This window comes from Pseudomonas sp. Z18(2022), assembly GCF_036346535.1.
Taxonomy (GTDB): domain Bacteria; phylum Pseudomonadota; class Gammaproteobacteria; order Pseudomonadales; family Pseudomonadaceae; genus Aquipseudomonas; species Aquipseudomonas yamanorum_A.
On the sequence record NZ_JAOTOA010000014.1, the window covers coordinates 113676 to 170452 of the forward strand.

Annotated in this window: 50 protein-coding genes and 1 pseudogene (1 of these 51 only partly in view); 41 read left to right on the plus strand and 10 right to left on the minus strand. The window is 62.0% G+C overall.

Annotated elements, in window-relative coordinates; genetic code table 11:
- From V3W39_RS23915 to V3W39_RS23955, 9 genes are all read left to right on the plus strand, one after another.
- Positions 1–142, plus strand: the end of a protein-coding gene (locus V3W39_RS23915) for an ABC transporter substrate-binding protein (protein WP_177044622.1). 1418 nt of this gene lie to the left of the window's left edge; 142 of the gene's 1560 nt are visible here — the last part of the coding sequence; its start codon lies beyond the left edge, outside the window; it ends in the stop codon at positions 140–142.
- 2 nt (positions 143–144) lie between these two features.
- Positions 145–1086, plus strand: coding sequence for an ABC transporter permease (locus V3W39_RS23920; protein ID WP_003208135.1), 942 nt, complete (start codon positions 145–147; stop codon positions 1084–1086).
- Complete coding sequence (locus tag V3W39_RS23925) at positions 1083–1961, plus strand: ABC transporter permease (RefSeq protein WP_003208137.1); 879 nt, start codon at positions 1083–1085, stop codon at positions 1959–1961. The genes V3W39_RS23920 and V3W39_RS23925 overlap by 4 nt, the downstream gene beginning before the upstream one ends.
- A complete protein-coding gene (locus V3W39_RS23930; protein WP_177115867.1) occupies positions 1958–3601 on the plus strand; it encodes an ABC transporter ATP-binding protein in 1644 nt (547 codons plus the stop codon). The genes V3W39_RS23925 and V3W39_RS23930 overlap by 4 nt, the downstream gene beginning before the upstream one ends.
- A 112-nt stretch (positions 3602–3713) precedes the next feature.
- Positions 3714–4967, plus strand: coding sequence for an OprD family porin (locus V3W39_RS23935; protein ID WP_177044626.1), 1254 nt, complete (start codon positions 3714–3716; stop codon positions 4965–4967).
- A gap of 207 nt (positions 4968–5174) precedes the next feature.
- Positions 5175–6293 carry a succinylglutamate desuccinylase/aspartoacylase family protein gene (locus V3W39_RS23940; RefSeq protein WP_294739454.1) on the plus strand — a complete coding sequence of 373 codons (1119 nt, stop codon included), beginning with the start codon at positions 5175–5177 and terminating at the stop codon, positions 6291–6293.
- Positions 6294–6441: 148 nt separating this feature from the next.
- Positions 6442–7638, plus strand: coding sequence for an ornithine--oxo-acid transaminase (gene rocD / locus V3W39_RS23945; RefSeq protein ID WP_330213443.1), 1197 nt, complete (start codon positions 6442–6444; stop codon positions 7636–7638).
- A 147-nt stretch (positions 7639–7785) separates the two neighbouring features.
- A complete protein-coding gene (acnA, locus tag V3W39_RS23950; protein WP_330213444.1) occupies positions 7786–10437 on the plus strand; it encodes an aconitate hydratase AcnA in 2652 nt (883 codons plus the stop codon).
- Positions 10430–11143 carry a transporter substrate-binding domain-containing protein gene (locus V3W39_RS23955; RefSeq protein WP_330213445.1) on the plus strand — a complete coding sequence of 238 codons (714 nt, stop codon included), beginning with the start codon at positions 10430–10432 and terminating at the stop codon, positions 11141–11143. Before acnA ends, V3W39_RS23955 begins: the two co-directional genes overlap by 8 nt.
- Here V3W39_RS23955 and V3W39_RS23960 read toward each other — a convergent pair.
- On the minus strand, positions 11140–11502 hold the full coding sequence (locus V3W39_RS23960) for an NUDIX hydrolase (RefSeq protein WP_177044636.1): 363 nt from the start codon (positions 11500–11502) through the stop codon (positions 11140–11142). The genes V3W39_RS23955 and V3W39_RS23960 overlap by 4 nt on opposite strands.
- Before the next feature lie 141 nt (positions 11503–11643).
- Between V3W39_RS23960 and V3W39_RS23965 the strand changes: the two genes are divergently transcribed.
- Together V3W39_RS23965 and V3W39_RS23970 are read left to right on the plus strand one after the other, a co-directional pair.
- Positions 11644–12624 carry a Gfo/Idh/MocA family protein gene (locus tag V3W39_RS23965; RefSeq protein WP_330213446.1) on the plus strand — a complete coding sequence of 327 codons (981 nt, stop codon included), beginning with the start codon at positions 11644–11646 and terminating at the stop codon, positions 12622–12624.
- Positions 12625–12660: 36 nt separating this feature from the next.
- Positions 12661–13299 (plus strand): ribonuclease T2 family protein, encoded by a 639-nt coding sequence (locus V3W39_RS23970; protein ID WP_177078306.1) that lies wholly within the window; start codon positions 12661–12663, stop codon positions 13297–13299.
- Positions 13300–13305: 6 nt separating this feature from the next.
- Here V3W39_RS23970 and V3W39_RS23975 read toward each other — a convergent pair whose 3' ends face one another.
- From V3W39_RS23975 to V3W39_RS23985, 3 genes are read right to left on the minus strand one after another with little or no spacing between them, the layout of a single operon-like run.
- Positions 13306–14148, minus strand: a complete 843-nt coding sequence (locus V3W39_RS23975) for a metal-dependent hydrolase (protein ID WP_177133243.1) — start codon at positions 14146–14148, stop codon at positions 13306–13308.
- Positions 14149–14163: 15 nt separating this feature from the next.
- On the minus strand, positions 14164–15063 hold the full coding sequence (locus V3W39_RS23980) for an SDR family NAD(P)-dependent oxidoreductase (protein ID WP_177133241.1): 900 nt from the start codon (positions 15061–15063) through the stop codon (positions 14164–14166).
- Positions 15060–16598 (minus strand): flavin-containing monooxygenase, encoded by a 1539-nt coding sequence (locus tag V3W39_RS23985; protein WP_330213447.1) that lies wholly within the window; start codon positions 16596–16598, stop codon positions 15060–15062. Before V3W39_RS23985 ends, V3W39_RS23980 begins: the two co-directional genes overlap by 4 nt.
- 303 nt (positions 16599–16901) lie before the next feature.
- On the opposite strand from V3W39_RS23985, the gene V3W39_RS23990 reads away from it, so the two are divergent.
- The 11 genes from V3W39_RS23990 to V3W39_RS24040 all read left to right on the plus strand — a co-directional run bounded on the left by V3W39_RS23990 (position 16902) and on the right by V3W39_RS24040 (position 31181).
- Positions 16902–17900 carry an alpha/beta fold hydrolase gene (locus V3W39_RS23990; protein ID WP_330213448.1) on the plus strand — a complete coding sequence of 333 codons (999 nt, stop codon included), beginning with the start codon at positions 16902–16904 and terminating at the stop codon, positions 17898–17900.
- A 318-nt stretch (positions 17901–18218) separates the two neighbouring features.
- On the plus strand, positions 18219–19499 hold the full coding sequence (locus tag V3W39_RS23995) for an alkane 1-monooxygenase (RefSeq protein ID WP_330213449.1): 1281 nt from the start codon (positions 18219–18221) through the stop codon (positions 19497–19499).
- 147 nt (positions 19500–19646) lie between these two features.
- The gene (praA, locus tag V3W39_RS24000) at positions 19647–20141 is read left to right on the plus strand and encodes an alkane oxidation protein activator PraA (RefSeq protein ID WP_017479886.1); all 495 of its coding nucleotides are present in this window, start codon (positions 19647–19649) and stop codon (positions 20139–20141) included.
- A gap of 134 nt (positions 20142–20275) precedes the next feature.
- Complete coding sequence (praB, locus tag V3W39_RS24005) at positions 20276–20761, plus strand: alkane oxidation protein activator PraB (RefSeq protein ID WP_177044654.1); 486 nt, start codon at positions 20276–20278, stop codon at positions 20759–20761.
- Between the two features lie 122 nt (positions 20762–20883).
- A complete protein-coding gene (gene praB, locus V3W39_RS24010; RefSeq protein WP_177044656.1) occupies positions 20884–21387 on the plus strand; it encodes an alkane oxidation protein activator PraB in 504 nt (167 codons plus the stop codon).
- A 102-nt stretch (positions 21388–21489) separates the two neighbouring features.
- Positions 21490–22935: an outer membrane protein transport protein gene (locus V3W39_RS24015; protein ID WP_177044658.1), complete on the plus strand. Its 1446-nt coding sequence runs from the start codon at positions 21490–21492 to the stop codon at positions 22933–22935.
- 284 nt (positions 22936–23219) lie between these two features.
- A complete protein-coding gene (locus V3W39_RS24020; RefSeq protein WP_330213450.1) occupies positions 23220–25757 on the plus strand; it encodes an acyl-CoA dehydrogenase in 2538 nt (845 codons plus the stop codon).
- Positions 25758–25914: 157 nt separating this feature from the next.
- Positions 25915–27258: a 3-oxoacyl-ACP reductase gene (locus V3W39_RS24025; protein WP_330213451.1), complete on the plus strand. Its 1344-nt coding sequence runs from the start codon at positions 25915–25917 to the stop codon at positions 27256–27258.
- 2 nt (positions 27259–27260) lie between these two features.
- A complete protein-coding gene (locus V3W39_RS24030) occupies positions 27261–28148 on the plus strand; it encodes a MaoC/PaaZ C-terminal domain-containing protein (protein ID WP_177044664.1) in 888 nt (295 codons plus the stop codon).
- The gene (locus V3W39_RS24035; protein ID WP_330213452.1) at positions 28148–29446 is read left to right on the plus strand and encodes an acetyl-CoA C-acetyltransferase; all 1299 of its coding nucleotides are present in this window, start codon (positions 28148–28150) and stop codon (positions 29444–29446) included. Before V3W39_RS24030 ends, V3W39_RS24035 begins: the two co-directional genes overlap by 1 nt.
- 31 nt (positions 29447–29477) lie before the next feature.
- Positions 29478–31181: an AMP-binding protein gene (locus tag V3W39_RS24040; protein ID WP_330213453.1), complete on the plus strand. Its 1704-nt coding sequence runs from the start codon at positions 29478–29480 to the stop codon at positions 31179–31181.
- 138 nt (positions 31182–31319) lie between these two features.
- Here the strand turns inward: V3W39_RS24040 and V3W39_RS24045 are convergent, their stop codons facing one another.
- Positions 31320–32216 carry a MurR/RpiR family transcriptional regulator gene (locus V3W39_RS24045; protein WP_177044670.1) on the minus strand — a complete coding sequence of 299 codons (897 nt, stop codon included), beginning with the start codon at positions 32214–32216 and terminating at the stop codon, positions 31320–31322.
- A 303-nt stretch (positions 32217–32519) separates the two neighbouring features.
- Here V3W39_RS24045 and V3W39_RS24050 point away from each other — a divergent pair, with 303 nt between their 5' ends.
- The 16 genes and pseudogenes from V3W39_RS24050 (at position 32520) to V3W39_RS24130 (ending at position 50865) form a co-directional block, all read left to right on the plus strand.
- On the plus strand, positions 32520–34457 hold the full coding sequence (locus V3W39_RS24050) for a bifunctional 5-dehydro-2-deoxygluconokinase/5-dehydro-2-deoxyphosphogluconate aldolase (RefSeq protein WP_177078285.1): 1938 nt from the start codon (positions 32520–32522) through the stop codon (positions 34455–34457).
- A 197-nt stretch (positions 34458–34654) separates the two neighbouring features.
- Positions 34655–35548, plus strand: a complete 894-nt coding sequence (gene iolE, locus V3W39_RS24055) for a myo-inosose-2 dehydratase (RefSeq protein WP_177044673.1) — start codon at positions 34655–34657, stop codon at positions 35546–35548.
- A complete protein-coding gene (gene iolB, locus V3W39_RS24060) occupies positions 35545–36339 on the plus strand; it encodes a 5-deoxy-glucuronate isomerase (RefSeq protein ID WP_330213454.1) in 795 nt (264 codons plus the stop codon). The genes iolE and iolB overlap by 4 nt, the downstream gene beginning before the upstream one ends.
- Positions 36340–36362: 23 nt before the next feature.
- Positions 36363–37865 (plus strand): CoA-acylating methylmalonate-semialdehyde dehydrogenase, encoded by a 1503-nt coding sequence (locus tag V3W39_RS24065; RefSeq protein ID WP_177044678.1) that lies wholly within the window; start codon positions 36363–36365, stop codon positions 37863–37865.
- Between the two features lie 25 nt (positions 37866–37890).
- A complete protein-coding gene (locus V3W39_RS24070) occupies positions 37891–38706 on the plus strand; it encodes a TIM barrel protein (RefSeq protein WP_177044680.1) in 816 nt (271 codons plus the stop codon).
- A gap of 10 nt (positions 38707–38716) precedes the next feature.
- Positions 38717–40648 (plus strand): 3D-(3,5/4)-trihydroxycyclohexane-1,2-dione acylhydrolase (decyclizing), encoded by a 1932-nt coding sequence (gene iolD / locus V3W39_RS24075; protein ID WP_177115852.1) that lies wholly within the window; start codon positions 38717–38719, stop codon positions 40646–40648.
- 19 nt (positions 40649–40667) lie between these two features.
- Complete coding sequence (locus tag V3W39_RS24080; protein ID WP_330213455.1) at positions 40668–41678, plus strand: Gfo/Idh/MocA family protein; 1011 nt, start codon at positions 40668–40670, stop codon at positions 41676–41678.
- A 144-nt stretch (positions 41679–41822) separates the two neighbouring features.
- A complete protein-coding gene (locus V3W39_RS24085) occupies positions 41823–42683 on the plus strand; it encodes a sugar phosphate isomerase/epimerase family protein (RefSeq protein WP_063029368.1) in 861 nt (286 codons plus the stop codon).
- Between the two features lie 131 nt (positions 42684–42814).
- Positions 42815–43855, plus strand: a complete 1041-nt coding sequence (locus V3W39_RS24090; protein WP_330213456.1) for a Gfo/Idh/MocA family protein — start codon at positions 42815–42817, stop codon at positions 43853–43855.
- Positions 43856–44221: 366 nt separating this feature from the next.
- Complete coding sequence (locus tag V3W39_RS24100) at positions 44222–45157, plus strand: sugar ABC transporter substrate-binding protein (RefSeq protein ID WP_010173158.1); 936 nt, start codon at positions 44222–44224, stop codon at positions 45155–45157.
- A gap of 63 nt (positions 45158–45220) precedes the next feature.
- Complete coding sequence (locus V3W39_RS24105; RefSeq protein ID WP_177044689.1) at positions 45221–46774, plus strand: sugar ABC transporter ATP-binding protein; 1554 nt, start codon at positions 45221–45223, stop codon at positions 46772–46774.
- A gap of 60 nt (positions 46775–46834) precedes the next feature.
- On the plus strand, positions 46835–47872 hold the full coding sequence (locus V3W39_RS24110) for an ABC transporter permease (protein ID WP_003214704.1): 1038 nt from the start codon (positions 46835–46837) through the stop codon (positions 47870–47872).
- A 419-nt stretch (positions 47873–48291) separates the two neighbouring features.
- On the plus strand, positions 48292–48696 hold the full coding sequence (locus V3W39_RS24115) for a TraR/DksA family transcriptional regulator (RefSeq protein ID WP_010173153.1): 405 nt from the start codon (positions 48292–48294) through the stop codon (positions 48694–48696).
- Positions 48697–48718: 22 nt separating this feature from the next.
- Positions 48719–48805, plus strand: a pseudogene (locus V3W39_RS24120) (outer membrane lipoprotein carrier protein LolA); the annotation flags it as partial.
- A 510-nt stretch (positions 48806–49315) separates the two neighbouring features.
- On the plus strand, positions 49316–50536 hold the full coding sequence (locus tag V3W39_RS24125) for a methyl-accepting chemotaxis protein (RefSeq protein WP_442968426.1): 1221 nt from the start codon (positions 49316–49318) through the stop codon (positions 50534–50536).
- A gap of 125 nt (positions 50537–50661) precedes the next feature.
- On the plus strand, positions 50662–50865 hold the full coding sequence (locus V3W39_RS24130; RefSeq protein WP_330213457.1) for a hypothetical protein: 204 nt from the start codon (positions 50662–50664) through the stop codon (positions 50863–50865).
- Between the two features lie 4 nt (positions 50866–50869).
- Here V3W39_RS24130 and V3W39_RS24135 read toward each other — a convergent pair whose 3' ends face one another.
- From V3W39_RS24135 to V3W39_RS24145, 3 genes are all read right to left on the minus strand, one after another.
- Positions 50870–51106: a DUF2789 domain-containing protein gene (locus tag V3W39_RS24135; protein ID WP_084250787.1), complete on the minus strand. Its 237-nt coding sequence runs from the start codon at positions 51104–51106 to the stop codon at positions 50870–50872.
- An 83-nt stretch (positions 51107–51189) separates the two neighbouring features.
- The gene (locus V3W39_RS24140; protein WP_177044694.1) at positions 51190–51420 is read right to left on the minus strand and encodes a hypothetical protein; all 231 of its coding nucleotides are present in this window, start codon (positions 51418–51420) and stop codon (positions 51190–51192) included.
- Between the two features lie 143 nt (positions 51421–51563).
- A complete protein-coding gene (locus tag V3W39_RS24145) occupies positions 51564–51818 on the minus strand; it encodes a hypothetical protein (protein WP_330213458.1) in 255 nt (84 codons plus the stop codon).
- Between the two features lie 414 nt (positions 51819–52232).
- Here V3W39_RS24145 and V3W39_RS24150 point away from each other — a divergent pair, with 414 nt between their 5' ends.
- From V3W39_RS24150 to V3W39_RS24160, 3 genes are all read left to right on the plus strand, one after another.
- On the plus strand, positions 52233–52682 hold the full coding sequence (locus V3W39_RS24150) for a hypothetical protein (RefSeq protein ID WP_177044728.1): 450 nt from the start codon (positions 52233–52235) through the stop codon (positions 52680–52682).
- On the plus strand, positions 52682–52879 hold the full coding sequence (locus tag V3W39_RS24155; protein WP_177044696.1) for a hypothetical protein: 198 nt from the start codon (positions 52682–52684) through the stop codon (positions 52877–52879). Before V3W39_RS24150 ends, V3W39_RS24155 begins: the two co-directional genes overlap by 1 nt.
- A gap of 123 nt (positions 52880–53002) precedes the next feature.
- Positions 53003–54019 (plus strand): ABC transporter substrate-binding protein, encoded by a 1017-nt coding sequence (locus tag V3W39_RS24160; RefSeq protein WP_330213459.1) that lies wholly within the window; start codon positions 53003–53005, stop codon positions 54017–54019.
- Between the two features lie 137 nt (positions 54020–54156).
- Here the strand turns inward: V3W39_RS24160 and V3W39_RS24165 are convergent, their stop codons facing one another.
- Both V3W39_RS24165 and V3W39_RS24170 read right to left on the minus strand, forming a co-directional pair.
- Positions 54157–56283: a TonB-dependent receptor gene (locus V3W39_RS24165; protein WP_330213460.1), complete on the minus strand. Its 2127-nt coding sequence runs from the start codon at positions 56281–56283 to the stop codon at positions 54157–54159.
- A gap of 95 nt (positions 56284–56378) precedes the next feature.
- Positions 56379–56768 (minus strand): DUF2946 domain-containing protein, encoded by a 390-nt coding sequence (locus tag V3W39_RS24170; RefSeq protein WP_330213461.1) that lies wholly within the window; start codon positions 56766–56768, stop codon positions 56379–56381.
- Positions 56769–56777: the final 9 nt, after the last annotated feature.

The window sequence follows — 56777 nt, forward strand, 5'->3', positions numbered from 1 at the left end:
GCTCAAGGACGTGCCGATGATCCCGATGTACAACGGCAACGCCATCGCCGCCAGCCGCGACTATGTGCACGGCCTGCGCACCTGGCCGGTGTCCAAGCCGCGCCTGTGGACCGTCAGCGTGCCTGCCACCGGGAGTAACTGAGGATGTTGCGTTTCATCTTCCAACGGCTGGCGATGTCGATCCCGACCTTGCTGCTGATCTCGCTGATGGTGTTCGCGATCATCCGGCTGGTGCCCGGTGACCCGGCGCTGCTGATGCTGGGTGACATGGCCGACGCCCATAGCCTGGAGGTCGCGCGTGCGTCCCTGGGCCTGGACCAGCCGTTGCCGCTGCAGTTTGTGATCTGGCTCAAGGCGGTGCTCAGTGGCGACCTCGGGCATTCCATCACCACCAATGAGGCGGTGTTGCCGCTGATCCTTGACCGCTTCCAGGTGAGTGCCGGGATCGTGCTGGTCTCGGTGTTGCTCGCGGCGTTGATTGCGGTACCGGCCGGTTTGCTCTCGGCGTGGAAACAGAACAGCTCCCTGGACTTTGGCGTGGTGTCGACCGCCACCCTGTTGCTGTCGATCCCCAGCTTCTGGCTCGGCTTGCTGTTGCTCTATGCGTTCGGCATCAAGCTCGGCTGGTTGCCGGTGGTGGGGTATGTGTCGTTCGGCCAGTCGCCGTGGCAGGCGTTGAGTTTTATCGTGCTGCCGATTGTCACCCTGACCCTGGTGGAACTGGGCGCAATCACCCGCATGGCCCGGGCCAGTGCAATCGAAGTGCTGCGCCTGGAATACATCACCCACGCCCGGGCCAAGGGCCTGTCGGAGCGGGCGGTGTTGTGGCGGCATGCGCTGCGCAACTCGTTTGCACCGACCCTGACCCTGATCGGCCTGATCCTCGGCAACCTGCTCAGCGGCATCGCGGTGCTGGAGACCGTGTTCACCCTGCCGGGCATCGGCCGGCTGATGGTCGACGCCATCTACGCCCGGGACTACCCGGTGCTGCAAGGCTGCCTGCTGCTGGTGACCTTTGTTTATGTGCTGGTCAACCTGTTGGTGGACCTGCTGTACCCGCTCTTCGACCCCAGGGTTAAGTTATGAATAAGCCTCTACCTGCCGCACCCGAGGTGCTGTTGCCGGCACCGGCGCGTGCCCCCAGGGCCTGGCGTGTGCCGCCGTTGAACGCGCTGATCGGTGCGCTGCTGCTGGCCTTGTTGTTGATTATGGCCTTGCTCGGCCTGGTCTGGACGCCCCACGACCCGTTGGCCCTGAACCTGTTGGCGCGCTTGCAGGCGCCCACGGCCGCCCACTGGCTGGGCACTGACGAATATGGCCGCGATGTGCTGAGCCGCCTGATGATCGGCGCGCACACCAGCCTGTGGGTGAGTGTGTTGACGGTGACGCTGGCGATCACCGCCGGCACAGTGCTGGGCCTGCTGGCCGGGTTCCTGCGGGGCTGGGTCGACCGTGGCTTGATGATGGTCAACGACGCATTGCTGGCGTTTCCCGGCATCCTGCTGGCCCTGGGCTTGATGGCGATCATCGGCCCGAGCCTCTACGGGATCGTGTTTGCGCTGAGCCTGGCCTACACGCCGTCGGTGGTGCGAGTGGTGCGCGGCACGGTGCTGTCGCTGCGCGAGAAAGAGTTTGTCGAGGCCTCGCGGGTGATCGGCAACTCCGAGCTGTACACCATGCTGCGGCACATCGCGCCGAACTGCGTGGCACCGGTGTGCGTGCTCGCCACCAGCATGTTCGGCTGGGCGATCCTCGCGGAAAGCTCCCTGAGCTTCCTCGGCCTGGGCGTACCGCCGCCGGCTGCCACCTGGGGCAACATGCTCGCCGCCAGCCGGCCGTATATCGCCACGGCCAGTTGGCTGGGGCTGTTTCCCGGTGTCTGCATCGCCATGGCGTTGCTGGCGTTCAACCTGTGTGGCGATGCCTTGCGCGATCGTCTCGACCCGCGGATGAGTAAATGACCATGACTGACATCCTTCTGGCAGTCGACCAGCTGAAAATCCGCGTGGGGGCCCACGGCCCGCTGGCGGTCAACGACCTGAGCTTCACCATCGCGCCCGGCGAAATCGTGGCGCTGGTGGGCGAGTCCGGCAGCGGCAAGACCATGGCCGCCCGCGCCGCCATCGGCCTGCTGCCACCGCCCCTGGAACAATGCAGCGGCCAGGTGCGCTTCCAGGGCCATGACCTGGGCAGCCTGGCGCCGGAGCAACTGCGCCAGTTGCGCGGGGCGAAGATCGGCATGGTGTTCCAGGAACCCATGGTGTCCCTCAACCCGTCCATGAGCATCGGCGAGCAAATGGCCGAAGGCCTGCGCCTGCACACCAAACTGACCGAGGCGCAGATCCGCGAGCGCAGCCTGGAGATGCTCGGGCATATCGGCATCAAGGACGCCGAGCGTTGCCTGGCGGCGTTTCCCCACGAGTTCTCCGGCGGCATGCGCCAGCGCATCATGCTGGCCTCGGTGATGCTGCTGCGCCCGGCCTTGCTGATTGCCGACGAACCCACCACGGCCCTCGATTGCCTGGCGCAACTGGACGTGTTGAAGCTGATGCTCGACCTGACCCGCGAGCAGGGCACCGCGATCCTGTTTATCAGCCACGACCTGTCGCTGGTGGCGCGCTACGCCGACAAAGTGGTGGTGATGCGCGAAGGCCGCGCGGTGGAGCAGGGCACCATCGAGCAGATCCTGCTGGCGCCCAAGGCCGAGTACACCCGGCAACTGCTGGAAGCCCTGCCGCGGCGCGGCACCCTGGCGCCATTGCCCAAGGCCGACCGGCCGTTGCTCACGGTCAAGGACGTGTGCATCGAACACCCGGGGCCGCGCAGCCTGTGGGGCCGCAGCCAGTTCAAGCGGGTGGTGCACTCGGCCAACCTGTCCATCGCCCCCGGGGAAACCCTGGCGCTGGTGGGTGGCAGCGGCTCGGGCAAGACCACCCTGGGCCGCGCGATTGTCGGCCTGAACAGCCCGTGTTCCGGCGCCATCGAGTTTGAGGGCGTGGACATTCTCAAGGCCGGCAACCGCGAGCATCGCCTGCAATGCCAGATGATTTTCCAGGACCCGTATTCGTCCCTCGACCCGCGCATGAAGATCGGCGACATCCTCGCCGAACCCCTGCGCCATGTGCCCGGCATGACGCCGGCGCAACGGCGGGAGCGGGTGGCGAAAACCCTGGTGGACATTGGCCTGGCGGAGCAGTTTGTCGACCGCTTCCCGCACCAGTTGTCCGGTGGCCAGCGCCAACGCGTGGCCATCGGCCGGGCACTGGTGCGTCACCCGCGCCTGGTGATCGCCGATGAGCCGATCTCGGCGCTGGACATGACCATCCAGAAGCAGATCCTCGAGCTGTTCGAACGCCTGCAGGCGCAGTACGGCTTTGCCTGCCTGTTCATCTCCCACGACCTGGCGGCGGTGGAACGCATCGCCCACCGGGTGGCGGTGATGAGCGAGGGCAGGGTGGTGGAAATGGGCGCCCGCGACGAGATCTTCGACCGCCCGCAACACCCTTACACCCGCAAGCTGCTGGCCGCTGCCAGCCCCTTGGAGAAACTTGAAAACGGTGGCTACCGCATCCGCCAAGGCCCCGTACCGCTAGCGCTGTAACCCAGGACTGACGTCACCCGCCGCGCAAATCGCTGATTTGCGCGAACGGCGAAGCCATGCCCGAAGAACAATAAAAACACCAACCCCCACCACACTGCCAGGAGCTAAAAAAATGAAAAAATCCCTGACTCAACTCATCACCGGCGTCGGCGTTGTCAGCAGCGGGCTGGTCCCGTCACTGGCCCACGCAGACTTCATCAAGGACAGCAGCGGTACGCTGGAATTGAAGAACTATTACTTCAACCGTGACTACCGCGAAGCGGCGTCCCAGTCGATGCGCGCCGAGTGGGCCCAAGGTTTTATCCTCGGCATCAAGTCCGGTTTCACCGAAGGCACCGTGGGCTTCGGCCTGGACCTGACCGGCATGCTGGGGGTGAAACTCGACTCCAGCCCTGGGCTGTCCGGTACGGGCTTGCTGCAGCGTGACAGCGACAAAAACGTCTCTGACGATTACTCCAAACTGGGCGTAACCGCCAAGGCGCGCTTCGCAAAAAGCGAGCTGCGTGTGGGTTACCTGGTGCCGGACCTCCCGATCCTGCAACCCAACACCAGCCGTCTGTTCCCGCAGTCCTTCAGCGGCACCCAGTTGGTGTCCAACGACATCAGCAACTTGAAAATCACCCTCGGCCAGATCGACCAGGCCAAGGACCGTGACTCCACCAACTACGAAGACATGAAGCTGACCACGGTGAGCAAGGTCTACAAAAGCACCGCCCTGAGCGACCAGTTTCGCTTTGCCGGTGGCGACTATTCGCTGACCCCCAACACCTTGCTCAGCTACCACTACGCTGCGCTGGACAGCATCTACCAGCAGCAATACGTGGGCTTCAAGAACAACTTCGGCCTGGGACCGGGCACGCTGAAAACCGACGTGCGCTACTTCAAGTCCGACAAGGACGGTGCGGGCCTGGCGGGCAAGGTCGACAACAGCGCGTTGAGCAGCCGCCTGACCTACACCTACGGCGGCCACAGCATTGGCGGCGGCTTCCAGCAGCAATACGGCACCACGCCGTTTACTTACCTGGACGGCTCCATCACCTACCTGTTCACCGAGTACCAGTTCAGCAACTTCACCCAGACCAAGGAACGTGCCTGGCACGCCCGCTATGACTACAACTTTGCCGACCTCGGTTTGCCGGGCCTGCTGTTCGGGATCAAGTACGCCAAGGGTGATTCGGCCGAGGTGCTCGGCTTCAACCGCGAAGGCCGCGAGTGGGAGCGCGACCTGGACCTGGGTTACGTGGTGCAGAACGGGCCTTTCAAAGGCGTGTCGATGCGCTGGCGCAACGCGCTGAGCAAAGGCAACTACTTCAACGACGTTAACGAGAACCGCGTGATGCTGGGCTACACCCTGGCGCTCTGGTAACCACCCACTGTGGGAGCGGGCTTGCCCGCGATTGCGGTGGGTCAGTCACGCAATAGGCTGGCTGACCCACCGCTATCGCAGGCAAGCCAGCTCCCACACTGATCGGATTACCAGATCGAGATAGCCCTGGCCGCCCTTACAGACGATCACGCCGGCTCGTTAATATTTCTTCAGCGTTCATCACTCGAATATCGAGATTTCCGGTTTATGAAACTTAAATCACACCCCTTGCTGCAAGCGACACAAGGTACCCACAGGCACGTGGACAGTGAGCATTACGGTGCAATGGGTGCAGGTCGAAAAATCTATATCCAGGCGGCGCTGCATGCCGACGAAACCCCGGCGCTGCTGGTAGCCGCGCAACTGCGCCGGCAACTGGCGGAACTGGAAAATGCCAACCGCCTGAATGCCGAGATCGTGCTGGTGGCCGTGGCCAACCCCACCGGGCTGAGCCAATACATCATGGGCGCGCCCAGCGGGCGTTTCGAGCTGGGCAGCGGGCGCAATTACAACCGGGGTTTTCCGGTGCCATACCCGGCGATTGCCGACAAGATTGAACACCTGCTGGGCCAGGACATCGACGCCAACCGCCAACTGATCCGTCAGGCGTGGGGCGAATGCCTGCTGGACGCGCAGCCGCTGGACGAATTCCAGTCCCTGCAACGTACCCTGATGCTGCTGGCCCACGACGCCGATATCGTGCTGGACCTGCACTGCTCCCGTGAAGCCGCGATGCACGTGTACACCGGTGAAGCAGTGTGGGCGACGGTGGAACCACTGGCGCGCTATATCGGTTCCGAAGCCTCGTTGCTGGCCACCGACTCCCAGGCCAACTCGTTCGATGAGGCGCTGTACCTGCTGTGGGTCAACTTGCGCGAGCGGTTTGGCGACCGGTTCCCGATTCCGGACAGCAGCGTGGCGGTGACCGTTGAGCATCGTGGCCAGCGGGATGTGTCCTATGAGCTGGCGCAGCATGACGCCACGGCAATTATTGACTACCTGACTCACCTGGGCGCGATTGAAGGCACGCCCCGGCCATTGCCGGCCCTGCGCAACCCGGCGACGCCATTGGCCGGCAGTGAGCAGTTTTATGCGCCGTGCGCCGGGGTGCTGGTGCACCGGGCGGCGGTGGGCAGCCGCATCGAGGCGGGGCAGGCGTTGTTCGATATTGTTGACCCCCACAGTGGGCAGGTCACCACAGTCAACAGCCACAACACTGGCGTGCTCTACATGCGCCGCGACGTGCGCTTCGTCAAACCCGGCGATCCGCTGGGGCGCGTATCCGGTGCCACACCGATTCGCAGCGGCAAGCTACTCAGCGCCTGACGCAGGACAAGTGTGGGAGCTGGCTTGCCTGCGATAGCGGCGGCACATTTGACATCAATGCCGCCTGATACACCGCCATCGCAGGCAAGCCAGCTCCCACATTGGCGCTGCGTTGTTCATTCATTATTTATTTGGCAGGACATCGCTCATGCATTCCAACCCGGCAATTACCCTCGAAAACCAATTCTGCGCCCACAACTATTCCCCCTTGCCGGTGGTGATCGTCAAGGGTGAGGGCGTCTGGGCCATTGGTGACGATGGCAAGCGCTACCTGGACATGATGTCGGCCTATTCCGCCGTCAGTCACGGCCATGTTCACCCGCGTATCCGCGCCGCCGCCGTGGCGCAGATCGACAAGATCAGCGTGGTGTCCCGGGCGTTCTACAGCGAATCCCTGGGCAACTTCCTCAAGACCCTGTGCCGCATCACGGGCTTTGACTCGGCCCTGCCGATGAACAGCGGCGCCGAAGCCGTGGAAACCGCGATCAAGGCCGCCCGGCGCTGGGGCTATCGAATCAAGGGCATCGCGGCCAACCAGGCCAACATCGTGGTGGCCGACAACAATTTCCACGGCCGCACCTCGACCATTGTCGGCTTCTCGTCAGAGCCCGACTACAAGGCCGACTTCGGCCCGTTCTGCAACGGCTTCACCGAGGCGCGCTTCGGTGATATCGAGAGTTTTCGCCAGGCCATCACCGCCGACACCTGCGCGGTGCTGATCGAACCGATCCAGGGCGAGGCCGGCATTCGCGTGCCGCCGGCCGGTTTCCTGCGGGCACTGCGCCAACTGTGCGACGAGACCAACACCTTGCTGATCCTCGATGAGATCCAGTCCGGCCTGGGCCGCACCGGCAAGTGGTTCGCGTTCCAGCACGAAGGCATCCGCCCCGACGCATTGATCCTCGGCAAAGCCCTGGGCGGCGGGATCATGCCGGTGTCGGCGTTTGTCGCCGATCACTCGATCATGGATCTGTTTGACGCCGGCAGCCACGGCTCGACCTTCGGCGGCAACCCGCTGGCGGCGGCCATTGGCCTGGAAGCGCTGAAGGTGCTGGAAGAGGAGGGCTTGATCGACAACAGCGCGCAACTGGGCCATTACCTGGTGGAGCGCCTGAAGGCGATGGACTCGCCGGCCATTCGCGAGATTCGCGGGCGTGGCTTGTGGGTCGGCGTGGAGCTGGACCGCGATGCACGGCCAATCTGTGAAGCGCTGCTGGCCGAAGGATTGCTGACCAAGGAAACCCACGAAAACGTACTGCGCATCGCGCCGCCGTTATCCATTACCCGAGAAGAACTGGACTGGGGCCTTGAGCGTATCGAGCGGGTATTCAAACAGCTTGCCTGACCACGCCCTTTTACGTAACAGCTGTCGAGCGAAGCGAGGCTGCGTTCGAGGACGAAGTCCTCGCCGGGTTCACGGCCGCCTCGCCGCCGGACGCAGCCTCGCTTCGCTCGACAGCTGCTACGACTTACCCAGATTTGAGTGTTCCGCATGACTGATTTTCTAAATCACTTGAATGTCGACCAGCAGCGCTTCGCCTACATCGACCTGCACCGACTGCTGACCCCGGCGCAACTCCAGCGGCTGCCGTATTCCGTGCGCATCCTCCTGGAAAACATCGCCCGCTGTGCCCCGGCGTCACTGCCCCAGGTAGTGGCGCGGGCCATCGGCGAAGGGCCGGATTGCGAAGTGCCGTTCCAGCCCAACCGGCTGATGTTCCACGACACCACGTGCCTGCCGGCCCTGGCGGATTTCGCCGGGATGCGCGATGTGGTGGCGGAACTGGGCGGCGATCCCCGGGCGGTCAACCCGTCGATCCCGGCGGTGCTGACCATCGACCATTCGGTGATAGTCGAGCATTACGCCGAGGCGGGCGCGGTGGACGCCAACCTGGACATCGATTTTCGCCGCAACAGCGAGCGCTATCGCTTTATCAAGTGGGCCCAGGCCAGCCTCGACAACTTCAAGGTGATCCCGCCGGGTACCGGGATCATCCACCAGATGAACATGGAGTCCATCGCCCAGGTGGTGTGGGAAAGCGCGCCGCGCGACGGCCATGTGCTGCTGCACCCCGACTGCATGGTCGCCACCGACAGCCACACCCCAATGATCAATGCCATCGGCGTGCTGGGCTGGGGCGTTGGCGGCCTTGAAGGGCAGGCGGCGATGCTCGGTGAGCCGGTGCCGATTCCTTACCCGCAGGTGGTGGGCATTCGCGTGACCAACGCCTTGCGCGACGGCGTGACCGCCACAGACCTGGCGTTGACGGTGACTGAACTGTTGCGCCGGCGCAGCATGGTCGGCAAGTTCGTCGAGTTCACCGGGCCGGGCCTGGCCTCCCTGAGTTGGGCGGCGCGGGGTACGGTGGCGAACATGGCGCCGGAATACGGCGCCACCGTGGTGTTTTTCCCGTTTGATGACGAGACGCTGGCGTACCTTAACCTGAGTGCGCGGCCACAAACCTTGATCAACAAGGTCTCGGCCTATATGGCGGCGCAGTCGCTGTGGCGCCGGGAGGAGGACCCCGAGCCGCTGTTCGATGAGTTGATCGAGCTGGACCTGGCACAGGTGGAGCCGAGCGTCGCCGGCCCCCATCAACCCCATCAGCGCCAGTCCCTGGCAGACGCCGGGGCTTCGTTTCATCAGCACGTGAGCGCCGACAAACAGGTGTTTTTCGAGCCGTCGTTCCAGGTGCCGATTACCCATGGCGCAGTGGTGATGTCGGCGATCACCAGCTGCACCAACACCGCCAACCCGGCGCAGATGATCCAGGCCGGGTTGTTTGCCCGCAATGCCCGCGCCCGTGGGCTGACGCGCAAACCGTGGGTCAAGACGTCGCTGTCGCCGGGCTCGCGGGTGGTGGCCGACTACCTCGAAGCCGCCGGCTTGCTGGAGGATTTTGCCGCACTGGGTTTCGACCTGGCCGGCTTTGGTTGCATGACCTGCATCGGCAACTCCGGCAGCCTTGAACGCCACGTCGAGACCTTCGCCGAACAGGGCTTGAAAGGCGTGGTGGTGCTTTCGGGCAATCGCAACTTCGAAGGCCGGGTCAACCCGAAAGTCCCCGCTGGTTACCTCGCATCGCCCGCGTTGTGCGTGGCCTATGCGATTGCCGGCAGCATCGACATCGACCTGTCGACCCAGCCGCTGGCGATGGACGCCCACGGCCAGCCGGTGTTCCTGCATGAGCTGATGCCCGGCGAGGGCGATGTGGCCGCGCAAGTGGCGGCGGTGGTGCGCCCGGCGCTGTTCCGGCAGCGTCAGCAACTGCTGTGGCAAGGCACTCACCATTGGCAGGCGCTGGAGGCCGACGCCAGCGTGCAGTTCGCCTGGCACCCGGATTCCACCTACCTGCGCCGCCCGCAGTACCTTGCCGAGGTAGCGCCGTTGCCGGCCGCTTCGTTGTCCATCCGCAATGCCCGGGCGTTGGTGGTACTGGGGGACAACGTCACCACCGACCATATCTCCCCTGCGGGCACGATCCCGGCTGACAGCCTGGCCGGGCACTGGCTGCAGGAGCGCGGTGAAGCGCTGGCGGACCTCAATCAGTATTCGACCCGACGCAGCAACCACGAGGTGATGGTGCGCGGCGCCTTCACCAACCCGCGCCTGAACAACCTGCTGAGCCCCGACCAACCCCCGCGCCAGGGCGTCTGGGCGTGGAATGCCGACCGCAGCGACTACCTGCCGCTGTACCTCGCCGCACAAAGCTATGCGGGTACGCCGACGGTGCTGTTTGCCGGGATCAACTACGGTGCCGGCTCCAGCCGCGACTGGGCGGCCAAGGTCCTGACCCTGCTGGGGATCAAGGCGGTGGTGGCCCGCAGTATCGAGCGGATCCATCGCAGCAACCTGATCGGCATGGGCGTGTTGCCGCTGGTGTTTGATGAGGGCGCGACAGTGCAGGACTTGCACCTCGATGGCGGTGAGTCCCTGAGCTTCCTCGGCCTGGATCACTTGCAGGTCGGCGAGAACCCGATCACCTTGCTGATTGAACGTGCCAACGGCGAAACCACGCACACCGCGCTGACCTTGCGCCTCGACTCGTTGCAAGAGGTTGGTTACCTTGAACACGGCGGCGTCTTGCCCTTTGTCATTCGCAAGACCGTGCAAAGAACCGTTCAAGGAGCGCGTAATGATTGACCCGCAGGTACTGCAACAACTGGCCCCCGAGGGTGTGCTCAAAGCCGCCATCAACTTCGGCAACCCGGTGCTGGCCCAGCGCGGCGAGGGCGGCGAGCCCCAGGGCGTGTCGGTGGCACTGGCCAAGGCCCTGGCCGATGAGCTGGGCGCAAGGCTTGAACTGATCACCTTTGAAGCAGCCGGCAAGGTCTTCGCCGCGTTGGCCGATGACCTCTGGCGGGTGGCTTTCCTGGCCATCGAGCCGGTGCGCGAACAGGAAATTGCCTTCAGCGCGCCCTACGTGATCATCAAGGGCACCTGCCTGGTGGCGGTGGACTCACCCTTGACCCACGTCGCGCAGCTGGACGCTCCCGGCCAACGCATCGCCGTCGGCCAGGGCGCAGCGTACGACCTGTACCTGAGCCGCACGGTGCAACACGCCGAATTGGTGCGCGCGCCCACCTCGGCGGGCGCCGTAGACCTGTTTATCGAGCAAGGCTTGAACGCAGCGGCCGGGGTTCGCGATTACCTGCGCACCCGGGTCGATGAGCGCTGGCGCCTGCTGGACGATGATTTCATGAGCATCAGCCAGGCCGTCGCGGTACCGGTGGCGCACACAGCCGCTGCCGCGTTCGTCAAATCCTTTGTCGAACGGCAGAAAGCGAATGGCTTGGTAAAACAGGCGTTGTCGCGCAGTGGGCAAAGCCCGGAACTGGCGGCGCCTTAGAGACGGCGCAGGAACGATTTGACGATCTGCTGGGTGGCCTGTGTGGTGTCCAGGTCGTCCAGGCGCGTGTAGGGATGCCACTGGCATTCCTTGATTTCACTCAGAGGCCGGGCCTCATCGATATTCACCACTGACGCCTCGAACACATGGTGCAGCGTGTCGCTGGCCTTCAGCTCCTGCAATAACAGCAAACCGTCCACGTTCAGCCCGGTTTCTTCTTCCAGTTCCCGCGCGGCGGCGCCCGCCGGCCGCTCGTCGCGCTCGACCTTGCCACCGGGCAGTGCCCATTTCGATCGGGCTTTACGCACGAACAGGATGTGCCCGTCGTGCTCGCAAATCACCGTGGCCCTTATTTTCATCGTCTGTGCCCCTGCAGTTGGATGAATGTCATAAAAGTGTAATGCAATTGTCATGCTCAGTCTTTATCCGGCAGGGTGGAGAGGGGGCCGGAAAACACCGATACTGCGCCATCGAAAAAAACTCACCTGAAGGAGATGCAGATGAACACCGTACGCTGGGGCATGATCGGCTGTGGCGATGTCACTGAACTCAAGAGTGGACCCGCTTTCTACAAGGCGCCAGGTTCCGCGCTGGTGGCCGTGATGGGGCGCCGCGAGGAAGCTGCGCGCGATTATGCGGCACGCCATGGTATCGCCCGGTTCTACACCGACGCCCAGGCGCTGATCGACGACCCGGAAGTGGACGCGGTCTATATCGCCACGCCGCCCGACAGCCACCTCGAATACAGCCTGATGGTGGCCGCCGCCGGCAAGCATTGCTGTGTCGAGAAACCCATGTCGCTGAACGCCGAGCAAAGCGCGTTGATGCAGCGCACCTTCGAACAGGCCGGGCTGCACCTGTTTGTGTCCTACTACCGGCGCTCCCTGCCGCGTTTCCAGCAGGTGCGGGACTGGCTGCAGGCCGGGCGCATCGGCGAGTTGCGCCATCTGACGTGGACCTTGTGCAAGCCGCCGTCCGAGGATGACGCCAGCAGCACCAACTGGCGTACCGATCCGCTGATCGCCGGCGGCGGCTATTTTGCCGATCTCGCCAGCCACGGTTTTGACCTGTTCCAGTACCTGGCCGGGGATATCGTCGATGTGGCCGGTTTCACCGCGCGCCAGGCCGGGCGGTATGCCGCCGAGGATGCCGTGACCGCCTGCTGGACCTTCGCCTCGGGCGCGCTGGGCATGGGCTGCTGGAACTTTGTTGCCGACCGTCGCGAGGACTTGGTGGAACTGATCGGCAGCAAGGGCCGTATCACCTTCTCGGTATTCGATGAGGCACCGTTGCGCCTTGAGGCTGAGACCCGTGAGGAACTGACGGTGCCTAACCATGCGCACATCCAGTGGCATCACGTGCTGGCAATGAATGCGCATATTCGCGGCGAGAGCAAACACCCGGCGCTGGCGATCGAGGCGTTGAAGACCGACCGGGTCATGGACCGGGTGCTACAACGTAACCCCAACCTGGCTGTTTAACCGTGCTTGAATGTTCTCTTTTAAAGGAATGAGCAGATGAAATGGAACGCAGCCTGGATGGGTTTGTGGCTGATATTGGCGGGTGCCGCCACGGCAGCGCCGCGGGCCCAGGGCCAGGCCGGGGAGTTTGATTTTTATGTGTTGTCGCTGTCCTGGTCGCCGACCTTCTGCCTGACTCACCCGGACGACCAGCAATGTTCGGGCAAGGGTTATGGTTTTGTCCTGCACGGGCTGTGGCCGCAGTACGCGAAAGGCGGCTGGCCGGCGTCCTGTGCGCCGCAGTCGCGTCTGTCGGATGCCGATTTCGCCAAGGGCAAGACGCTGTTCCCGTCGCCCAAGCTGCTGCGGCATGAGTGGGCCAAGCACGGCACCTGCAGCGGCCTCGAGGCTTCGGCCTATCTGGACAAGACCGATGCAGCGCTGGGCGTGGTCAAGATCCCGCAGAAGCTTGAGCCCTTCAATGTGCCCAGTGGCCTGGCTGCGCGGGACATCGAAGCGCTGTTTCGCGAGAGCAACCCGGCCATGGGCAACCATGGCCTGGCTGTGATCTGCAAGGGCGCGGTGCTGACCGAGGTGCGGGTGTGCCTGACCAAGGACCTGGCGTTTGCCGGCTGCCCGCGCAGCGTCAAGAGCCAGTGCCGGGACGGTGACATCCGTATCCCCACCCAGCGCTAAGGGGACTCAGGCGGGCCCATAGCCTTTGTGGGTCTGCTCGATCTCTTCCACCAAGCGGTCGATTCCCGCCAGGCGCGCCCGGTTGTCATGGTCCCAGGGGTGAAACCCGGGCTTGAAGTAATGCAGCCACGGCAGTGCCATGCGCGGGAACACGCCCTTGGGCCCGTACAGAAACTTGAGCATCCGCCAGAAGCCTTTCAAATGCCCGCCCGAACGTCGGTCGGCAAACAGCAGGCGCAGGTGGAAATCGAAGATCACCAGCCAGAAGAGCAGCGTGGTGGTCAGCATGGTGCCGGTGCGCAGCAAGTACCGCTTGGGCCCGGGCTTGATCACGCTGTTCCACACATCAAACGCCACCGCCTTGTGCTCGGTTTCCTCCAGGGCATGCCAGTACCACATCTGCTGGTAACCCTTGACCGAATCACCAAACCGCGACGGGTCGCTGAGGAGGATTTCCGCGAGCATCGCGGTGTAGTGCTCCAGGGCAATGGTGACCGCCAGGTTGAACGAGGCGGGCATGTATTTCTTCTGCGCGTCGAGGATCATCTTCAGGCGGCGATCCAGGGTGTGCGCCGGCAGCCCTGCGGCTTGCAGCAGATCGTTGTAGGCCACGTGCTCGCGGCTGTGCATGGCTTCCTGGCCAATGAACCCCTGGATTTCTTTCTTCAGTTGCGGGTCTTCGATGCGCTGGCGGTAATGGCGCACGCTGTCCATGAAGAACAGTTCCCCCTGGGGAAACAGCAACGACAGCGCATTGAAGAAGTGGGTAATGAACGGGCCTTGTTCGTGCCAGTTCTTGATGCGTTCGGCCGGCAAGGCAAAACGGAGGTCGCGGCGAATCGGCAGCATGGTCGGTACTCCAGTTCAGAGACGTTGCTCTTCGTTGGTTTCAAGGACGGGCGAGGGCGCGCTGCGTTGTTTGGGCGCCATGCGTTTGCTGGCGAGCACCACCAGCGCTTGATAGGCGGCCGGCAGGCAGCGGGCGAGCAGGTCCAGGAAGTAGGCGTCGCGGCCGATCAGCACGCGGCGTTTGTTTTTGCGTACGCCATTGAGGATCACTTTGGCGGCCTGGTCGGCGTCGGTGATGAACAGTTTTTCGAAGTCGGCCCGGGCCTGTTGTTCGCTGTGGATCAGAAAGCCGGTCATGTTCGCGTCGATCCGACTGCTGCGGCAGATATCGGTGCGGATCCCGCCGGGGTGCACGCAGGTGGCCGAGACTCCGCTTTGTTGCAGGTCGAGTTCCTGGCGCAGGGATTCGGTAAAGCCGCGCACGGCGAACTTGGTGGCGTTGTAGCCGCTCATGCCCGGCTGGGCGAACAGGCCGAACACGCTGGAGGTGTTGACCACATGCCCGGCGCCGCTGGCCTTGAGGTACGGCAGGAACGCCTTGGTGCCATACACCACGCCCCAGAAGTTGATGCCGACGATCCATTCAAGGTCGGCGTAGTCCACGCCTTCGACGGTGCTCGACAGGGCGACCCCGGCGTTGTTGAAGATCAGGTTGACCTGGCCATGTTCGGCTGCGCAGCGGGCGGCCCAGTCTTCCACGGCCTGGCGGTCGGAGACGTCGATCACGTGTGAGGTGACCAGCACGGGAGACAGGACCTGGGCCTTGATCAACGCAACCGTCTCCTCCAGGCCCTGGCTGTTTTTATCCGCCAGCGCCAGGTGGCAACCCTCGCGCGCCAACGCCAATGCCAGCGCGCGCCCCATGCCCGAAGCCGCACCGGTAATCGCCGCCACGCGGCCGTTGAATGACTTCATGACAGGCTCCCTTCAGGGGTGGTGTGGGGCGGCGCCGAAGCAGGGCGCGGTGTGGACGGCACCGGCACCAGGCTGGCGACGTAGTCCTTGAGGGCGAAATGCCGGGTGACCTGCTTGAAACGCCAGGTCGAGCCGGGCCACAGCGTGGTGTTCTTGCCGGTGCGCGGGTCCAGGTACCAGCTCTTGCAGCCGCCGGTGGACCAGATGGTGCGCTGGAGTTTTTCCTGCAGCCTGGCGTTGTAGGCCAGTTCCACTGTCGGCTTGACGTCCACCGTGGCGATGCGATGGCGCTGCATCTGTTGCAGGGCGTCGAGGATGTAGGTGACCTGGGCCTCGATCATCAGGATCATCGAGTTATGCCCCAGCCCGGTGTTGGGCCCGACGATCAGGAACAGGTTCGGATAGCCCGGCACCGTGGTGCCAAGGTAGGCGTGGGCGCCGTCTTGCCAGGTGTCCATCAGGTCGATGCCGTAGCGCCCGATGATGCAATCGCGGGGCAGGGGATCGGTGGCCTGGAAGCCGGTGCCGAAGATGATGCAGTCGGCCGGGTGCTTGATGCCGTCGGCGGTGATCACCCCGTCGGCCTCGATGCGCTGCACGTTGTCGGTCACCACCTGCACGTTGCTGCGCGACAGCGCCGGGTAGTAGTCGTTGGAGATCAGCACGCGCTTGCAGCCGATGGTGTAATCGGGCGTCAGGGTCTTGCGCAGGGAAGGGCGGGCCACTTGTTTGTGCAGGTGGCGCATGGCGATTTTCTGCACCATTTTCATCAGGCCCGGGTGCCGGGCAAAGCCCACCACGCGGCCTTCCAGTGCCCAGTAGAACGCGCCGCGCATCAGGCGCTGGGTGAAGGGCAGGTGCTTGAACGCCCAACGTTCGACGCGTGAAATCGGCCGGTCGGGCTTGGGCATGATCCACGGCGGGGTGCGCTGGAACAGGTCCAGATGGGCCACCTGCGGCGCGATCTGCGGCACGAACTGAATGGCACTGGCGCCGGTGCCGATCACCGCCACGCGTTTGCCCTTCAACGAATACTCGTGGTCCCACTGCTGGGAGTGGAAGCGCTTGCCCTTGAAGCTGTCCAGGCCGGGAATGTCCGGTAGTGCCGGGCGCGACAGGCCGCCCATCCCTGATACCAGCACCCGCGCGCTGACCTGGCGGCCATTGCTGAAACTCAGGCTCCAGCGCTGTTGCGCCTCATCAAACACCGCCTTCTCCAACCCCATGCCAAAGCGCAGGACCGGCGCCAGTTCGAAGCGTTGGGCGCACTGCTCCAGGTACGCGCGAATCTCCGCCTGGGGCGCGAATTGCCGCGTCCAGTGCGGGTTGGGTGCAAAGGAAAACGAATAGACATGGGATTGCACGTCGCAGGCGCAACCGGGGTAGTGGTTGTCCCGCCAGGTGCCGCCCAGGGAGTCGGCCTGCTCGGCAATAAAGAAGTCGTTGAAGCCGGCTTCCTTGAGTTTGATCGCCATGCACAGCCCGGCAAATCCGGAACCGATGATGGCGATGTCGACAGTGTCGTGGGCATTCATAGGCTGTCCCTCGTGGGCTGATGGCGCCTGACGGGTTTCGACATCGGATGTGCTCCTTGTTTTTGTTTTGGCTTTTTAGATAGAACACCATTGCAAAGGAAAATTGAATTAATTATTTTAAAAAAGATTTTAAATAATCTACCTGAAAATATCGTCTAGGCTACGATCCAGTTCCTAATGTGCGACTTATCCGACGGACGAGGGCTTTTACGCACGCAGTCAAGGTCCAGGGTATGGACGATGCCGAGGTGCTGACCAATCCCGGTCAGGCCGCCGGCTGCAGGGATGCAGAGGAACCGAGCTATGGCTGTCGAATGGTTTGTCGCTGCGGGCGTGTGTGTAGGGTTAAGCGTAGTGTTGTGGGGCTTCAGTGCCCGGATGACACGGCGTATAGAAGCCGCTGTTCCGATCAACGGGCGCTTTCTGGAGATCAACGGCGAGCGCTTTCATTATGTAGACGAGGGCAAGGGCCCGCCGCTGGTGATGATCCACGGGCTGATGGGCAGCAGTCGCAACCTGACGTATGCCTTGTCTGCCCAATTGCGCGAGCACTTTCGGGTGATCACCCTGGATCGTCCGGGGTCGGGTTATTCCACCCGGCATGCCGGCACCGCCGCCGACCTGCCTGGCCAGGCCCGGCAGGTCGCGAGTTTCATCAAGACGCTGGACCTGGAAAAGCCACTGGTGCTGGGCCACTCACTGGGCGGGGCGATTTCCCTGGCGCTGGCGCTGGACCATCCCCACGCGGTGTCCGGATTGATCCTGGTGGCGCCGCTCACCCATCCCCAGCGTATGTTGCCGCTGGTATTTATGTCATTGGCGATACGCCCCGGATGGTTGCGGCGCTTCATGTCCCACACCCTCACCATGCCCATCGGCCTGCTGACCAAAGGCTCGGTGGTCAAGGGCGTGTTCGCTCCCGACCCAGCCCCGGAAGACTTCGCCACGCGTGGCGGCGGCTTGCTGGGCATGCGGCCCGACAACTTCTACGCCGCCTCCACCGAGATCAACCTGGTCAACGATTTCCTGCCGGACATGGTTAAGCGCTACCCGCAATTGACGTTGCCGATCGGGCTGATCTATGGCGCCCAGGACAAGGTGCTGGACTTCCGCAAACACGGCCAGGCCCTGGCCAGCCTGGTGCCGGGCCTGAAGCTGCAGTTGGTGGAAGGGCGTGGGCATATGTTGCCGATCACCGCCACCGAGCGTGTCGCGGCGGTGGTGGAGCAGGTGGCCAGGCGCGTCCGGCCACCGGAGAGCGCCACGGTTTTGCATCCGCCGTTTGCGTTGGCGAGTAAATAATTGTGCGACTGAACACGCGGTTCTACGCCGTCAATGCTTGCCCTAGACGCCTGACCAATCGGCTGAAAAAGAGACTGCCCGGTCACGCAAAAAAGGGTTCAAGAATTTAGTTGACGACCTAACGATTCCGCGCTATTTATTTAAAAAAATTATTTGAATGTCTAATTTGAAATAATTTTTGAAATGCCTAAGAGCGAATAAAATAATGAAAAAAACGCCTTTTATCGCATGGTTGAATTCTCGGAGCAGTCACCGCTCCGTGTACCTGTTCAGTGTTGATTTTTGTTCCCTGCCCACCTGCCTCGTGCGGAGGCTGCCATGAATCAGACCCTGGCTGCCCCGAATGTCTGGACCGACGGCAAGCGCCACCTGTGGTGGCTTGGCATCCTGCCCCTGGCCACCCCATTGCTTTCCGGCTCCCTGGCAATCACCACCGGTGTGCAACAGCTGTGGTGGGTTGGCGTACTGGTGATCTTCGGCCTGATCCCGTTGATCGACGGCCTGCTGGGTGAAGACGTCAGCAACCCGCCGGAATCCGCCGTCAGCAACCTCGAATCCCAAAGCTACTACCGCTGGATCGTCTACACCGGTGTGCTGTTTGTCATCTCCTCCGTGGTGATCACCGGGTGGCTGGCGGCAGGCGGCATCGACTGGATCATCAACGGCGGCCTGCTGCACGCCACCGCCACCCTGGACCCATCGAGCTGGCTGGCAAAGACCGCCGCATTCATCACGGCTCGCACCGAACTGCACGGCGAAGTCAGCTGGTTCACCTACCTGGGCATGGCGATGTCCACCGGCGCCGCCACCGGCATCGCCATCAACACCGCCCATGAACTGGGGCACAAACCGCGCCTGCTGGAGGTCGTCCTGGCCAAGATCACCCTGGCGCCGACCTTCTACGGGCACTTCTACACCGAACACAACCGTGGCCACCACGTGCGCGTCGCCACCCCGGAAGACCCGGCCAGCTCGCGGTTGGGGGAGGGCTTCTGGGCCTTCCTGCCGCGCTCGGTATGGTTCAGCGCCCGCTCGGCGTGGAACCTGGAACGTGAACGCCTGCGCAAACTCGGCCTGCCGGCCTGGCACTGGAAGAACGGCGTGCTCAGTGCATGGATGTACAGCGTGGTGTTGTGGGGCGCGATGATCGCCTGGCTGGGGGCGGCAGTGATTCCGTTCCTGATCATCCAGGGCATCTACGGCTTCTCGCTGCTGGAAGTGGTGAACTATGTCGAACACTACGGCCTGAAACGCCAGAAGCTGCCCAATGGCCGTTATGAACGTTGCTCGCCGCGGCACTCGTGGAACAGCAACCGGATTGTTACCAACATCTTTCTGTTCCAGTTACAGCGTCATTCTGATCATCACGCCAACCCAACCAGAAGTTATCAGTCCCTGCGTCACTTTGATGAGTCGCCGCAATTGCCCTACGGGTATGCCAGCATGATTGTCTGGGCCTATGTACCGTACTTGTGGCGACGACGCATGGACCATCGGGTACTTAATCATTATGCCGGGGACATTACCCTGACCAACCTTCAACCTTCACAGCGTTTGAAGTACCTGGAGAAATACAGCAACACCACCAGTACCTTCTAACGAAAACAGTCAGTTGTAGGGCGTACTCGGGATCTGTGTATCGCGCAGGTTTTTATCGCCCCGGGATTATCGGTTTCGAGTGCGACTTAGTTGCAAGAAAGTTTGTTTGACCCTAACAAAAATAAAATGAAGGGAAGGACGTACACCATGCAAAACCCTGCCAAGTTCACGACGCACATTGTATTGGCCGCCCTGGGCCTGATCGTTTACCACCAGGCCCAGGCTGCCCGTATCGAACCCGCCGGCAGTGCGTTTACTGCCCAGGGGCCCATCAGCTTTTCCAAGGGTGCGCTGATCAGCGCGGACTGCACCATCAAGGTCGCCGGCAAGGTGGCGGCGGATGGCTCGTCGGTGAATGTCGACAAAGTTGAATTCGACGGCGGCCTCAAGTGCAGCCGGGTAGAAGCGATCAACTTGCCGTGGGTATTGGTGGCTAAAGATACCAAGAGCGGTTCGATGTCGAAGATCGCCGTCGATGTGCATGCCTTTGGGTTGGGCGGTAAGTGCGGACCTTCTACGGCAGACGGAACCTGGGATAACGCCACGGGCAAGTTAGAGGCTGCCAATGTGCCTATCGGCGAAGACTGCACGATTAAAACGGTGTCGATCAAGATGCCCCCGACGTTCAAGGTTGTTGAATAACACCCCCCGAATTTGTAGCGGTAATTGAATTGAAGTTTGGCTGGAAAGGGAAGTTCTGCAGATTCACCGTGACCTCTCGATCATGGCCATTACCCCTGGCGAAATGACTCGCCATAACATGTGAGGAAAAAATAATGAAAAGCTTGAAAACCCTCGTTTGTGCAACTTCTTTCGCAGTGTGCTTCGGCGCAGCTTCCATGGCCAGCGCGGCTTCCATCTCCCCGGATGGTCCGTTCTCGACCAGCGCCGGCACCATCGTCGTGAAGTCGCCTTCGTCCTTCGGTGCCGCGGTGACCTGCGGCATCACCTTTACCGGCAACGTTAGCGGTGGCGTGGCCTCGATCAATGGCGCATCCCTGACCGGTGGCGGTCTGTGTGGCCTGCCAACGCTGACCAACCTGCCTTGGGTACTGACGGCTGCAACGGGTACCACCGGTAGCGTAACCAACGTCGGCTACAAGATCACCTCGATCCCGGCCACCAACTGCGGCCCAACCACCATCGCTGTGACCTGGACTCCAGGCAGCAAAACGCTTTCGGCAGCCAATCAGGCGCTCACCGGCAACTGCACCGTGGTTTCGCTGAGTGTTGTTGCCCCAACGCTGACCGTTAATCCGTAAGCGGAACTCCGTAAAGGGCTGATCACCCCGTTGAAAGACCGGTGCCTCGTGTGAGGCGCCGGTTGGGGAAACCACCGGCGGAGCCGGTTGGATACGGTATTTATTGTCTGGGGAACATGACAATGCAAAGCCTTGTGAAAACAGCACTCCTGGGTTCGATGTTAGCGGCTCTGGGCGTTGCCTCATCCATGGCGGTCGCGGCGGGTTTCAGCCCGCCGGGTCCGTTTAGCGGAACCAATGGCAGTGTTGTGTTGAAGCTGCCATCGACGTTTCAAGCCCCGATGACCTGTGGTCTGAGCCTGTCGGGAACGATTGATGCCAATGGCGTGGCGATCATCAGCAGTGCCGTGCCGGCAACCAACGGGCTCTGCCCCTTGCTTAAGGTAACCGGGCTGCCCTGGACCGTGAACCTGAGCAGTACGACGCAGGGAAGTCTGAATAACATCGGTTTTTCGATGGCCAAACTGGGAGTGCCCGGAGATTCAGTTTGTGGCCCAGTCAACGTTGTTGTCTCGTGGGACAACTCTACCCACGTGTTGAGCGCAACCAATCAAGCCATGAGTGGCTACTGCACTTTGGTGTCGTTGAACGCCACGCTGACCGGCTCGCTCACCACCAATCCCTGAATACCGATACACCGTTCCAGGACAGGCGTTCTTTGAAAGACGTTCTGTGGTTACACGACCCACCGGCAGGGGCCGGGTGTAAATAATAATAAGGAGTACCGCATGAACAATAAGAAACAACACGCTCACACGTTACTGGGACTGGCCCTGTTGGGGGGCTTGATGACCACAGGGCAAGCGCAGGCGGGTGGGTTCTCCACACCGACCTTCGGCGCGCCAGGATGGGGTCGTGCGTTTGGTGGTGGTTCACTGTTCAAAAATGACCCCAGTGCGGCGTACAACAACCCGGCAGCCATGGCCTTTATCGATTCAACCATCGCGCAGCAGACCGTTGACTATGCTCGGGTCAAGATCAAATACACCGGCCAGGCCTATGACTACGCGGGCAACCCGGTGACCAATACGCCCGTACTGGATGACCTGGGCAATACGGGCGACCCGGTCCTCAACACTAACAATGGCGGGCAAGGCGGTTTCACCGCTTGGCTGCCGACGGGCTTTCTGGTGATTCCCATGGGCGACCGTTTCGCCTTTGGTCTGAGCCAGGTCGTGCCACAGGGTATGAAAACCACCTGGAACGAAGACTCCAAACTGCGGGATTTCGCGGTCGATACCAAAATTGAGACCATCGGTCTGACGGGCTCCCTGTCGTTCAAGGTCAATGATCAGTTCTCGGTCGGTGGTGGTGCCATCGTCCAGCGCAGTCAAGGGTTCGTCAGCCAGAACATTGATTTGCTGGCCGCCGCGGATGTTTCTCCAGGACTTGGCGGCGCGGGGTTACCCACGGGGCTGGGGCATTCCTTAATGCGTGTGAAAGTCGATAACATCTCGGTGGGCTGGTTTGGTGGCGTGGTTTGGAAGCCGACGCTGCAAGACACACTTGGCTTGAACTATCACGCCAAGATCAAAAACAAGATGACCGGCAAATACAACATCTACACAGATGCCGTCGGCCGTAACGCGATGACCAATCCGATCGGTCCAAACGGCGAAACCCTGGTTGAAATCGCCTACCCTGGTCTCAAGCTGTTCCCGGACGGTGCCCACGCCAGTACCCAACTGGATATCCCGGCTACCGCTTCGGTTGACTGGGTTCACGAGTTCAACGACCGCTGGACGTTGGGGGTGAGTGCTACCTGGACTGAATGGTCTTCCTTCCAGGACCTGACGCTCAAGTCCCAAGGCACCACCATTGTTGCCATTCCCTACAACTACAAAAACGCCTGGATGACCTCGATTGGCGGCGACTACAAAGCCACCGATGAACTCACCCTGCGCGCCGGTGTGGCTTACGACCAGACACCTACCCGCAACTCTACCCGGGACCCGCGAATCCCGGACGGTGACCGTTACTTCCTGGCATTTGGTGCTGGTTATGACATCAAGGCTGTTCCTGGCCTGTCGGTGGATGCCGCGTACTCGCACCAGTTCGTGCAGAAGGTCAACCTGAAGACCAAGAACGTTGATCGTCTCGGTGCGGCGCAGTTGGACGGCGAGGCTGAATCCTCAGGGGATGTGGTCAGCTTGTCGGCAACCTATAAGTTCTAAGGTTGTCAACGGCAGTAGTGGAGACGGGCAGCCAGCGCATCTTGCTGCCTTTCTTCAGGCTGTCGTCTATTGATGGGTCGCCCTGGCGACCGATTTCGATTCCTTCCACTTAACCTGCAAGGCTGGCCCCGTTCAGCCGTTGTTTTTTTTGTCCAAGCATTAAATAAAAATTTCAAAACAAAATTTGAATTTGTCTTTTCAAGTTTGTAGTGTGGCTTTACGTCACAGGTCATTGCGATCTGCTTGGGCGTTGGCCGTACCCTGAATTGAGTAGAGGTATCCCCATGGTTATCTGGTTATTGGCGGGACTCGCAGCAGCGACTGCCCTGGCGTATCGACAAGCCGCTGCCACCCTTTGGCTGGGGGCCGGCCTGGTCTGGCTTGCAGTCGGTTACCTGTTCAACGTGGTCGCCGGTTTCGGCGCCGGTGTGGTGGCGGTGCTGGTGGTGTTGCCCGCGTTGCTGCTGACCATCAAACCCCTGCGCCGCACCCTGTTGACCAGCAAGGCCCTGGGCCTTTTCCGCAGCATCATGCCGGCGATGTCCGACACCGAGCGCGCCGCCATCGAGTCCGGCACTGTGTGGTGGGACGCCGAGCTGTTCAGCGGCAAACCGCGCTGGGAGCGCTTGCTGCAAGCCGCACCGGCCAGCCTCAGCGTTGAAGAACAGGCCTTCCTCGACAACGAAGTGGAGACCCTGTGCGACATGTCCAACGACTGGGAAACCACTCAAATCTGGCAAGACATGTCCCCCGAGGGCTGGCAGTACACCAAGGATGCCGGTTTCCTCGGCATGATCATTCCCAAGCAATACGGCGGCAAAGGTTTCTCCCACTACGCGCATTCGCAGGTGGTGATGAAACTTTCCACCCGTTGCTCGGCGGCGGCGATTTCGGTGATGGTGCCCAACTCCCTGGGCCCGGCGGAACTGCTGCTGCACTACGGCACCGACGCCCAGCGCAACTACTACCTGCCACGCCTGGCCCGTGGCGAAGACATCCCGTGCTTCGCCCTCACCAGCCCGTATGCCGGCTCTGACGCGGGGGCGATTCCGGATCTGGGCATCGTCTGCAAAGGCCTGCACGAAGGGGCGCAAGTACTGGGTTTCCGCGTGACCTGGGACAAGCGCTACATCACCCTCGGGCCGATCGCCACGGTGCTCGGCCTGGCCTTTCGCGCCGAAGACCCGGACGGCCTGCTGGGCCAGCCCGGTTCCCTGGGCATCACTTGTGCGTTGATCCCCACCAGCCACCCAGGGGTGAACAGCGGCCGGCGTCACTGGCCACTCAACGCCGTGTTCCAGAACGGTCCCACCACCGGCAAGGATGTATTCATCCCACTGGAATGGGTGATCGGTGGCCGCGAGCAAGTCGGCAACGGCTGGCGCATGTTGATGGAATGCCTGGCCGCCGGCCGGGCGATTTCCCTGCCGTCGGCCAACGTCGGCCTGGGCAAGGTGGCCGTGCGCGGCACCACGGCTTACGCGGCGATGCGCAAGCAATTCGGCCTGCCCATCGGCAAGTTCGAAGGCGTGCAGGCGCCATTGGCGCGCATGGCCGGGCATCTGTATGCCTGCGATGCGGTGCGCAAGGTTTCGGTGGCGTCACTGGATGCGGGGGAAAAGCCGTCGGTGATCTCGGCCATCGCCAAATACCACGTCACCGAACGTGCACGCATCATCGTCAACGATGGCATGGACATCGTGGCCGGCAAGGGCATCTGCATGGGCCCCAACAACTTCCTCGCCCGGGCCTACCAGCAAAGCCCCATCGCCATCACGGTGGAAGGTGCGAACATCATGACCCGCTGCCTGATCATCTACGGCCAGGGCCTGATCCGTTGCCATCCCTATGTGTTCCGCGAGATGGAAGCGGCGCGCAACACCGACCGGCGCAAGGCCCTGGTGGATTTCGACAGCGCGATGTTCGGTCACCTGAGTTTTGTATTGGCCAATACCGTACGCGCCGCAGTGCATTCGCTGACAGGCGGGCGGCTGATTTCGGTGCCGGGCAAGACCGACCCGGCGCTGGCGTCCTACTATCGCCAGGCCAATCGGCTGTCGGTGGTACTGGCGTTGATCTCGGACATTTCCATGGGCGTGCTGGGCGGTGCCCTCAAGCGCAAGGAAAGCATCACCGGGCGGCTGGGAGACATTCTGTCCCAGCTGTACATCCTGTCCTGCGTGCTCAAGCGCTTCGAGGATGATGGCCGGCCACAGGCGGATTTGCCGCTGGTGCATTGGGCGGCCCAGGACGCGTTGCTGCGCGCCCATGAAGCCCTGGCTGAAGTGCTCGATAACTACCCGTCGAAAGCCGCGTCCGCCGTGGTGCGTGGCTTGACGTTTCCGTTTGGTATCCCGCAACGCAAACCGTCGGATCGCCTGTTGGCGCAAGTGGCGGAGCTGGTGCAGGTACCGGGGGAAACCCGTGACCGCTTGCTGGGCAACTCCTACATTCCGCGGCCGGAAATCGACAAGCTGGCTTATGGCGAACTGGGTTTGCGCCTGCTGCCCCAGGTGGAGTTGATCGAGGCGCGGCTCAAGGGCGCGGTCAAGCAAAGCCTGATCGATCCGATGCCGATTTCTGGCGCTGCGTTCACCCCATGGCGGGTCAAGGCGCGGGCGCTGGACCTGATCACAGACGACGAAGACAGCTTGCTCGCGCGCTATGTGGAATATGGCGATCACGCGATCCAGGTGGACGACTTCCCGCAGGACTTCGGTTTGCTGGAAGCCCTGCAGCAGCGCCAGCAGGCGTTGGAACAGGCGGCCAAACCGAGCGCAAAGCGCCGCGCCAGCCAAGGCGAAAACGCGCCGGTCAACTGACTGGAACTGGAGGAACACGGTCAATGTGGGAGCTGGCTTGCCTGCGATGCAGACGCCGCGGTGTATGCGTTACACCGAGGCGATGCCATCACCGGCAAGCCAGCTCCTACAGAGGCCGGGTTTCCATGGCAACACCGTGTTGTGAGTGAATTTACCCATGAGTGACAGCTACCTTTCTTTCGTCAATTCCCCCTGGGGCGCCTGGCTGGCCCGCACCGCCGGGCTGCCCCAACCCCTGGCACTGCAACGCCACCGCAGCGGCCAGCAAGGCTTGGCCAACCCGGTGATCGTCGCCGGGGCAGGGCGCCTGACTGCTGAAATCCAGCGGATCTTCACCGCCACCGACACCGTGACCGCCACCGCCGCAACCCTCAAGGCACCCTCCACGGTCAAGGTCCAGGGCGCCGTGTTCGATGCAAGCGCTATCGCCGACCTCAAGCAACTGGACGAGCTCTACGCCTTCTTCCACACCAACGCCAAGCGCTTGGGCCAACACGCCCGGGTAGTGGTGCTCGGCACCGCGCCGGAGTTGTGCAAGGACTTGCCCCAGGCCATTGCCCAACGCGCCCTTGAAGGGCTGGTACGCTCACTGGCCAAGGAGCTGCGCCGGGCGATCACCGTGCAGTTGGTCTACGTCGCACCGGGCGCCGAGGGCGCGCTGGAAAGCAGCCTGCGGTTCTTCCTGTCGCGGCGCTCGGCCTATGTCTCGGGGCAAGTGGTTCGCCTCGAAACACCGGTGGACAGCCAAGCCGAGATCAACTGGGACCAACCCTTCAGCGGTCGCCGCGCCCTGGTCACCGGCGCTTCCCGTGGCATCGGCCTGGCGATCGCCCAAGTGTTGGCCCGCGACGGTGCGCAAGTAGTCTGCGTGGATGTGCCCCAGGCCCAGGAATCCTTGCAACAGGCCGCCAGCAGTGTCGGTGGCACCGCGCTGGCGCTGGACATTACCGCCACCGATGCCGCGCAGCAGTTGCAGGCCCATGTCAGCCAACACGGCGCGTTCGACGTGGTGGTGCACAACGCCGGGATCACCCGCGACAAGACCATCGCCAAGATGACTGAAGCGGCTTGGCGCAGCGTATTGGCGGTCAACCTGGAAGCACCGCTGCACCTGAGCACCGCGCTGCTGCAAAGCCAGGGCCTGAATCCGGGCGGGCGGATCGTGTGTGTCTCGTCGATTTCCGGCATTGCCGGCAACCTCGGGCAAAGCAACTACGCCACCTCCAAGGCCGGGGTGATCGGCCTGGTGCAAGGCCTGGCACCGCAAGCAGCGGCGCAGCAAGTGACGGTGAATGCCGTGGCGCCCGGTTTTATCGAAACCCAGATGACCGCGAAAATCCCGCTGATGATCCGCGAAGCGGGGCGACGGATGAATTCCATGTCCCAGGGCGGCCAGCCCATCGACGTGGCGGAAACCATCGCCTGGCTGGCGCATCCGGCCTCCGGCGGGGTCAACGGCCAGGTGGTGCGGGTCTGCGGCCAAAGCCTGTTGGGAGCCTGAACATGGACTATGTGACGCAGATTATTGACCCGCCGCCCTCGCGCTCGCGCTTGCTGCTGGACGGCGTATTGGCAATGCGCAAACCCAAGGTGGACGGTGCACCGACGCTGCCGAAAGAACGCCTGGTGCGTTCGGCGGTCGAGCTGTCTGCCCAAGGCATCGCGGCCTATGGTCGGGCCTGTGGTTTTCGCCGCGAGCAAGGCGTGCCGCTGTCCTATCCCCATGTGCTGGCGTTCCCGTTGCACCTGATGTTGCTGACGCGCCCGAGTTTCCCGTACCCGGCCAGCGGCATGGTGCATCTGGCCAATCGCATCCGTCAGCATCGACGCCTGGAGGAGGGCCAGGCCCTGCGCCTGGAGGTGTATTGCGAGCGCTGGGTCGCCCATCCCAAGGGCCAGGCCCTGAGCATCGCCACCCGGGCCTACAGCGCCGGCACCCTGGTGTGGGAGAGCGACAGCCTGTATTTGCGCCGTGACGTAGACGCCCCGGTGGGTGAGCCCTGGGACGACGTGCTGCCGTTGCAGGAAGAGGGTTTGCTGCGCACCCAGCGCTGGGTGCTACCGGCGGATCTGGGGCGACGGTTTGCCAAAGTCTCGGGGGATTTCAACCCGATTCACACCTCGATAATCGGCGCCAGACTGTTCGGTTTTCGTCGGGCCATCGCCCACGGCATGTGGACCCTTGGCCGCGCCCTGGCGGCCCAGCAACCGCCCGGCGGACTCGACCAGGCCGAGGCCCATTGCGACTTCAAATTGCCGATCTTCCTGCCCGGCCAGGTCGCCCTGTGGAATGCCCCGCCGACCGGCCCGCGCCGTGAGTTTGAAGTGCGCAATTTCGCCGGTGACAAACCCCATATGCGTGGGCTGTTTATCTGGAAAGAGAGCCATTGATGAGTGACTACAGTTTCAACCCGGCCCCCACCCGTCGTGTGGCGATAATCGGCGGCAACCGTATTCCGTTCGCCCGCTCCAACACCGTGTACGCCCATGACAGCAATCAGGATTTGCTGGTCGCTGCTTTGCAAGGTTTAGTGCACCGCTACAACCTTCACGGCCTGCGCCTGGGGGAGTTCGCCGCCGGTGCGGTGATCAAGCATTCCCGGGATTTCAACCTGGCCCGGGAAAGCCTGCTGTCCACCACGCTGTCGCCCGAAACCCCGGCCTACGACCTGCAACAAGCCTGCGGCACCGGCCTGGAAGCGGCGTTGCTGGTGGCGAATAAAATCGCCCTCGGGCAGATCGAAGTGGGCATTGCCGGCGGCTCCGACACCACCTCCGACGCGCCCATCGGCATCAACGAATCCCTGCGCCGCACCTTGCTTTCAGCCAACCGCGCCAAGGGCTCCGGCGCCAAGCTGAAGGCCTTGATGGGCGTGCGCCCGTCGATGTTTTTCAAGCCGCTGCTGCCGCGCAATGGCGAGCCGCGCACCGGCCTGTCCATGGGCGAACACTGCGAAGAAATGGCCAAGCGCTGGCAGATCAAGCGCCTGGCCCAGGACGAGTTGACCCTCACCAGCCACCAGCGGCTGGACGCCGCGTACAAGCAGGGGTTCTTCGACGATTTGATCAGCCCGTATCGCGGCCTGGCCCGGGACAACAACCTGCGGGCCGACGCCAGCCTGGAGAAACTCGCCGGCCTGTCCCCGGCCTACGACCGCCAGAACGGCACGCTCACTGCTGGTAACTCCACACCCCTGACTGACGGCGCCTCGGTGGTACTGCTGGCCAGCGAGGACTGGGCTGCCGAACGCGGCTTGCCGGTGTTGGCGTACCTGCGAACCGGCGAAACCGCAGCGGTGAATTTCGTCGACGGCACCGAAGGCCTGCTGATGGCCCCGGCCTATGCGGTGCCGCGCATGCTCAAGCGCGAAGGCCTGACGTTTGCCGACTTCGATCTGTTCGAGATCCACGAGGCCTTCGCGGCCCAGGTGCTGTGCACCCTCAAGGCCTGGGAAGACCCGCAGTACTGCCGCGACCGCCTGGGCCTGGACGCTCCGCTGGGCAGCATCGACCGCGCCAAAATGAACGTCAACGGCGGCTCCCTCGGCTGCGGTCATCCGTTCGCCGCCACCGGTGGCCGGCAACTGGCGGCATTGGCCAAGGCCATCCACCAGCGCGGCGGCGGGCGTGGCTTGATTTCGATCTGCGCGGCGGGCGGGCTGGGCATTACCGCCATCGTCGAAAAGTAGTTCCCACCATAAAAACAACAAGGAGACTGCCATGAACGCTGTAAGCCTGGAACAGACCGAACGCCTCTGGTTGAACGCTTACCTGCCCGGCGTGCCGGCAGACATCGACGCCGGCATCGAGGCCTACCCGTCGCTGCGCGAGGTGTTCCTGGAGCACCTGCACAAGTTCCGCGACCGCGTGGCCTACGTCAGCATCGGCACCGAAATGACCTACGCCGACTGGGAGGTGCAGGGCATCGCCTTTGCCGCGTGGCTGCAAGCCCAGGGCGTGAAGAAGGGCGACCGGGTGGCGCTGATGATGCCCAACTGCTTGCAATACCCGATCTGCCTGCTGGGCACGATCCTGGCGGGCGCGGTGGTGGTCAACGTCAACCCGCTCTACACCGCCCGGGAGTTACAGCACCTGCTCAAGGACAGCGAAGCAGAGACCATCGTGATCTTCGAAAACTTCGCCCATACGTTAGAGAAAGTGGTCGCCGCCAGCACCGTCAAACGCGTGGTGATTGCCGCCATCGGCGACCTGCTGGGCACCTTCAAGGGTGCGGCGATGAACTTCATCCTGCGCAGCGTGCAGAAGCAGGTGCCACGCTTCAACTTGCCAGGCGCGGTGCGCTTCAACCAGGTGTTGAAACAGGGACGCGGGCAGACCCAGCTGGCGGTGCCGATGAACCGCGAAGACCTGGCCTTCCTGCAATACACCGGCGGCACCACCGGCGACGCCAAGGGCGTGATGCTCAGCCATCGCAACATCATCGCCAACCTGTTGCAGGCCAAGGCGTGGGTGGGTGACCAGTTGGACCAGAACCAGCAGGAAACCAACGTTACCTTGCTGCCGCTGTACCACATCTTTTCCCTCACGGTGAACTGCCTGATGTTCATGTGCCTGGGCGGGCGCAACATCCTGATCGCCAACCCGCGGGACGTGAAACGGGTGCAGATGATCCTGCGCAAGGAGCGATTCAACGGGATTGCCGGGGTGAATACGCTGTTCAACGGTTTGCTGGAAAACAAGGAGTTCTGCGCCCGGGATTTCTCCGACCTGCGCATGGTGATCGCCGGCGGCATGGCTACCCACACCGCCGTGGCCAAGCGCTGGAAGGAAGTCACCGGCTTGCCGATCATCGAAGGCTACGGCCTCACCGAGTGTTCGCCGGTGGTGAGCATCAGCCCCATCGACATCTCACGGATGCGCGAGATGGAATTCACCGGCAGCATCGGCGTGCCGCTGCCGTCGACCTGGGTGCGGTTTATCCGTGAGGACGGTGAGCTGGCGGAGCTGGGGGAGCAGGGCGAGCTGCAAGTGCGCGGGCCGCAGGTGATGCAGGGCTACTGGAGGCGCCCGGCGGAAACGGCCGAGGTGCTGGATGCCGAAGGCTGGCTGTCGACCGGGGATATCGGGGTGATGAATGAGCAGGGCTTCATTCGCCTGGTGGACCGCAAGAAGGACATGATCCTGGTGTCCGGCTTCAACGTGTACCCCAACGAGATCGAAGACGTGGTGGCGCTGCATCCAGGCGTTGGGGAAGTGGCGGCGATTGGGGTTGAGGATGGCGTGACTGGCGAGCGGGTGAAAATCATCGTGGTGCGCAAGGACCCGGGTTTGACCCAGGAGCAGATTCTGGCCCACTGCCGGGAATATTTGACGGGGTACAAGGTGCCGCGGTTTGTGGAGTTTCGTACCGAGGAATTGCCCAAGACGACGGTGGGCAAGGTGCTGCGAAGGGCCCTGCGCTAATCCCGAAATGCATAGCACCCCTGTGGCGAGGGAGCTTGCTCCCGCTGGAGTGCGTAGCGCTCCCGCTTTTTTTGGGTCTGCTGCGCAGCCCAGCGGGAGCAAGCTCCCTCGCCACAGGGTTCAGCGTTTTGCGCTTATTCAGTCGTCGAATCCCACCTGCTCATGAATCTCATCGACCTTCAATTCCAGCCGATACGCCACGGCAATAAACAACGCCTGGCACAGGCACAGCGTCGCACTCAGTGACCTGAACGCAAACGACGACCCTTCATTCACCAGCAACACGGTGCTTGCCCGCTTGGCCAGGGGCGACAGGTTGCTGTCGGTGATGATCAGCGTCTTGGCCTGATGGTGCTGGGCAATCCGCAGGCAGTGCTGGGTTTCCTTGCCATAGGGCGTAAAGCTGATGGCTATCACCAGGTCGTTGGCCCGCACACTGCGCATCTGCTCGCGATAACTGCCGCCCAACCCCGAGACCAGGTGAATGCGCTTGTTGGTGTGCTGCAGGTTGTACACCAGGTAATCCGCCACGGCGAACGAGCGGCGCACGCCCACCACGTAGATATTGTCGGCATTCACCACCAGGTCCACGGCCTTGTCGAAGGCGGCGTCATCCAGCTCCAGCCCCAGGCGCTCGATGCCGGACAGGGTGGCATTCACGCATTCACGCGCCAGGTCGCCGCCGCTGGCTTTCTGCGACTTGTTGGCGATCATGCTGCGGATGCGCTGCTGGTAGTTCTGCACCGGCGTGGTCTTGTGGGTGTAGGCCTCGCGGAACAACGCCTGCATCTCACTGAAGCCACTGAAACCGAAACGCTGGGAAAACCGCACGATGGCCGACGGGTGCACTTCGCATTCACGGGCGATGTCGCTGATGCGGTCGACCATGATCCGGTCGCTCTGCTGGCTCATGTAGCTGGCGATGCGCTTGAGCTGGCGCGGCAGGCTCTCGTACTCATCGGTGATCAGCTGCAACAGGCGCTCGGCGTTGATCGGCGGGCTGGCGAGTGCGTCTTCCGGGGCGCTCTGGGACATAGGGAATCCTTCTGGCTTGTTCTTATAGGGCGCGTTGGAGCGCCCCTGACAATAAGTCGATGTGCGCAAGTCTACAGGGTAGGCGCAAAAAAATACCTCGGCATCCCGCCCCGCGGTACAGCTGAAACGTTGCACCGTGGCTGGAACACGTCGATGGTGGCGTATTGGAAAATATATTCCACAAAAAATATTTATAGAATAAATATTGATTGGTGTCGCCAGACGTTCTAGTCTGCTTGCACCAAGAGCGTATGCCGCCACCACGACGGCACACGCAGGCTGATAAAAATAACAGGAGCCAGCATGGGCCAGACTCGTTTTGCCAGTGGGCGTCAATTGGATCTGATTTGCCTGGGACGCCTGGGCGTCGACCTTTACGCACAACAAGTGGGTGCACGGCTGGAGGATGTCTCAAGCTTCGCCAAGTACCTCGGCGGTTCCTCCGCCAACATCGCCTTCGGTACTGCACGGCTGGGCCTGCGGTCGGCCATGTTGAGCCGGGTGGGGGACGACCATATGGGGCGTTTCCTGCTGGAATCCCTGGCCCGCGAAGGCTGCGACGTCAGCGGCATCAAGGTCGACCCGGAACGCCTTACCGCCATGGTGCTGCTGGGCCTCAAGGACCGCGAAACCTTCCCGCTGGTGTTCTACCGCGAGAACTGCGCCGACATGGCCCTGCGCGCCGAAGACATCAGCGAAGCGTTCATTGCTTCGAGCAAGGCGCTGCTGATCACCGGCACGCACTTCTCCACCGACGGCGTGTACAAGGCCAGCATCCAGGCCCTGGACTACGCTGAGAAGCACAACGTCAAGCGCGTGCTCGATATCGACTACCGCCCGGTGCTCTGGGGCCTGGCCGGCAAGGCCGACGGTGAAACCCGGTTTGTGGCCGACCAGAATGTCAGCCAGCACGTGCAAAAAATCCTCCCGCGTTTCGACCTGATCGTCGGCACCGAAGAAGAATTCCTGATTGCCGGCGGCAGCGAAGATCTGCTGACCGCGCTGCGCACGGTGCGCGGCCTCACGCCGGCCACCCTGGTGGTCAAGCTTGGCCCGCAGGGTTGCACGGTGATCCACGGCGATATCCCGGCGCGCCTCGAAGACGGCGCGATCTACCCCGGTGTGCGGGTGGAAGTGCTCAACGTGTTGGGCGCCGGTGATGCCTTCATGTCCGGCTTCCTCAGTGGCTGGCTGATCGATGCCAGCGACGAGCGCTGCTGCCAGTTGGCCAATGCCTGCGGCGGCCTGGTGGTGTCCCGCCATGCCTGCGCACCGGCGATGCCGACCCGTGCCGAACTCGATTACCTGTTCAACAGCCCGGTGCCGATTACCCGCCCGGACCAGGACGCGGTGCTGCAACGCCTGCACCAGGTCAGCGTGCCGCGCAAAACCTGGAAGCAGCTGTTTGTATTCGCCTTCGACCACCGCTGGCAACTGGTGGAGCTGGCGCAAAAGGGCGGCCAGGACCCGGCGCGCATCAGCGCCCTCAAGCAACTGTTTATCCAGGCCGTGGAACGAGTAGAAAGCAAACTGGCGGAGCAGGGCGTCGAGGCCGACGTCGGAATCCTGGCCGACCAACGTTTCGGCCAGGACGCGCTGAACGCCGCCACCGGTCGCGGGTGGTGGATCGCCCGCCCGGTGGAAGTCCAGAACTCCCGGCCACTGGCCTTTGAACACGGCCGCTCGGTGGGCAGCAACCTGATTGCCTGGCCCCGTGAGCAGATCATCAAGTGCCTGGTGCAATACCACCCCGACGACGAACCGCTGCTGCGCCTGGAACAGGAAGCGCAACTCAAGAGCCTGTACCAGGCCTCCCTGGTCAGCGGCCACGAACTGTTGCTGGAAATCGTGCCGCCCAAGGATCATCCGTCTACTTATCCCGACGTGCTCTATCGCAGCCTCAAGCGCCTGTACAACCTGGGCATCTACCCGGCGTGGTGGAAGATCGAAGCGCAGTCGGCCGAAGACTGGAAGAAGCTCGATGAATTGATCCAGGAACGCGACCCCTACTGCCGAGGCGTGGTGCTGCTGGGCCTGAATGCTTCTGCCGAATGCCTGGCCGATGGCTTTCGGCAAGCCAGCCAGAGCCAGACCTGCCGTGGTTTCGCCGTGGGCCGCACGATCTTCCAGGAGCCCAGCCGAGCGTGGCTGGCAGGGGAGATCGACGATGAGGGGTTGATTCAACAGGCCCAGGGCATCTTTGAACAATTGATCAGTGCCTGGCGCAGCGCCCGAAGTTAAGCGCCGCTCATTGAATTGGAATGCAATCAAAGGTGGGAGCTGGTTTATGTGGGAGCTGGGCTTGCCCGCGATAGGATCCACTCGGTCTATCTGAAGCACCGAGGTGTCTGCATCGCAGGCAAGCCAGCTCCCACACAAGCTGGCTTCCACATAAAGCAGATCTCAGGCAACTCTGAAAAACAATAAAAGGTGCAGCCATGCCCGCTATCCGAATTGGCATCAACCCGATCTCCTGGAGCAACGACGACCTGCCGGCCCTGGGCGGCGAAACGCCGTTGAGCACCGCCCTCAGCGAAGGCAAGGACATCGGCTACGAAGGTTTCGAACTCAACGGCAAATTCCCCAAGGACGCCAAGGGCGTGGGCGATGTGTTGCGCCCGTATGACCTGGCGCTGGTCTCCGGCTGGTACTCCAGCCGCCTGGCCCGGCGCTCGGTGGCGGAAGAAATCGAGGCCATCGCCAGCCACGTCGAACTGCTGCGGGAAAACGGCGCCACAGTGTTGGTGTACGGCGAAGTCGCCGACTCGATCCAGGGTTCGCCGGTACGCCTGATGGAACGCCCGCGTTTCCACAGCGAACAGGCCTGGCAGGAGTACGCCGACAAGCTCACCGAACTGGCGCGTTTCACTCTGTCCCAGGGTGTGCGCCTGGCGTACCACCACCACATGGGCGCCTACGTCGAATCCCCGGAAGACATCGACCAACTGATGCGCCGCACCGGTCCGGAAGTCGGCCTGCTGTTCGACTCGGGCCACTGCTACATGGGCGGCGGCGAGCCCCTCGACGTCCTGCGCAAACACATCGACCGCATCTGCCACGTACATTTCAAGGACGTACGCAAACCGGTGGTGCAACTGGCGCGCAACCAGATGTGGAGCTTCCCGGACTGCATCGTCAACGGCACCTTCACCGTGCCCGGCGACGGTGATATCGACTTCGCCGCACTGCTGGACGTGCTGCTGGCCGCCCACTACCACGGCTGGCTCGTGGTGGAGGCCGAGCAGGATCCCGCCGTGGCGCCGAGCTATATCTACGCGAAGAAAGGCTATGACACGCTGCGCGCACTTCTGAGTGAGAGGACCGGACAATGAGCCTGTTGGTCAAAAGCAGCAAACGCGGGCAGACCATGGTCGCCCTGGAAGAAGGGCGCCTGGAATACGTGGGCTTCGCCGCCTACCGCCTGAGCCTGGGTGAAACCCTGCCCGTCACCGCCGGTGATAAAGAACTGTGCCTGGTGCTGCTCTGCGGCCGGGTAACTATTCAGGGCGAAGGCTTCAACTGGGAAAACCTCGGTGATCGCCACTCGGTGTTCGAAGACAAATCCCCGTTCGCCGCCTACCTGCCGCCGGGCACCGACGCCCAGGTCACCGCCCTGAGCGACGTGCAAATCGCCGTCTGCGCCGCTCCCGGCTCCACCGAAGCCGGCCTGGCCCCACGCCTGATCCGCCCCGAACAATGCAAACGCAGCGTACGCGGCAAGGGTGCCAACACCCGCTACGTGTGCGACATCCTGCCCGACAGCGAGCCTGCTCATTCGCTGCTGGTGGTGGAGGTGCGCACGCCGTCCGGTCACTCGTCGAGCTACCCGCCCCACAAGCACGACACCGACGATCTGCCGCACCAGAGCTTTCTCGAAGAAACCTACTACCACCAGATCAACCCGCCCCAGGGCTTCGTGTTCCAGCGCGTCTACACCGACGATCGCAGCATCGACCAGGCCATGGCCGTGGAGAACAGCGACCTGGTGGTGGTGCCCAAGGGGTATCACCCGGTCAGCGTGCCGTATGGCTACGAGTCCTACTACCTGAACGTGATGGCCGGCCCCAAGCGCGCCTGGCATTTCCATAACGACCCGCAGCACAGCTGGCTGCTGGATCTTTAAAGCACTTTCGACGGAGAACAATAATGAGCAACGCCCCAGTAATCGGCCACTACATCAACGGCCAGGTGCAGGACAGCGGCAGCGAACGTTTCAGCAATGTATTCAACCCGGCCACCGGCGAAGTCCAGGCGCGCGTCGGGCTGGCCAGCCAGAAGACCGTCGATGAAGCCGTGGCCTCGGCGCTGAAAGCCTTCCCGGCGTGGTCCGAGCAGTCGTCCCTGCGCCGTTCGCGGGTGCTGTTCAAGTTCAAGGAACTGCTCGACCGGCACCACGATGAACTGGCCGAAATCATCAGCCGTGAACACGGCAAGGTGTTCTCCGACGCCAAGGGCGAAGTCACTCGCGGCATCGAGATCGTCGAGTACGCCTGTGGCGCGCCGAACCTGCTGAAAACCGATTTCAGCGACAACATCGGCGGCGGCATCGACAACTGGAACCTGCGCCAGCCCCTGGGCGTGTGCGCCGGCATCACCCCGTTCAACTTCCCGGTGATGGTGCCGCTGTGGATGATCCCGCTGGCCCTGGCCACCGGTAACTGCTTCATCCTCAAACCGTCGGAGCGCGACCCGTCCGCCAGCTTGCTGATGGCCCGCCTGCTGACCGAAGCCGGGCTGCCCGACGGTGTGTTCAACGTGGTGCAGGGCGACAAAAGCGCCGTGGACGGCCTGTTGCAGCACCCGGACATCGAGGCGATTTCGTTTGTCGGCTCCACCCCGATTGCCGAGTACATCCACCAGCAGGCGACCCAGCGCGGCAAGCGTGTGCAGGCGTTGGGCGGTGCGAAGAACCATATGATCGTGATGCCCGATGCCGACCTGGACCAGGCCGCCGACGCCTTGATCGGCGCGGCCTACGGCTCGGCCGGTGAGCGTTGCATGGCGATTTCGATTGCCGTGGTGGTGGGCGATGTCGGTGACAAGCTGATCGAAAAACTGCTGCCGCGTATCGACCAGTTGAAGGTCGGCAACGGTATGCAAAAAGACAGCGAGATGGGCCCGCTGGTCACCGCCGAGCACAAAGCCAAGGTCGAAGGTTTTATCGACCAGGGTGTGGCGCAAGGCGCGAAGCTGATCGTCGATGGCCGTGGCTTCAAGGTGCCGGGCGCGGAGGGTGGCTTCTTCGTCGGCGCGACCTTGTTCGATAACGTCACCACCGAAATGAGCATCTACCAGCAAGAGATCTTCGGGCCCGTGCTGGGCATCGTGCGGGTGGCGGATTTTGCCAGCGCGGTGGCCTTGATCAACGCCCATGAGTTCGGCAACGGCGTGTCGTGCTTTACCAGCGACGGCGGCATTGCCCGCGCGTTTGCCCGCACCATCAAGGTGGGCATGGTCGGCATCAACGTGCCGATTCCGGTGCCCATGGCCTGGCATTCGTTTGGTGGCTGGAAGCGCTCGCTGTTCGGCGACCACCATGCCTACGGCGAAGAAGGCATTCGTTTCTACAGCCGCTACAAAAGCGTCATGCAACGCTGGCCCGACAGCATTGCCAAGGGCCCTGAATTCAGCATGCCAACCGCCAAGTAACTGTTAAGTGTGGAGCACAACAATAATGAAGTCGCCTCTACGTTTTGCCCTGAACCGCATGGTCGCCCCCAGCCTTTCCCTGCCGGACTTTATCCAGCTGGCGGTGACCCTCAAATGCGACGCCATCGAGATCCGCAACGACCTCAAGGGCATCGAGATTGAAGACGGTACTCCTGCCAGCCGCGTACGCGAATTGTGCGCGGTGCACGGCATCACCGTGCTGTCGATCAACGCGCTGTACCCGTTTGATGTATGGAACGACGAGCGCCGCGCCCAGGCGATCAAGCTGGCCGCCTATGCCCGCGAATCCGGCGCACAGGCATTGGTGATGTGCCCGTTGAACGACCGTGCCGACTCACGCAACGAAGCCCAGCGCGCCGCCGGTTTGCGCACCGCCTTGAGCGAACTGGCGCCGATCCTGCGGGAATACGGGATTCTCGGCTTCGTCGAACCCCTGGGTTTTGAAGAATGTTCCCTGCGCCGCAAGCGCGTGGCGGTGGATGCGATCAAGGCCATCGGCGGGCTGGATGTATTCCGCGTGGTGCACGACACCTTCCACCATCACCTGGCCAGCGAACATGAGTTCTTCCCCGAGCTGACCGGGCTGGTGCATATCTCCGGTGTGGAAGATGCCGAGGCGCCGCTGAACTCGATCCGCGACGGCCACCGGGTGCTGGTGGGCGAGGCCGACATCCTCGGCAACGCCGCGCAGATCGACACCCTGCTCAGCACCGGCTACAGCGGCTACCTGTCGTTCGAGCCGTTTGCCGAAAGCGTGCATGGCCTGGCGGACATCAAGCAGGCACTGGGGGCGAGCATCGCCCACCTGCAAAAACGATAAGGGGCACCCCATGACCACAACCCGATTGACCATGGCCCAGGCCCTGGTGAAGTTTCTGGATAACCAGTACATCGAAGTCGATGGCGTGCAGAGCAAATTTGTCGCCGGCATCTTCACGATTTTCGGCCACGGCAATGTGCTGGGCCTGGGCCAGGCCCTGGAGCAGGACAGCGGTGACCTGGTGGTGCATCAGGGCCGCAACGAGCAAGGCATGGCCCACGCGGCGATTGGCTTTGCCAAGCAGCACCTGCGCCGCAAGATCTACGCCTGCAGCTCTTCGGTAGGGCCGGGCGCGGCGAATATGCTGACCGCGGCGGCGACTGCCACTGCCAACCGCATTCCATTGCTGCTGTTGCCCGGTGATGTCTACGCCAGCCGCCAGCCGGACCCGGTGTTGCAACAGATCGAGCAGTTCCATGACCTGAGCATCAGCACCAACGACGCCTTTCGTGCCGTGAGCAAATACTGGGACCGCATCAACCGTCCGGAACAGTTGATGACCGCGGCGATCCACGCCATGCGCGTGCTCACCGACCCCGCCGAGACCGGCGCGGTGACCCTGGCTTTACCGCAGGATGTGCAGGGCGAGGCGTGGGATTACCCGGATTACTTCCTGCAGAAACGCGTGCACCGTATCGACCGCCGCCCGGCGACCGAAGCGATGCTGGGCGATGCCGTAGCGGCGTTCAAAGGCAAGCGCAAACCGCTGATCGTGTGTGGCGGCGGGGTCAAATACTCCGGGGCGAATGCCGCGCTGCAAGCCTTCGCCGAGCGCTTCGACATTCCTTTCGCAGAAACCCAGGCGGGCAAGAGTGCGGTGGTGTCCAGCCACCCGCTGAACCTCGGTGGCCTTGGTGAAACCGGCTGCCTGGCGGCGAACCTGCTGGCACCTGAAGCCGACCTGATCATCGGCATCGGCACGCGTTATACCGACTTCACTACCTCGTCCAAATCCTTGTTCAAGCATCCCGAGGTGCGGTTTCTCAACCTCAATATCAGCCCGTGCGATGTGCTGAAACTGGACGCTGTGCAATTGCTGGCGGATGCCAAGGTGGGCCTTGAGGCGCTGGCCGAAGCGCTGGGTGACTATCGCTCCAGTTGGGGTGATCAGCCACGGGACGCCAAGGCGCAACTGGACGCTGAAGTGGACCGCATCTACCAGGCCGATTACCAGAGCGAAAACTTCGTCCCGGAAATCAACGACCACATGGACCCGGCGGTGCTGCGTGAATTCATCGAGCTGACCGGTTCCTGCCTGACCCAAAGCCGCGTGCTCGGGGTGCTCAACGAAACCCTGGCCGACGATGCGATCATCGTCGCCGCCGCTGGCAGCCTGCCGGGCGATTTGCAGCGCAGCTGGCGCAGCAAGGGCGTCAACACCTACCACGTCGAGTACGGCTATTCGTGCATGGGCTACGAGGTCAACGCGGCCCTGGGCGTCAAGCTGGCCGAGCCCGAGCGCGAGGTGTACGCATTGGTGGGCGATGGCTCCTACATGATGCTGCACTCGGAGCTGGCCACCTCGATCCAGGAGCGGCGCAAGATCAACGTGGTGCTGCTGGACAACATGACCTTCGGCTGCATCAACAATTTGCAGATGGAACACGGCATGGACAGCTTCGGCACCGAGTTCCGCTTCCGCAATCCCGAGACCGGCAAGCTCGACGGCGGGTTCGTGCCGGTGGACTTCGCCATGAGCGCGGCGGCCTATGGCTGCAAGACCTACAAGGTCAACACCGTGGAGCAGCTGCAGGCGGCGCTGGCCGATGCGCGCACGCAAACGGTGTCGACGCTGATTGATATCAAGGTTCTGCCCAAGACCATGATCCACAAATACCTGTCGTGGTGGCGAGTCGGTGTGGCGCAGGTGTCCACCAGCGCGCGCACCGATGCGGTGGCCAAACAACTCAATGAACGCCTGGCCAAGGCCCGGCAGTACTAATAACAAGAGGAGTGTTTCCATGTCTTTGAAGTTGGGTGTTATCGGTACTGGCGCCATCGGCCAGGATCACATTCGTCGCTGCAGCCAGACCTTGCTCAACAGCCAGGTGGTGGCGGTGACGGACATCAACCTTGAGCAAGCTGCCAAGGTCGTCGCGGACCTGAAACTCACCGCCGAGGTCTACCCGGACGGCCACGCGCTGATCAACTCGCCGCAAGTCGAGGCGGTCCTGGTGACCTCCTGGGGCCCGAGCCACGAAGAATTCGTGCTGGCGGCGATTGCTGCCGGCAAGCCGGTGTTCTGCGAGAAACCGCTGGCCGTGACCGCCGAGGGCTGCCGCAAGATCGTCGAGGCTGAAGTGGCCCACGGCAAGCGCCTGGTGCAAGTGGGTTTCATGCGCCCGTATGACCACGGCTATCGCGCCCTCAAGGCCGTGATCGACAGCGGCCAGATCGGCGAGCCGTTGATGCTGCACTGTGCCCACCGCAACCCGAGGGTGGGTGAGAACTACAAGACCGACATGGCGATCACCGACACCTTGATCCACGAGCTGGATGTGTTGCGTTGGTTGCTGGCGGATGACTATGTGTCGGTGCAAGTGGTGTTCCCGCGTAAATCGAGCAAGGCGTTGGCGCACTTGCGTGACCCGCAGATCGTGCTGCTGGAAACCGCCAAGGGCACGCGCATCGATGTGGAAGTGTTTGTGAACTGCCAATACGGCTACGACATTCAATGTGAAGTGGTGGGAGAGACCGGTATTGCGAAATTGCCGGAGCCGTCCCAGGTGCAGATGCGCAGTGAGGCCAAGCTGTCCAATGCGATCCTGATGGATTGGAAAGACCGGTTTATCGCGGCCTATGACGTCGAGTTGCAGGCATTTATCGACGGCGTGCGGTCCGGGCAAGTGGGCGGGCCGTCGGCGTGGGATGGTTTTGCGGCGGCGGTGGCGGCGGATGCGTGCATCGAGGCGCAGAACAGTGGGCAGATTGTGAAAGTGGGCCTGCCAACCCGTCCGCATTTCTACGGCTGACCACCTATTCCACTGTAGGAGCTGGCTTGCCTGCGATGACGGCGGCACATTCAATATCACTGTCGCCTGATACACCGCTATCGCAGGCAAGCCAGCTCCCACCTTTGATCGGGTTCCAACATCAGATTTGGGAGCGTTTCTAACATGCGCATCGCATTAGACCCCTACATGTACCGCCACCTGCCCCTCGGCCAAATGGTCGACAAGGCCGCCGAGCTCGGCTACCAGCACATCGAACTCTCGCCCCGGGAAGACTTCCTGCCGTTCTACAAGGCCGCCCGGGTCGACCGGGCGCGCATCAAGGAATTTCGCAAAGCCCTGAGCGACGCCGGCGTGCAACTCTCGTCCCTGCTGCCCATGTACCACTGGGCCGCCGCCGACGAAGGCCTGCGGGTTGCCGCCGTACGCAACTGGAAGCGCGCGATCCAGATCGCCGTGGAAATGGACTGCGAGCTGGTCAACACCGAATTCACTGGCCAGTCCGACAACCCGCTGGTGTGCGAAAACCAGTTCATGCGCTCCATGGACGAGCTGATGCCGGAGTTCGAGCGCGAAGGCGTGAAGCTGGATATCCAGGCGCACCCGTATGACTTCTGCGAGCGCAACAACGAGTCGGTGGACATCATTCGCGGCCTCGACCGCGACTGGATCAACTACCTCTACGCCGCGCCGCACACCTTCTTCTATGACGACGGCAAGGGCGATATCGCCTCGATGCTCAAGTACGCAGGCTCCAAGCTCAGCCACTTGATCATCGCCGACACCTACAACCACCGGGCGTCCTCCAACCTGCGCTACATCGTCAATCCGCCGGGCGTGACGGCCACCGTGCACCAGCACCTGGACATCGGCCAGGGCGAGGTCAACTGGGAGGCGTTTTTCGGCACCCTGCGGGAAATCAAGTTCGACGGCATCGCCACGGTGTCGGTGTTTGCCTGGGAAGACCGGCCGGATGAGTCCAACCGGATGATGCTGGAGCGGGTGACCCGCGAACTTTGCTGTTAGATCGCTGTGGCTTGCTCTGTGGCGAGGGAGCTTGCTCCCGCTCGGCTGCGTAGCAGTCGCAAGCTTTTGGGGGCGCTTCGCACCCCAGCGGGAGCAAGCTCCCTCGCCACAATTAACCAAGGAGTATTTGTATGCGAATCGGACTGGTTGGATACGGCCACGGTGGCCGCTTTTTTCACGCACCGCTGATTGCCAGCCTGCCGGGGGCGACCTTTGTCGGCGTCGTCACCCGCTCACCCGAGCGTCGCCAACAGTTGGCGAAAGAACATCCTGGTGTAAAAGCCTTCGATACCATCGGCCAGATCGTCGAGGCCGGTGTCGACGCCCTGGTGATCTCCACCACCCTCAAGGGCCGTCCTGCGTTGGTGTTGGAAGCCATCGAACACGGTGTGGCGGTGGTCAGCGACAAACCCTTCGCCAGCAATGCCGAACAGGCCCAGGCCTTGATTACCGCCGCCGAGCGCCAGGGCGTGCTGCTCAGCGTCTACCAGAACCGGCGCTGGGATTCGGACTTCCTGACCCTGCGCAAGCTGATCGACGCCGGCGCACTGGGCACCGTCACCCGCTTCGAATCCCGGGTGGAACGCTACAACCCGGGCTCCGTGGGCAATGCCAGCGGCGGCGGGTTCCTGCGGGACCTGGGCAGCCATCTGGTCGACCAGGCGATGCAACTGTTCGGCCCGGTGGAGCGGGTGTTCGCGCAATTGCACTACACCTCGCAGGAGCCCACAGTGGATCACGGTTTCTTCGTGTCCATGACCCACGCCAACGGGGTGATTTCCCACCTGTGGGGCAGTGCCTTGCAAAACAGCCAGGCGCCGCGTTTCCGGGTGAATGGCAGCGCCGGGTGCTACACCGTGGAAGGGCTGGACGGCCAGGAAGCGTTGTTGATGGCCGGCAAGACCCCGAAAACCGAAGGCGAGCACTGGGGCGCCGAAGAACACCGGCGTTGGGGCTGGTTCGAGCAAGGTGAGGAGCGCGAGCGCGTGCCCTCGGAAAAAGGCCGCTGGAACCAGTTCTACAGCCAGTTGCAAAGCGCGGTGGAAGGCCATGGCCCGTTGCCGGTGGACGCCCGGGATGCGCTGCAAACCACCCGTGTACTGGACGCGGCGCGCCTCAGTTCGGAGCGCCAGCAGGTGGTGGAAATACCCGCTGTGGAAAGCCACAGATGAAAAATAGAATAAAATTCTAAAATAAGTTGATATGGAAATTATTTTCCAATAAAGTCATTTCCAGGTTGCATAAAGTACGTTCGGACTCGATTCGGGCGACTCGACAAAAACAAGATCAAAACAACCAGGTACCGTCAGATGAAAATCTTCAACGCTGTACTGCGAGTTTTACGTCCTGCCCTCAAGCCACGCGGTCTGCCCCGCGCCCGGCCGTTTTACTTCTCCCTCCTGAATGTCCTGTGCGTCGAAAGCAAGGGTTCCCTGGTGTGCTGCATTCCGGGGGCGCCGATCGTTCGACTGCCGACAGCTTCGCTCTGAAAAACGCAACGTCCACAAAACCAACAAGAAATTGGAGACAGACCGTTCATGAAGACCCCGATCCGTTTTACCGCGCTGGCCCTGTCAATGATGCTCGCCAGCGGTTTTGCCACCGCCGCCGATATCAAGGTGGGTGTGAGCATGTCGGCATTCGATGACACCTTCCTGACCTACCTGCGCGAGGACATGGACAAGCAAGCCAAGTCCTATCCCAAGGGTGACGGCGTACAGCTGCAGTTCGAAGATGCCCGCGCCGACGTGGTCAAGCAATTGAGCCAGGTCGAGAACTTTATCAGCCAGAAAGTCGACGCCATCATCGTCAACCCGGTCGACACGGCATCTACCGCCAACATCAGTAAAGCGGCGCTCGCGGCGGGCATTCCGCTGGTGTACGTCAACCGTCGTCCCGACCAGACCGATTTGCCCAAGGGCATCGTGGCCGTGACCTCCAATGACGTCGAGGCCGGCCGCCTGCAAATGCAGTACATCGCCGAAAAGCTCGGTGGCAAGGGCAAGATCGTGATCCTGCTGGGTGACCTGGCGAACAACTCCACCACCAACCGCACCAAGGGCGTGAAGGAAGTCCTGGCCAAGTACCCGGACATCAAGATCGAGCAGGAACAGACCGGCATCTGGCTGCGTGACAAGGGCATGACCCTGGTCAATGACTGGCTGACCCAGGGCCGCGAGTTCAACGCAGTACTGGCCAACAACGATGAGATGGCTATCGGTGCGTCCATGGCGTTGAAATCGGCGGGGACCAAGCCGGGCACCGTGTTGATCGCGGGCGTGGATGGCACGCCGGACGGCCTCAACGCGATTACCAAGGGTGACATGGCCGCGTCGGCCTTCCAGGACGCCAACGGCCAGGCCGTGGGCTCGGTGGAAGCAGCACGCAAGATGGCCAGGCACGAGCCGGTGGAGCAGAACGTGGTGATCCCGTTCAAGCTGATCACCCCGGACAACGTCAAAGACTTCAAGTAGCCCTTAATAACAACAATAAACCGGCAGGGCAGCCACGGCGGCCCTGCTGACGGAGTACCCGATATGTTTGCTCAAGCGACTGCTTCCCAGCCTCCCGGTATCCAGCCCCTGGTACTGGAAGAACCCTATCTGCTGGAGATCTCCAACATCAGCAAAGGCTTTCCCGGCGTCGTGGCCCTGGCCGATGTGCAACTGCGGGTGCGCCCCGGTTCGGTGCTGGCGCTGATGGGAGAGAACGGCGCGGGCAAGTCGACGCTGATGAAGATCATCGCCGGCATCTATCAGCCCGACGCCGGTGAAATCCGCCTGCGGGGCAAGCCGATTGTGTTTGAGACACCGCTGGCGGCGCAGAAAGCCGGCATCGCGATGATCCACCAGGAACTCAACCTGATGCCCCACATGAGCATCGCCGAGAACATCTGGATCGGCCGCGAACAGCTCAACGGCCTGCACATGGTCAACCACCGGGAAATGCACCGCTGCACCGCGCAATTGCTGGAGCGGCTGCGGATCAACCTCGACCCGGAAGAACACGTCGGCAACCTGAGCATCGCCGAGCGGCAGATGGTCGAGATTGCCAAGGCCGTGTCCTATGACTCCGACATCCTGATCATGGATGAGCCCACCTCGGCGATTACCGACAAGGAAGTGGCCCACCTGTTTTCGATCATTGCCGACCTCAAGTCCCAGGGCAAAGGCATCATCTACATCACCCATAAAATGAACGAAGTGTTCGCCATCGCCGATGAAGTGGCGGTGTTCCGCGACGGTGCGTACATCGGCCTGCAACGGGCCGACAGCATGGACAGCGACAGCCTGATCTCGATGATGGTGGGGCGCGAGCTGAGCCAGCTGTTCCCGGTGCGCGACAAGCCTATCGGCGATCTGCTGCTGTCGGTACGCGACCTGCGCCTGGATGGGGTGTTCCAGGGCGTGTCGTTTGACCTGCACGCCGGCGAGATTCTCGGCATTGCCGGGTTGATGGGCTCTGGCCGTACCAACGTGGCTGAGACCATTTTTGGCATCACCCCAAGCTCCGGCGGCGAGATCCAGCTGGACGGCAAGACCGTGCGCATCACCGACCCGCACATGGCCATCGAGAAGGGCTTCGCGCTGCTGACCGAAGACCGCAAGCTCAGCGGCTTGTTTCCTTGCCTCTCGGTGCTGGAAAACATGGAAATGGCCGTGCTGCCGCTTTACTCCGGCAACGGCTTCATCCAGCAAAAGGCCCTGCGGGCCCTGTGTGAAGACATGTGCACCAAGCTGCGGGTGAAAACCCCGTCGCTTGAGCAGTGCATCGACACCTTGTCCGGCGGCAACCAGCAAAAAGCCCTGTTGGCCCGCTGGCTGATGACCAACCCGCGGCTGCTGATCCTCGACGAGCCCACTCGCGGTATCGACGTGGGCGCCAAGGCCGAGATCTACCGGCTGATTTCCTACCTGGCCAGCGAAGGCATGGCCGTGATCATGATTTCTTCGGAGCTGCCGGAAGTGCTGGGCATGAGCGACCGGGTAATGGTGATGCACGAAGGCGACCTGATGGGCACCCTGGACCGCGCGGACGCGACCCAGGAAAAAGTCATGCAACTGGCTTCCGGTATGACGGCGGTCCACTAACGAACACACGGCGCCGGCCCGTTGCGGCCGGCGCAACGCGATAAAAAAAGGTGAGTGGTTATGAACGCGATACTGGAAAGCAAACCCGAGGAAAAGAAGCCCGCTGCAGCGCCGGTCAAGCACCGTCGACGCATGCCCACCGAGCTGAGCATCCTGCTGGTGCTGATTGGCATCGGCCTGGTGTTTGAGTTGTTCGGCTGGATCGTGCGGGACCAGAGTTTCCTGATGAACTCCCAGCGCCTGGTGTTGATGATCCTGCAAGTGTCGATCATCGGCCTGCTGGCGATTGGCGTGACCCAGGTGATCATCACCACCGGTATCGACCTGTCCTCGGGCTCGGTGTTGGCGTTGTCGGCGATGATCGCCGCCAGTCTGGCGCAGACTTCCGACTTTTCCCGGGCAGTGTTTCCATCCCTGACCGACTTGCCGGTGTGGATACCGGTGGCGATGGGCCTGGGTGTGGGGCTGCTGGCGGGGGCCATCAACGGCAGCATTATTGCGGTCACCGGGATTCCACCGTTTATTGCCACCCTCGGCATGATGGTCTCGGCCCGTGGCCTGGCGCGTTATTACACCGAAGGCCAGCCGGTGAGCATGCTCTCGGACTCCTACACGGCCATCGGCCACGGCGCGATGCCGGTGGTGATCTTCCTGGTGGTGGCGGTGATCTTCCATATCGCCCTGCGCTACACCAAGTACGGCAAGTACACCTACGCCATCGGCGGCAACATGCAGGCGGCGCGCACCTCTGGGATCAACGTCAAGCGTCACCTGATCATCGTCTACAGCATCGCCGGCCTGCTGGCGGGCCTGGCCGGTGTAGTGGCCTCGGCACGAGCGGCCACCGGGCAGGCGGGCATGGGCATGTCCTATGAGCTGGACGCGATTGCTGCGGCGGTGATCGGCGGCACCAGCTTGGCGGGCGGAGTAGGGCGCATCACCGGCACCGTGATCGGCGCGCTGATCCTCGGGGTGATGGCCAGCGGGTTTACCTTCGTCGGTGTGGATGCCTACATCCAGGACATCATCAAGGGCCTGATCATCGTGGTGGCGGTGGTGATCGACCAGTACCGCAACAAGCGCAAGCTCAAGCGCTAACACGGTCCTCTAGGCTGCATCAATCAATGTGGGAGCTGGCTTGCCTGCGATAGCATCAACTTGGTCTCGCTGACAGACCGAGTCGACTGCATCGCGGGCAAGCCCGGCTCCCACATGAGCGTTTTGCCATCAACGTTTAACCGTTTGTCTTCTATATAGCTCCACAACACTGAATTTCTTGCTATAAACGCACTCCGATGACCGTTCGCCGAGCCCGTCCTGGTGCCTTTGCGGGTTATCTTGGAAAAAATGCCTGTCATTTCAGTTGCTGAGCCCTCAAGTCGGCCTTAGACTGCCGCCCCTCGTAAATTGAGTGCCGGGTGGCGCTTGAAATGGACGGCGCCTTTCCGAGACCTGCACAGGCCTTCCGGAACGCTCCCTTATTCGCCTTGATGCACGTATTTTTTATAGAGAAATCAATGACAAAGGAAAAGTTGCTGGCCATGCCGGCGGATGACTACATGAATGCCGAGCAGCACGCTTTTTTTGAGCAGTTGTTGCAAGACATGAAAGTGGAACACCATGAGCGCATTGAGCAGAACCGCATCGCCATCGAAAGCCTGGACACCCCGGCTGACCCGGCTGACGCTGCTTCTGTCGAAGAAGAGCGCACCTGGCTGGTGAATGCCATCGACCGCGACCAGCGCATGCTGCCGCAACTTGAGCAGGCCCTGGGCCGTATCAAGGAAGATTCCTTCGGCTGGTGCGATGACAGCGGCGAGCCTATCGGCCTCAAGCGCCTGCTGATCAGCCCGACCACCAAGTACTGCATCGAAGCGCAAGAGCGCCACGAGCAAATCGACAAGCACCAGCGTCAAGCCTGATGCCGTCCTTGTAGGAGCGAGCTTGCTCGCGAAGGTCGCTAACGATAACGCGGGAAGCCTGGTACCCAACGGTGCTCTCAGGTTCTTCGCGAGCAAGCTCGCTCCTACATAGATTTCGCCCGTATTACCCCTGTCTATTGATCTGCTGCAAGCCCCCCACTAAAGGCCCATGGATAATGGCCACGTAGTGGCGTTTAATGCAGTCACAATAACGACAAGCAGTGGGGTAACGAAGATGGCTGGAGACGGATCTCTCATAGGCGCGGCAGTGTCACCCCCTGTGGTGACGCGTCAGTTGCCCGGCTGGTTGACGCCGCTCCTGCAAAGTGCCGCCCTGGTGCTGTTGCTGCTGGGCCTGGCGTTCGGCCAACTCTCGATTTACCTGTGCCTGCCGGTGGCCCTGCTGCTGATCTGGCTGCCCCGCCTGAAACATCGCACCGCCAGCACCGTACCGTCCGACACTACCGATGCCATCGGCGAGCTGACCCGCGACCTGTCCTACACCACCAGTCATAACGCATTGTCTGCTGCGGGCGTGGCCTATTCGGTCAAGCAATTGGCGGCCAGGCTGCAATCGCAATTAGGCGCGGCGAGGCAGATTGTCAGCAGTGCCGAAGTGATGATTGACACCGAGAAGGTCACCTCCGAGCTGAGTCGCCAGGCTCTCGGTGCTGCCAGCCAGGCCCATCAGCGCAGCACCGAAGGGCGCGAAGTGCTGGCGCAATCCATCACCCGCATGCACCAGCTCAGCCAGCGTGCCAACGACAGCCGCCACTTGATCGAGGCCTTGAGCCAGCGCAGCGAAGAAATCCAGCGAGTCACTCTGGTGATCCAGTCGATCGCCAGCCAGACCAACCTGTTGGCCCTGAACGCTGCGATTGAGGCCGCGCGGGCCGGTGAGCACGGTCGCGGTTTTGCGGTGGTCGCCGACGAAGTGCGTGGGCTGGCAGGGCGTACGGCCACGGCCACCGACGAGGTCGGAGTGATGGTGGCGGATATCCAGCAGCGTACCGCCCAGGTGGTGGAGCAGATCCGGCAGTTGTCGGCGGATTTGCAGTCCGGTGTAGAACAGGTGGAACACGCCGGTGAGCAATTGGAGAACATTGCTACCCTGGCCGCGGACGTTGAAGGCCAGGTCAATGAAATCGCCCAAGGCACCGACACCAACCGCGCGCAACTCGACAGTCTGTTTCATGCTGTGGAGCAGATGCGTAGCGACTTGACCGTCAGTGACCAGCAAACCCAACAGCTGGCCGCCGCCGCGGTGCAAATGGAAGGGCAGGCCGAAACCATCAGCGAGCGCCTCGCCGAGGTCGGCCTGGACGACTATCACCAGCGCATCTATGACCTGGCCCGGGAAGGAGCCGGCCGGATCGCCGCGCAGTTCGAAGCCGACGTACTGCAGAACCGCATCAGCCTGGATGACCTGTTCGACCGCAGTTACACGCCCATTCCCAGCACCCGGCCAAGCAAGTACCACACCCGCTTTGACGGCTACACCGACCAGGTGCTGCCGGCCATCCAGGAAGCGTTGTTGCCCCGTCATGAGGGGTTGGTATTCGCCATCGCCTGCACGCCACAGGGTTATGTGCCGACCCATAACAAGGCGTTTTCCCAGACGTTGACCGGCGACGCCCAGGTGGATGCGCTGCAAAACCGTACCAAGCGCAAGTTTGACGACCGTACCGGGATCCGCTGTGGCAGCCACCAGCAGGCGGTGTTGTTGCAAACCTACACCCGCGATACCGGTGAGTTGATGCACGACTTGTCAGTGCCGATCACGGTCAAGGGCAGGCATTGGGGTGGCTTGCGTCTGGGCTATAAACCCGAGGGCCGCTGATTCACCGAGGCGATTGTTGCAGGTTATGCAAGGGAGCTATTCCGGGGATAGCTTTTTCCAGCTGGAGGAAAACCGTAGCATGGCTGACATTGTTAGCCAGCTAACTAATTTTCTGGAGGCTCTCCATGCAAAACAAAGTCGATGTCGCCGTGATGATTGGCAGTGGCGTACCGCTCACCCTGCGCGCGCTGGGGCGCAAGGCGTGTTGGGTGGTACTGCTTAACGGCGAGCAGCGCGGCACGGCGTTCGCCAGCCGCGATGAGGCAGAAGAGTGCAGGGCTGCCTGGGAGGCGTTGTTGCGCCTGGAGCAGTCAGACAGCCTGCATTGAAGCATCAGCGTGGCTGGTGCAGGCGCTGGTTCAGTTCGTCGACCGCGATGGCCCAGACCGCGTCTTCACGCAGTTCATCTTTAAGGAATTGGGCTTGCTGCGGTGACCAGAAATCTGCGTCGATCAGCTTTACGTCATTGGCCAGGGTGTGTTCGCCGATGAAGGCGTCAATCGCCTCCGGGGAAGATTCCAGGCCAAGTTGTTCAAACAGGTCTTCGAGGGTGTAAGTCGGCGCGTCCATATCGTTCTCCATGCAGGCTGATCATCGTATGCATGGGAGGGTTGTTGCGGGTCAGAGTTCGATCGGATTGTCGCGCCGGGTTATCAGGAGGTCAGTGCGCCTGAATCGACTGCGGCTTTAAGGGCTTTGGCGGCATCCTTGGCAGCGGTGTTGGCGGCGTCTATGGTTTTGAACCAGCGGTCCTTTTCTACCTGGTGGGTCGTTACGGTGGTCAGGGGGGGCTTGGCTCGCATCACGATCACGGCTTGAAATTCACCGTCTACTTCCCTGGCTTCGCCATGGATGAAAAATTCGCCTATATCAAATTCCGTCACGTATAGCCTTCCCTTGGAGGTAATTGCGCTGATGAAACCTGAACCCCAAGGGGACAAATCTCAATGGACGGACCAGTATGGCAGTTGTTACGCGCTGGCGGCGCAGTAAAGTCAACCAGATGACGAAACGACAGCGCCGAGTTTCAGCCGTGGGGCGTCTGCAGGATAGCTTCCAGCTGCCTGGCCAGTTCGCACGCCTGGCTATGGCCGCTGCGAAAGCCTTTGATCCGCCCGCTGGGCACTTCCAGGATATGAAAGAAGTTTCTTCCGGCGGGTACTACTCGATAGAGAACCGAACGCAGGCAACTGCCCTGGGTGTATAGGGAGTAGAATTGGCCGTCATCCATAAAAGATGAACCGGTGTTCGAGGGTGTGGCAATCGGTTGAGGTCGTTGCATAATCAGCTCCTGTCGATCGATCTTGCGGACCCGCTTGCAGTATTTCGGGTGGTTTTGACCCGTGTTGCTGTTTTAGTATTGTCGTCAGCATCCGGCGTCCGGTTCCATCCAAAGCATTAGTTTCTGTGTTGGATGTCGGAAAACTGCATTTTATTAAGGGTTATTGTCTGAAGTAGGGCGGTCGGTATTCTCCGGCCGTTGAACCTGTGATTTCCTGCAACGCCTGGCGACCTTGCGTAAGGTGCGTCGGGTACGCCTGTACTAGTCTTATGGCTTTGCAGCGTGGGCCTTCTTCAGTTTTTCAGTGGATTTGTTGTGTGATCGTGCCGTTTCGGCCGTTTTTTGTGCTGCCCGCCTGGGCGGTCAGCACCTTTTTGATGTGGGGGCGTTTCCTTGGCAGTCAGTAATCTGGATATGCACGCGTTGTTCGTGCTGGGTGATTTGCGCGCAAAGTTGGTCAAGCAGTTTCAATCCCGTTTCGTCTACGTCACTGAGCAGACACCTGAAGGTATCTACATCGCCGAGATCGATACCGAGACGGCGCTGGTGGTGGACGACAAGCCGCGTCTTGAACTCAAGGTCGGTGATCATTTTCGCGCTGCGGTATTGCCCAGTCGCGAAGGTGGCAAGTTCGAACTGAAGTTTCGCGATATCAAGTTGACGGTGTATGGCCTGGGCGACTACGCCTTTGTTTCCTCGGCCGAAGGCCAGGGCATCGTATTCAAGGAAGGCCACAGTGTGATGTTGGTGTTCGCCGCCCATGAGCAGCTGGTTGAAGGCCTGACCAAGACCCTCAAGGCCGTCACCGGCAAGGCTGCCAAGTGGCGCAAGGGTGAACTCGTGACCTTCAAGGCCAGCGAGTAATGAGCCAGGGTAGGGCGCAGTTCCACGAGCAGCACTTGCTCGATGCCCAGGCCGTGGCGGCGCAGCTGCTTGCCCGCAAGTCCGAGTTGCAGGGCGCCTGGTTGAGTTGGGTGGCCGGCCAGTTATATGAACTCAAGCCCGCCGAGTACGCCAGCATGGTGCGCCGCGAGCTGCAGCGCCTGAACAATCCGCCGTAAATACCAGCACCCTGCCATGTTCGCCGGAACCTCTACTACAGTTGAGTTGACTTAAGTATTCAGAGGCTTCGCGGTGTTACAGCAAAGCCGTTCGCTATTGCTGTAAGGCATGAGGTGTAAAGCATGAAAGGAATTCGAGCACTGTTGGCAGCCTCACTGGCGACCCTGAGTCTGTCGGTGGCGTCGCTGCCTGTATCGGCGGCCCAGGCGCCGATCCATTTCGCGGACCTGAACTGGGAAAGCGGCAGCCTGATCACCGAGGTGCTGCGGGTGATTGTCGAAAAGGGCTATGACTTGCCCACCGACACCTTGCCCGGTACCACCATCACCCTGGAAACCGCCCTGGCAAAAAACGACATCCAGGTGATCGGTGAAGAATGGGCCGGCCGCAGCCCGGTGTGGGTCAAGGCCGAGGCTGAGGGCAAAGTGGTGGGCCTGGGGGATATCGTCAAGGGCGCCACCGAAGGCTGGTGGGTGCCGGAATACGTGGTCAAGGGCGACCCGGCCAAAGGCATCAAGCCCCTGGCGCCGGAACTGCGCAGCGTGAAAGACCTGGCGCGCTACAAGGATGTGTTCAAGGACCCCGAGGCACCGACCAAGGGCCGCTTCCTCAACAGCCCGATTGGCTGGACCTCGGAAGTGGTCAACAAGCAAAAGCTCAAGGCCTACGGGCTTGACGACAGCTACGTGAATTTCCGCAGCGGGTCGGGTGCGGCGCTGGACGCCGAGATTGCCTCGTCGATCCGCCGTGGCAAGCCGGTGCTGTTCTATTACTGGTCACCCACGCCATTGATGGGGCGCTACAAGCTGATCCAGCTGGAAGAGCCGCCGTTTGACGCCGATGCGTGGAAGACCCTGACGGATGCGGATAATCCTGATCCGAAACCCACCCGTTCACTGGCCTCCAAGTTGAGCATCGGTGTGTCCACGCCATTCCAGAAGGAACATCCGCAGATTGCTGAATTCTTTGCCAAGGTCGACTTTCCCATCGAGCCTTTGAACAAGGCGCTGGCCGAAATGAGCGAGAAGCACAGCCAGCCACGTGAAGTCGCCCAGGCGTTCCTCAAGGATCACCCGCAGATCTGGAAGGCGTGGTTGACTGAGGATGTGGCGCAGAAGGTAGAGGCCAGCCTGAAGTAGCCCCTCAATAGTCCTGACTGGCACGGACTAAATGTGGGAGCTGGCTTGCCTGCGATGCCGGCACCTCGGTTTGACTGACAGACCGAGTTGCTGGCATCGCGGGCAAGCCCGGCTCCCACATCGACCCTGTTCCAGCCTTAGAACTTCGTCTGCACCGCCAGCTCGAACGTCCTCGGCGATCCGAGGTAATACGCTGGCGACACATGGGCAAACTCGGCATACACCTCATTGGTCAGGTTGCGCACCCGGCCCGTCACGGAGGTGTGTTGATCCACCTTGTAGGTCAAAAACGTCCCGAACAAGGTATACGCCGGCACCGTCAGGGTGTTGGCATTATCGGCATACACCGACGCCACATACCGTGCATCCACACCCCCTTGCCAATCCTCCGCAAAGTCATAGGTCAGCCACAGATTGCCCACCTGCTTGGGCACATTGGTCGGCGTATTGCCCTTGCGTGATACCACGGCACCACTGGCGGTTTTCTCGTTGAAGTCCTCGTACTCGGCATCGACCCAGGCGTAGTTGCCCTCCAGCAATAGATTGGGCGTGACCCGCAACGAACTGGCCAGTTCGATACCCTTGGACGACTGCGCGCCCACCGGAATGCTGTTGGTCGGGTCCTGCGGGTCGGTGACGGCGAAGTCCTTGCGCTCGATCCGGTAGGCGGCGACGGTGGCCGAGCCGCGACCGTCCAGGTAGTCGAACTTGCTGCCCACTTCCCACTGCTTGCCGGTGGACACGTCGAACACCTGGGTGGTGCTGCTCGGCTGTTCGGCGGCGGTGCTGTATTGCACATAGACATTGGCTTGGGGAATGAACTGATAGGTCAAGCCAATGCGCCCGGTCACCGGCTCCCAGCTGCGTTTGACGTGCCGGGGATTGCTGGCGGTGATGTCTCGGTGATTGGTCACCTCAAGGTCAATCGCGTCATAGCGCAGGCCGGTGAGCAGCGACAGTTTGTCGGTCAGCCCCAGGCGATTTTCCACGAACAGCGCCTTGGTGGTCACCGCGTTGGTCTTGTCCGGATCGAAGCCGGGCTTGGTGCCGGGAAGGTCATAGAAATGCCCCGGATCGTAGTTGTTCGGGTCCACCGTGTTTTTGCCCGGTACGTTCAGTGGGTTGCTGGTGGTGCTGTTGACCTTGTACTCAAATCCACCGGACCAGGTGGTGCTCAAACCGAAGAATGTGTCGTCATGGCGCAGCTCGAACTGGTTGCCGTTCTGCTCGCCCTGATGCCGCACCTGATAGGCCGTGGAGCGATTCACCGCGCTGTTGTCGGCGTTGTACTGGTAGGTTTCCAGGTTGCGATAGTCGCGCTGGCTGTCGAGGTGATAGAGGGTGTTTTTCAGGGTAGTGCTGTTGTTGATCCGGTAGTCGATGATCGAACGGACCCAGATCGTGCGTTGCTCATAACGGCCGTCGGCCACGTTGTAGTTGTTGAAGCGGTTGTGCTTGTCGATCTTCAACTCGCCCGACTTCGGGTTGAGCACCGGCGTGCCCCAGTAGGGACTGTCTTCGTGTTCGTCCTGATACTCCAGCGCCAGGGTGTGGGACAGGTTCGGCGTGAAATCACTCAACAGGGAAAACGCCACACTCCAGGCATCGCGCTGCTGGCGATCAATGTAGGTGTGGTTGGTGTTGCGGCTCACGTCCAGGCGCGCGTAATGCTGGACCTCGGCACCCGGTTCGGTCAGCGCATGGTTCAGGCCGAAGGCCATCCCGGCGGTGTCGTAGCTGCCATATGTCAGTTGCCCTTCGGCGGCTTGTTCCTCGCGGGTGGCGAGCTTGGTCACGTAGTTCAGCGAACCACCAACGGAACCGGCGCCGTTGATCAGGGAGGAGGGGCCGCCGACCAGTTCAACCCGGTCATAGATCCACGCATCCACCGGGCGCGCCAGGCCGCCGGACACGGCGACGCCATTGAACATCTGGGTAATCTGGCTGCTGGTAAAACCCCGATAGGAAATGAAGCCGCCAAACCCCGGCGGCGCACTGGCGTTGACCCCGGGCAGAGTATTGGCCGCGTCCTGGAAGGTCTTGGCGCCTCGGCGCTCGATGTCGTTGCGATTGGCAATGGCGATGGACGCCGGGGTTTCCCGCACGCTCAGCCCGAGGCGCGAGGCCATGCCGCTGGATTGGTCCAGGGCCAGGCCGGGTTCGCCGGTTTGCTCGCCATCAATGGTGGTCGGTGCCAGCTCAATCGCCCAGGCGCTGACAGGCAGGCAGCCGAACAGGCCCGCCAAAAGGGGTAAATGTTTCATGGTTGAATCCTGAAAAACATGGCTTGAAAACAACCCACGGCCGTCCGTACTCCCAAAGGAGACAGCAGCATGGGCAAATCAAAAAAGCGCAGGTATCAGGCGAAGGCGGGTGGGGCGCGCGGATTAGCCGCAGGCCAGGTGAAGCGGGCAGGAATGTCGGCGCTGGCAACGATTGCCGGCGGCGGCGCATGGGGTTGCGGCAGGACGACTACGTTGAGGCTGGAGCTGAGCGCCGGGCCCATGCCGCCCGTGGAGCACAGCGGGCAACCGAAGGCTTTCGAGAGCGTGGGCAGGGATTCATCGGTGGACTTGTAAGGCGCCGGCGCCTGGGTGCGCGGGTCTACCGTACAGAACTGGCCGCCGACGCCGTTGAGTTGCATCCCGACCATTTGCCCGTGGCCAATGCTGCAGGCGAACACATTGAACAGGACGCAGCAATAGAGCATCCAGGCAATGAGCGAGCGGTCGGAACGGGCGAGTTTCATGGGGCGGCA

Bases quoted from the DNA above. Each gene is read 5' to 3' on its own strand.
- V3W39_RS23920 (WP_003208135.1), top strand. From the start codon at position 145: ATGTTGCGTTTCATCTTCCAACGGCTGGCGATGTCGATCCCGACCTTG.
- V3W39_RS23925 (WP_003208137.1), top strand. From the start codon at position 1,083: ATGAATAAGCCTCTACCTGCCGCACCCGAGGTGCTGTTGCCGGCACCG.
- V3W39_RS23930 (WP_177115867.1), top strand. From the start codon at position 1,958: ATGACCATGACTGACATCCTTCTGGCAGTCGACCAGCTGAAAATCCGC.
- V3W39_RS23935 (WP_177044626.1), top strand. From the start codon at position 3,714: ATGAAAAAATCCCTGACTCAACTCATCACCGGCGTCGGCGTTGTCAGC.
- V3W39_RS23940 (WP_294739454.1), top strand. From the start codon at position 5,175: ATGAAACTTAAATCACACCCCTTGCTGCAAGCGACACAAGGTACCCAC.
- rocD (WP_330213443.1), top strand. From the start codon at position 6,442: ATGCATTCCAACCCGGCAATTACCCTCGAAAACCAATTCTGCGCCCAC.
- acnA (WP_330213444.1), top strand. From the start codon at position 7,786: ATGACTGATTTTCTAAATCACTTGAATGTCGACCAGCAGCGCTTCGCC.
- V3W39_RS23955 (WP_330213445.1), top strand. From the start codon at position 10,430: ATGATTGACCCGCAGGTACTGCAACAACTGGCCCCCGAGGGTGTGCTC.
- V3W39_RS23960 (WP_177044636.1), bottom strand. From the start codon at position 11,502: ATGAAAATAAGGGCCACGGTGATTTGCGAGCACGACGGGCACATCCTG.
- V3W39_RS23965 (WP_330213446.1), top strand. From the start codon at position 11,644: ATGAACACCGTACGCTGGGGCATGATCGGCTGTGGCGATGTCACTGAA.
- V3W39_RS23970 (WP_177078306.1), top strand. From the start codon at position 12,661: ATGAAATGGAACGCAGCCTGGATGGGTTTGTGGCTGATATTGGCGGGT.
- V3W39_RS23975 (WP_177133243.1), bottom strand. From the start codon at position 14,148: ATGCTGCCGATTCGCCGCGACCTCCGTTTTGCCTTGCCGGCCGAACGC.
- V3W39_RS23980 (WP_177133241.1), bottom strand. From the start codon at position 15,063: ATGAAGTCATTCAACGGCCGCGTGGCGGCGATTACCGGTGCGGCTTCG.
- V3W39_RS23985 (WP_330213447.1), bottom strand. From the start codon at position 16,598: ATGAATGCCCACGACACTGTCGACATCGCCATCATCGGTTCCGGATTT.
- V3W39_RS23990 (WP_330213448.1), top strand. From the start codon at position 16,902: ATGGCTGTCGAATGGTTTGTCGCTGCGGGCGTGTGTGTAGGGTTAAGC.
- V3W39_RS23995 (WP_330213449.1), top strand. From the start codon at position 18,219: ATGAATCAGACCCTGGCTGCCCCGAATGTCTGGACCGACGGCAAGCGC.
- praA (WP_017479886.1), top strand. From the start codon at position 19,647: ATGCAAAACCCTGCCAAGTTCACGACGCACATTGTATTGGCCGCCCTG.
- praB (WP_177044654.1), top strand. From the start codon at position 20,276: ATGAAAAGCTTGAAAACCCTCGTTTGTGCAACTTCTTTCGCAGTGTGC.
- praB (WP_177044656.1), top strand. From the start codon at position 20,884: ATGCAAAGCCTTGTGAAAACAGCACTCCTGGGTTCGATGTTAGCGGCT.
- V3W39_RS24015 (WP_177044658.1), top strand. From the start codon at position 21,490: ATGAACAATAAGAAACAACACGCTCACACGTTACTGGGACTGGCCCTG.
- V3W39_RS24020 (WP_330213450.1), top strand. From the start codon at position 23,220: ATGGTTATCTGGTTATTGGCGGGACTCGCAGCAGCGACTGCCCTGGCG.
- V3W39_RS24025 (WP_330213451.1), top strand. From the start codon at position 25,915: ATGAGTGACAGCTACCTTTCTTTCGTCAATTCCCCCTGGGGCGCCTGG.
- V3W39_RS24030 (WP_177044664.1), top strand. From the start codon at position 27,261: ATGGACTATGTGACGCAGATTATTGACCCGCCGCCCTCGCGCTCGCGC.
- V3W39_RS24035 (WP_330213452.1), top strand. From the start codon at position 28,148: ATGAGTGACTACAGTTTCAACCCGGCCCCCACCCGTCGTGTGGCGATA.
- V3W39_RS24040 (WP_330213453.1), top strand. From the start codon at position 29,478: ATGAACGCTGTAAGCCTGGAACAGACCGAACGCCTCTGGTTGAACGCT.
- V3W39_RS24045 (WP_177044670.1), bottom strand. From the start codon at position 32,216: ATGTCCCAGAGCGCCCCGGAAGACGCACTCGCCAGCCCGCCGATCAAC.
- V3W39_RS24050 (WP_177078285.1), top strand. From the start codon at position 32,520: ATGGGCCAGACTCGTTTTGCCAGTGGGCGTCAATTGGATCTGATTTGC.
- iolE (WP_177044673.1), top strand. From the start codon at position 34,655: ATGCCCGCTATCCGAATTGGCATCAACCCGATCTCCTGGAGCAACGAC.
- iolB (WP_330213454.1), top strand. From the start codon at position 35,545: ATGAGCCTGTTGGTCAAAAGCAGCAAACGCGGGCAGACCATGGTCGCC.
- V3W39_RS24065 (WP_177044678.1), top strand. From the start codon at position 36,363: ATGAGCAACGCCCCAGTAATCGGCCACTACATCAACGGCCAGGTGCAG.
- V3W39_RS24070 (WP_177044680.1), top strand. From the start codon at position 37,891: ATGAAGTCGCCTCTACGTTTTGCCCTGAACCGCATGGTCGCCCCCAGC.
- iolD (WP_177115852.1), top strand. From the start codon at position 38,717: ATGACCACAACCCGATTGACCATGGCCCAGGCCCTGGTGAAGTTTCTG.
- V3W39_RS24080 (WP_330213455.1), top strand. From the start codon at position 40,668: ATGTCTTTGAAGTTGGGTGTTATCGGTACTGGCGCCATCGGCCAGGAT.
- V3W39_RS24085 (WP_063029368.1), top strand. From the start codon at position 41,823: ATGCGCATCGCATTAGACCCCTACATGTACCGCCACCTGCCCCTCGGC.
- V3W39_RS24090 (WP_330213456.1), top strand. From the start codon at position 42,815: ATGCGAATCGGACTGGTTGGATACGGCCACGGTGGCCGCTTTTTTCAC.
- V3W39_RS24100 (WP_010173158.1), top strand. From the start codon at position 44,222: ATGAAGACCCCGATCCGTTTTACCGCGCTGGCCCTGTCAATGATGCTC.
- V3W39_RS24105 (WP_177044689.1), top strand. From the start codon at position 45,221: ATGTTTGCTCAAGCGACTGCTTCCCAGCCTCCCGGTATCCAGCCCCTG.
- V3W39_RS24110 (WP_003214704.1), top strand. From the start codon at position 46,835: ATGAACGCGATACTGGAAAGCAAACCCGAGGAAAAGAAGCCCGCTGCA.
- V3W39_RS24115 (WP_010173153.1), top strand. From the start codon at position 48,292: ATGACAAAGGAAAAGTTGCTGGCCATGCCGGCGGATGACTACATGAAT.
- V3W39_RS24125 (WP_442968426.1), top strand. From the start codon at position 49,316: ATGATTGACACCGAGAAGGTCACCTCCGAGCTGAGTCGCCAGGCTCTC.
- V3W39_RS24130 (WP_330213457.1), top strand. From the start codon at position 50,662: ATGCAAAACAAAGTCGATGTCGCCGTGATGATTGGCAGTGGCGTACCG.
- V3W39_RS24135 (WP_084250787.1), bottom strand. From the start codon at position 51,106: ATGGACGCGCCGACTTACACCCTCGAAGACCTGTTTGAACAACTTGGC.
- V3W39_RS24145 (WP_330213458.1), bottom strand. From the start codon at position 51,818: ATGCAACGACCTCAACCGATTGCCACACCCTCGAACACCGGTTCATCT.
- V3W39_RS24150 (WP_177044728.1), top strand. From the start codon at position 52,233: ATGCACGCGTTGTTCGTGCTGGGTGATTTGCGCGCAAAGTTGGTCAAG.
- V3W39_RS24155 (WP_177044696.1), top strand. From the start codon at position 52,682: ATGAGCCAGGGTAGGGCGCAGTTCCACGAGCAGCACTTGCTCGATGCC.
- V3W39_RS24160 (WP_330213459.1), top strand. From the start codon at position 53,003: ATGAAAGGAATTCGAGCACTGTTGGCAGCCTCACTGGCGACCCTGAGT.
- V3W39_RS24165 (WP_330213460.1), bottom strand. From the start codon at position 56,283: ATGAAACATTTACCCCTTTTGGCGGGCCTGTTCGGCTGCCTGCCTGTC.
- V3W39_RS24170 (WP_330213461.1), bottom strand. From the start codon at position 56,768: ATGAAACTCGCCCGTTCCGACCGCTCGCTCATTGCCTGGATGCTCTAT.